Annotated in this window: 60 protein-coding genes (2 of these 60 only partly in view); 11 read left to right on the top strand and 49 right to left on the bottom strand. The window is 41.5% G+C overall.

Features of this window, described 5'->3' with window-relative positions; all coding sequences use genetic code 11:
• Both PAARA_RS14715 and PAARA_RS14710 read right to left on the bottom strand, forming a co-directional pair.
• Positions 1-675 carry the 5' end (the start) of a fused response regulator/phosphatase gene (locus PAARA_RS14715; protein ID WP_062569769.1) on the bottom strand. The gene continues 996 nt to the left of window position 1, outside the view, so 675 of the gene's 1671 nt are visible here — the first part of the coding sequence; the start codon lies at positions 673-675; its stop codon lies off the left edge, out of view.
• The gene (locus tag PAARA_RS14710) at positions 675-980 is read right to left on the bottom strand and encodes an STAS domain-containing protein (RefSeq protein ID WP_062569768.1); all 306 of its coding nucleotides are present in this window, start codon (positions 978-980) and stop codon (positions 675-677) included. The genes PAARA_RS14715 and PAARA_RS14710 overlap by 1 nt, the downstream gene beginning before the upstream one ends.
• Before the next feature lie 141 nt (positions 981-1121).
• On the opposite strand from PAARA_RS14710, the gene PAARA_RS14705 reads away from it, so the two are divergent.
• On the top strand, positions 1122-1451 hold the full coding sequence (locus PAARA_RS14705; protein ID WP_062570038.1) for an SUI1 family translation initiation factor: 330 nt from the start codon (positions 1122-1124) through the stop codon (positions 1449-1451).
• A 703-nt stretch (positions 1452-2154) separates the two neighbouring features.
• Here the strand turns inward: PAARA_RS14705 and PAARA_RS14695 are convergent.
• Positions 2155-5157: a bifunctional diguanylate cyclase/phosphodiesterase gene (locus PAARA_RS14695; protein ID WP_157066212.1), complete on the bottom strand. Its 3003-nt coding sequence runs from the start codon at positions 5155-5157 to the stop codon at positions 2155-2157.
• A gap of 333 nt (positions 5158-5490) precedes the next feature.
• Here PAARA_RS14695 and PAARA_RS14690 point away from each other — a divergent pair, with 333 nt between their 5' ends.
• From PAARA_RS14690 to PAARA_RS14680, 3 genes are all read left to right on the top strand, one after another.
• The gene (locus PAARA_RS14690; protein ID WP_062569766.1) at positions 5491-6642 is read left to right on the top strand and encodes a chorismate mutase; all 1152 of its coding nucleotides are present in this window, start codon (positions 5491-5493) and stop codon (positions 6640-6642) included.
• A gap of 130 nt (positions 6643-6772) precedes the next feature.
• Positions 6773-7291 carry a disulfide bond formation protein DsbB gene (gene dsbB / locus PAARA_RS14685; RefSeq protein ID WP_062569765.1) on the top strand — a complete coding sequence of 173 codons (519 nt, stop codon included), beginning with the start codon at positions 6773-6775 and terminating at the stop codon, positions 7289-7291.
• Positions 7291-7593 (top strand): DUF6170 family protein, encoded by a 303-nt coding sequence (locus PAARA_RS14680; protein WP_062569764.1) that lies wholly within the window; start codon positions 7291-7293, stop codon positions 7591-7593. The genes dsbB and PAARA_RS14680 overlap by 1 nt, the downstream gene beginning before the upstream one ends.
• Before the next feature lie 17 nt (positions 7594-7610).
• Here the strand turns inward: PAARA_RS14680 and PAARA_RS14675 are convergent, their stop codons facing one another.
• A complete protein-coding gene (locus PAARA_RS14675) occupies positions 7611-7904 on the bottom strand; it encodes a ComEA family DNA-binding protein (RefSeq protein ID WP_062569763.1) in 294 nt (97 codons plus the stop codon).
• A 249-nt stretch (positions 7905-8153) separates the two neighbouring features.
• Here PAARA_RS14675 and PAARA_RS14670 point away from each other — a divergent pair, with 249 nt between their 5' ends.
• A complete protein-coding gene (locus tag PAARA_RS14670; RefSeq protein WP_062570036.1) occupies positions 8154-8459 on the top strand; it encodes a YebG family protein in 306 nt (101 codons plus the stop codon).
• A 73-nt stretch (positions 8460-8532) separates the two neighbouring features.
• Here PAARA_RS14670 and putP read toward each other — a convergent pair whose 3' ends face one another.
• Positions 8533-10044, bottom strand: coding sequence for a sodium/proline symporter PutP (gene putP / locus PAARA_RS14665; RefSeq protein WP_062569762.1), 1512 nt, complete (start codon positions 10042-10044; stop codon positions 8533-8535).
• 375 nt (positions 10045-10419) lie between these two features.
• Here putP and PAARA_RS14660 point away from each other — a divergent pair, with 375 nt between their 5' ends.
• On the top strand, positions 10420-11643 hold the full coding sequence (locus PAARA_RS14660; protein ID WP_062569761.1) for an EAL and HDOD domain-containing protein: 1224 nt from the start codon (positions 10420-10422) through the stop codon (positions 11641-11643).
• Between the two features lie 61 nt (positions 11644-11704).
• On the opposite strand, the gene PAARA_RS14655 is transcribed toward PAARA_RS14660, so the two are convergent.
• The 10 genes from PAARA_RS14655 to ccmA are packed head-to-tail and all read right to left on the bottom strand — an operon-like array spanning position 11705 to position 19417.
• Positions 11705-12436 carry an MlaA family lipoprotein gene (locus PAARA_RS14655; protein ID WP_062569760.1) on the bottom strand — a complete coding sequence of 244 codons (732 nt, stop codon included), beginning with the start codon at positions 12434-12436 and terminating at the stop codon, positions 11705-11707.
• 9 nt (positions 12437-12445) lie between these two features.
• On the bottom strand, positions 12446-13705 hold the full coding sequence (ccmI, locus tag PAARA_RS14650; protein ID WP_062569759.1) for a c-type cytochrome biogenesis protein CcmI: 1260 nt from the start codon (positions 13703-13705) through the stop codon (positions 12446-12448).
• The gene (locus PAARA_RS14645) at positions 13706-14167 is read right to left on the bottom strand and encodes a cytochrome c-type biogenesis protein (protein ID WP_062569758.1); all 462 of its coding nucleotides are present in this window, start codon (positions 14165-14167) and stop codon (positions 13706-13708) included.
• Positions 14164-14736: a DsbE family thiol:disulfide interchange protein gene (locus PAARA_RS14640; RefSeq protein ID WP_062569757.1), complete on the bottom strand. Its 573-nt coding sequence runs from the start codon at positions 14734-14736 to the stop codon at positions 14164-14166. The genes PAARA_RS14645 and PAARA_RS14640 overlap by 4 nt, the downstream gene beginning before the upstream one ends.
• Entirely contained in the window at positions 14733-16688 is a 1956-nt protein-coding gene (locus tag PAARA_RS14635; RefSeq protein ID WP_062569756.1) for a heme lyase CcmF/NrfE family subunit, read from the bottom strand. The genes PAARA_RS14640 and PAARA_RS14635 overlap by 4 nt, the downstream gene beginning before the upstream one ends.
• A 1-nt stretch (position 16689) precedes the next feature.
• Complete coding sequence (gene ccmE / locus PAARA_RS14630) at positions 16690-17169, bottom strand: cytochrome c maturation protein CcmE (protein ID WP_062569755.1); 480 nt, start codon at positions 17167-17169, stop codon at positions 16690-16692.
• Entirely contained in the window at positions 17166-17369 is a 204-nt protein-coding gene (gene ccmD / locus PAARA_RS14625; RefSeq protein WP_062569754.1) for a heme exporter protein CcmD, read from the bottom strand. The genes ccmE and ccmD overlap by 4 nt, the downstream gene beginning before the upstream one ends.
• 2 nt (positions 17370-17371) lie before the next feature.
• A complete protein-coding gene (locus PAARA_RS14620) occupies positions 17372-18109 on the bottom strand; it encodes a heme ABC transporter permease (protein WP_062569753.1) in 738 nt (245 codons plus the stop codon).
• Position 18110: 1 nt separating this feature from the next.
• Complete coding sequence (ccmB, locus tag PAARA_RS14615) at positions 18111-18797, bottom strand: heme exporter protein CcmB (RefSeq protein WP_062569752.1); 687 nt, start codon at positions 18795-18797, stop codon at positions 18111-18113.
• Positions 18797-19417: a cytochrome c biogenesis heme-transporting ATPase CcmA gene (gene ccmA / locus PAARA_RS14610; RefSeq protein WP_083515330.1), complete on the bottom strand. Its 621-nt coding sequence runs from the start codon at positions 19415-19417 to the stop codon at positions 18797-18799. The genes ccmB and ccmA overlap by 1 nt, the downstream gene beginning before the upstream one ends.
• A gap of 102 nt (positions 19418-19519) precedes the next feature.
• Between ccmA and fliK the strand changes: the two genes are divergently transcribed.
• Together fliK and PAARA_RS14600 are read left to right on the top strand one after the other, a co-directional pair.
• Positions 19520-21820, top strand: a complete 2301-nt coding sequence (fliK, locus tag PAARA_RS14605; RefSeq protein ID WP_062569750.1) for a flagellar hook-length control protein FliK — start codon at positions 19520-19522, stop codon at positions 21818-21820.
• A 1-nt stretch (position 21821) separates the two neighbouring features.
• Positions 21822-22130, top strand: a complete 309-nt coding sequence (locus PAARA_RS14600; protein WP_062569749.1) for an EscU/YscU/HrcU family type III secretion system export apparatus switch protein — start codon at positions 21822-21824, stop codon at positions 22128-22130.
• Between the two features lie 20 nt (positions 22131-22150).
• Here PAARA_RS14600 and PAARA_RS14595 read toward each other — a convergent pair whose 3' ends face one another.
• The 31 genes from PAARA_RS14595 to PAARA_RS14445 form a co-directional block, all read right to left on the bottom strand.
• Positions 22151-22552: a DUF2802 domain-containing protein gene (locus tag PAARA_RS14595; RefSeq protein ID WP_062569748.1), complete on the bottom strand. Its 402-nt coding sequence runs from the start codon at positions 22550-22552 to the stop codon at positions 22151-22153.
• Between the two features lie 15 nt (positions 22553-22567).
• A complete protein-coding gene (locus PAARA_RS14590; RefSeq protein WP_058586379.1) occupies positions 22568-23065 on the bottom strand; it encodes a chemotaxis protein CheW in 498 nt (165 codons plus the stop codon).
• A 21-nt stretch (positions 23066-23086) separates the two neighbouring features.
• Complete coding sequence (locus PAARA_RS14585) at positions 23087-23836, bottom strand: chemotaxis protein CheW (protein ID WP_062569747.1); 750 nt, start codon at positions 23834-23836, stop codon at positions 23087-23089.
• A 2-nt stretch (positions 23837-23838) separates the two neighbouring features.
• Entirely contained in the window at positions 23839-24609 is a 771-nt protein-coding gene (locus PAARA_RS14580; RefSeq protein ID WP_062569746.1) for a ParA family protein, read from the bottom strand.
• Positions 24610-24620: 11 nt separating this feature from the next.
• Entirely contained in the window at positions 24621-25580 is a 960-nt protein-coding gene (locus PAARA_RS14575; protein WP_062569745.1) for a flagellar motor protein MotB, read from the bottom strand.
• Between the two features lie 5 nt (positions 25581-25585).
• On the bottom strand, positions 25586-26350 hold the full coding sequence (locus PAARA_RS14570) for a flagellar motor protein (protein WP_062569744.1): 765 nt from the start codon (positions 26348-26350) through the stop codon (positions 25586-25588).
• The gene (locus tag PAARA_RS14565) at positions 26343-27476 is read right to left on the bottom strand and encodes a protein-glutamate methylesterase/protein-glutamine glutaminase (RefSeq protein ID WP_062569743.1); all 1134 of its coding nucleotides are present in this window, start codon (positions 27474-27476) and stop codon (positions 26343-26345) included. The genes PAARA_RS14570 and PAARA_RS14565 overlap by 8 nt, the downstream gene beginning before the upstream one ends.
• 75 nt (positions 27477-27551) lie before the next feature.
• Positions 27552-29834, bottom strand: a complete 2283-nt coding sequence (locus tag PAARA_RS14560; protein ID WP_062569742.1) for a chemotaxis protein CheA — start codon at positions 29832-29834, stop codon at positions 27552-27554.
• 15 nt (positions 29835-29849) lie between these two features.
• Positions 29850-30617 (bottom strand): protein phosphatase CheZ, encoded by a 768-nt coding sequence (locus PAARA_RS14555; RefSeq protein ID WP_062569741.1) that lies wholly within the window; start codon positions 30615-30617, stop codon positions 29850-29852.
• Between the two features lie 17 nt (positions 30618-30634).
• The gene (cheY, locus tag PAARA_RS14550; protein WP_016708035.1) at positions 30635-31018 is read right to left on the bottom strand and encodes a chemotaxis response regulator CheY; all 384 of its coding nucleotides are present in this window, start codon (positions 31016-31018) and stop codon (positions 30635-30637) included.
• A gap of 40 nt (positions 31019-31058) precedes the next feature.
• A complete protein-coding gene (locus tag PAARA_RS14545) occupies positions 31059-31769 on the bottom strand; it encodes an RNA polymerase sigma factor FliA (RefSeq protein WP_062570035.1) in 711 nt (236 codons plus the stop codon).
• 26 nt (positions 31770-31795) lie between these two features.
• Positions 31796-32656 carry a MinD/ParA family ATP-binding protein gene (locus PAARA_RS14540; protein WP_062569740.1) on the bottom strand — a complete coding sequence of 287 codons (861 nt, stop codon included), beginning with the start codon at positions 32654-32656 and terminating at the stop codon, positions 31796-31798.
• The gene (gene flhF, locus PAARA_RS14535) at positions 32649-34130 is read right to left on the bottom strand and encodes a flagellar biosynthesis GTPase FlhF (RefSeq protein WP_062569739.1); all 1482 of its coding nucleotides are present in this window, start codon (positions 34128-34130) and stop codon (positions 32649-32651) included. Before flhF ends, PAARA_RS14540 begins: the two co-directional genes overlap by 8 nt.
• A 20-nt stretch (positions 34131-34150) precedes the next feature.
• Positions 34151-36262 (bottom strand): flagellar biosynthesis protein FlhA, encoded by a 2112-nt coding sequence (gene flhA, locus PAARA_RS14530; RefSeq protein ID WP_062569738.1) that lies wholly within the window; start codon positions 36260-36262, stop codon positions 34151-34153.
• 71 nt (positions 36263-36333) lie between these two features.
• Complete coding sequence (gene flhB, locus PAARA_RS14525) at positions 36334-37464, bottom strand: flagellar biosynthesis protein FlhB (RefSeq protein WP_062569737.1); 1131 nt, start codon at positions 37462-37464, stop codon at positions 36334-36336.
• A 9-nt stretch (positions 37465-37473) separates the two neighbouring features.
• Positions 37474-38253, bottom strand: a complete 780-nt coding sequence (gene fliR / locus PAARA_RS14520) for a flagellar biosynthetic protein FliR (protein WP_062569736.1) — start codon at positions 38251-38253, stop codon at positions 37474-37476.
• Entirely contained in the window at positions 38254-38523 is a 270-nt protein-coding gene (gene fliQ, locus PAARA_RS14515; RefSeq protein ID WP_062569735.1) for a flagellar biosynthesis protein FliQ, read from the bottom strand. It lies immediately after the preceding gene.
• 39 nt (positions 38524-38562) lie between these two features.
• On the bottom strand, positions 38563-39303 hold the full coding sequence (fliP, locus tag PAARA_RS14510; RefSeq protein ID WP_062569734.1) for a flagellar type III secretion system pore protein FliP: 741 nt from the start codon (positions 39301-39303) through the stop codon (positions 38563-38565).
• 4 nt (positions 39304-39307) lie between these two features.
• Entirely contained in the window at positions 39308-39691 is a 384-nt protein-coding gene (gene fliO / locus PAARA_RS14505; RefSeq protein ID WP_062569733.1) for a flagellar biosynthetic protein FliO, read from the bottom strand.
• Complete coding sequence (gene fliN / locus PAARA_RS14500; RefSeq protein ID WP_062569732.1) at positions 39688-40089, bottom strand: flagellar motor switch protein FliN; 402 nt, start codon at positions 40087-40089, stop codon at positions 39688-39690. Before fliN ends, fliO begins: the two co-directional genes overlap by 4 nt.
• Before the next feature lie 22 nt (positions 40090-40111).
• A complete protein-coding gene (gene fliM, locus PAARA_RS14495; protein ID WP_062569731.1) occupies positions 40112-41203 on the bottom strand; it encodes a flagellar motor switch protein FliM in 1092 nt (363 codons plus the stop codon).
• A gap of 9 nt (positions 41204-41212) precedes the next feature.
• Positions 41213-41737, bottom strand: coding sequence for a flagellar basal body-associated protein FliL (gene fliL / locus PAARA_RS14490; protein WP_062569730.1), 525 nt, complete (start codon positions 41735-41737; stop codon positions 41213-41215).
• 78 nt (positions 41738-41815) lie between these two features.
• The gene (locus PAARA_RS14485; RefSeq protein ID WP_062569729.1) at positions 41816-43645 is read right to left on the bottom strand and encodes a flagellar hook-length control protein FliK; all 1830 of its coding nucleotides are present in this window, start codon (positions 43643-43645) and stop codon (positions 41816-41818) included.
• Positions 43646-43737: 92 nt separating this feature from the next.
• Positions 43738-44193 (bottom strand): flagellar export protein FliJ, encoded by a 456-nt coding sequence (gene fliJ, locus PAARA_RS14480; protein WP_062569728.1) that lies wholly within the window; start codon positions 44191-44193, stop codon positions 43738-43740.
• Positions 44193-45524, bottom strand: a complete 1332-nt coding sequence (gene fliI / locus PAARA_RS14475) for a flagellar protein export ATPase FliI (RefSeq protein ID WP_062569727.1) — start codon at positions 45522-45524, stop codon at positions 44193-44195. Before fliI ends, fliJ begins: the two co-directional genes overlap by 1 nt.
• Positions 45525-45542: 18 nt before the next feature.
• Entirely contained in the window at positions 45543-46361 is an 819-nt protein-coding gene (gene fliH, locus PAARA_RS14470) for a flagellar assembly protein FliH (protein ID WP_062569726.1), read from the bottom strand.
• A 3-nt stretch (positions 46362-46364) separates the two neighbouring features.
• Positions 46365-47402 (bottom strand): flagellar motor switch protein FliG, encoded by a 1038-nt coding sequence (gene fliG / locus PAARA_RS14465; RefSeq protein ID WP_062569725.1) that lies wholly within the window; start codon positions 47400-47402, stop codon positions 46365-46367.
• The gene (fliF, locus tag PAARA_RS14460) at positions 47395-49110 is read right to left on the bottom strand and encodes a flagellar basal-body MS-ring/collar protein FliF (RefSeq protein ID WP_062569724.1); all 1716 of its coding nucleotides are present in this window, start codon (positions 49108-49110) and stop codon (positions 47395-47397) included. Before fliF ends, fliG begins: the two co-directional genes overlap by 8 nt.
• Before the next feature lie 20 nt (positions 49111-49130).
• Positions 49131-49463: a flagellar hook-basal body complex protein FliE gene (fliE, locus tag PAARA_RS14455; protein ID WP_062569723.1), complete on the bottom strand. Its 333-nt coding sequence runs from the start codon at positions 49461-49463 to the stop codon at positions 49131-49133.
• A gap of 167 nt (positions 49464-49630) precedes the next feature.
• Positions 49631-51037: a sigma-54-dependent transcriptional regulator gene (locus PAARA_RS14450; RefSeq protein WP_062569722.1), complete on the bottom strand. Its 1407-nt coding sequence runs from the start codon at positions 51035-51037 to the stop codon at positions 49631-49633.
• Positions 51034-52146, bottom strand: coding sequence for a sensor histidine kinase (locus PAARA_RS14445; protein ID WP_062569721.1), 1113 nt, complete (start codon positions 52144-52146; stop codon positions 51034-51036). Before PAARA_RS14445 ends, PAARA_RS14450 begins: the two co-directional genes overlap by 4 nt.
• A gap of 128 nt (positions 52147-52274) precedes the next feature.
• Between PAARA_RS14445 and PAARA_RS14440 the strand changes: the two genes are divergently transcribed.
• Positions 52275-52862, top strand: a complete 588-nt coding sequence (locus PAARA_RS14440; protein ID WP_062569720.1) for a DNA-3-methyladenine glycosylase I — start codon at positions 52275-52277, stop codon at positions 52860-52862.
• Between the two features lie 114 nt (positions 52863-52976).
• Here the strand turns inward: PAARA_RS14440 and PAARA_RS14435 are convergent, their stop codons facing one another.
• Entirely contained in the window at positions 52977-54416 is a 1440-nt protein-coding gene (locus PAARA_RS14435; RefSeq protein WP_062569719.1) for a sigma-54 dependent transcriptional regulator, read from the bottom strand.
• Between the two features lie 307 nt (positions 54417-54723).
• On the opposite strand from PAARA_RS14435, the gene fliS reads away from it, so the two are divergent.
• Both fliS and PAARA_RS14425 read left to right on the top strand, forming a co-directional pair.
• Entirely contained in the window at positions 54724-55125 is a 402-nt protein-coding gene (gene fliS / locus PAARA_RS14430) for a flagellar export chaperone FliS (RefSeq protein ID WP_062569718.1), read from the top strand.
• Between the two features lies 1 nt (position 55126).
• Positions 55127-55414, top strand: coding sequence for a hypothetical protein (locus PAARA_RS14425; protein ID WP_062569717.1), 288 nt, complete (start codon positions 55127-55129; stop codon positions 55412-55414).
• A 452-nt stretch (positions 55415-55866) separates the two neighbouring features.
• Here PAARA_RS14425 and fliD read toward each other — a convergent pair whose 3' ends face one another.
• Positions 55867-57306: a flagellar filament capping protein FliD gene (fliD, locus tag PAARA_RS14420; RefSeq protein WP_062569716.1), complete on the bottom strand. Its 1440-nt coding sequence runs from the start codon at positions 57304-57306 to the stop codon at positions 55867-55869.
• Between the two features lie 44 nt (positions 57307-57350).
• A protein-coding gene (locus PAARA_RS14415; protein ID WP_062569715.1) for a flagellar protein FlaG crosses the window boundary here: on the bottom strand, positions 57351-57671 show its 3' portion. The gene runs 90 nt beyond the window's last position; the window shows 321 of its 411 coding nt (coding positions 91-411); the start codon falls outside the window, past its right edge; its stop codon occupies positions 57351-57353.

Here is a 57671-nt window from a genome sequence, read left to right as displayed (position 1 = left end):
CATGCCTTTGTTAACCATGGTATAAAACACCCGAGAAACAGGTAACGCCCCCACAGCAGCCGCTAGGCCATGCCCCGTAAAATCACCCAACATACAATACAGACTACCAATAGGGCTTTGCGCAACAAGGAACATGTCGCCATTAAACATAGCCGCTGGAGATAAATGAAAATCTAAATGCTGCGTAAATGTATATTGATTTTCTAACGCGTTATTGAAGATATGCTCGACTATCTCATGCTCACGTTCAACTTGATTCTGATGATATTCTAACTGTAGGTTTTGCTCTCGTGCTTTTTGACTTAAATTTCTTATACGGCAGTGGGCTTTAATTTTAGCGTTAAGAATAACCTCTTGAAATGGCTTATGGAGAAAGTCGTCTCCACCTACAGCAAGGCACCTCTCAAAGCTTTCTTCATTTTCAAGCGAGGTGATAAAAATAATGGGTAGGTAAACTTGGCTAAAACGCTCTTTAATAATAGCTGCGGTTTCAAAACCATCCATAACAGGCATAACAACGTCTAGGAGCACAATATCAATAGTGTGCTTTTCGAGTATTTGCAGCGCAACAAGGCCGTTCTCAGCAGTATGAACTTGATAACCTTGATGCTCCAACATAACGGTTAAGAGTCGACGATTTAAAGCAAGATCATCTACCACTAGAATATTAAGCATCAATCAATATCAAACTTTTTATCAAAACGAGAGATTTGCAGGATTTTCTTTAGCTGTGGTTGGCAATTACTAATTTGGATATTATCCACTTTACCGGTAAGGTTTTTCTTCATATTAAGAAGCATACCAAGTGCCGAGCTATCCATATAATCTGTTTCTCTCAGATCAATAACCACTTTATTGATATTATCATTTAGGTCAGCGTAAGCCTGACGAAAAGATTGAACCAGATTAAAATCAAATTTTCCTTTGATTTGTACGGTTAAGATAGCGCCATCAGCAGAGGTGCTGCGCGTCAAACTCATAATAAACTCCTATTAATCAAATCTCTCCGAAGACTAATCTAAATATAACTGCTTAGGAGAAATAAGCCAAAAATTAAAACACTTAGAGGGAAATTTGTTATGATTTACAGCATACAAGCTTCATTTAAAGTGAGATCTAAAATGAGTGATAATAATCTAGTATATTCAACCGCTACAGGCCGTATTGAACAGCCTAAAGAGGAAAAATCAATCCAAGGTAAAATCTTTAAAGATGGTTTTTTACGAATTGAACGACAAACAAAAGGCCGTAAAGGCAAAGGTGTCATGTTAGTGGTTGGCATTGATAGCCAAGAGCATGACCTGAAAAGGCTTGCTAAGACAATTAAAAGTAAGATGGGCCAAGGCGGTGCTGTGAAAGATGGCATTATTGAGGTGCAAGGCGATGATAGAGAAAAGCTCAAAGCGATTCTTGAAGGCCTTAAGTTCAAGGTGAAAATTGCAGGGGGCTAAAAATGCCCCTTTTTATTTTATCTGAATAGGCTTTAACGAGATTAGTCAGGCTCAAATCAAATCTAGCATCGCAAATGTGCCATTAAGAGCATTAAAGCATTCCCGAGTAAATTAGTAAGATTTTAAAGAGAAAGCATTACAGTGCCCAACTTTTTAAAACGCCTTGCTAGGTATTCTTAAATCTTTTTAACTGTTTAACACCTAAGAATGTACCAATTGGGAAAAACAGTAACCATAAGAAGGCCAAATATTTGCAACACTTTCTAAATGACTTAGATGTATTAGCTTTATCTAAAAGCCAAATACTAAGCAATAAGCCAATTAGAGCTGGGACAACTTGAATCAGAGAAATAACGACACCTGATGAAATGTGACTAGCTATTAATTTGGGATCGTTTGTAGGTAGCTCTACATAAGCTAAATAGTAACTAGATAAAAGGTTAAAAATCGATAAAAACAAAAAACACTGTAAAATAACGCTTATGAATTTTAAAAGATTAATCAAACTCAAATTTTCCTTGAATATCTAGCAATTTAACAGTGCGTAACTTACCCATTTTCCTGAATATCAGATAAAGTTACTAAAAACTGAGTATAACAAAATCGCTTTACCTGATAAGTTTTAACACTGCCCTTCACAGATAGCCGCCAGCCAGATGAAGTCCTAACTAAATTTACCGAAGAACAGATAAAATATAAGCTACTATATTTTATCTGTTTGTTCTAAACGCTCAAACAACGCAGGTAAATCAGCCTCGCTAACTGGTGGGCTGTAGTAGTAACCTTGTACAATATAACAGTTATTGTTTTGTAAAAACTCAATCTGTTCAACCGTCTCAACACCCTCTGCTACCACATTGAGTTTAAGCTTTTGGGCCATCGCAATAATCGCCGCTGTAATTTCCATGTCATTTGAATCATCAGGAATGTCTTTTACAAACGAGCGATCCACTTTCAAAATATCAACAGGGAAGCGTTTCAAATAGCTGAGTGAGGAGTAGCCTGTCCCAAAATCATCAATAGAGATTGATACACCCAATGCCTTTAACTGATGTAATTGTAATATGGCGGCTTCAACATGCCCCATTAACATGCTCTCAGTTAACTCTAAATGTAAGCGTTTGGGTTCAACACCTGTTTGTTTGATGATTTTATCTAAGGTAAGTACTAGGTTAGCGTCTTTAAATTGGCGAGCCGAGAGATTTATTGAAATGTTATTCTTTAAATTTTTTCTTTCTAGCCGTGCAGCAAATTCACACGCTTCTTGTAATACCCACGCCCCTAGTTCAACAATAAGCCCTGTTGCTTCAGCAATCGGAATAAACTTTGTTGGAGGGATCATTCCCTCAGTTGGGTGGAACCATCTAATCAACGCTTCGTAACCAACAACATGTTGATTTCGACTATCGACTTGTGGCTGATAATAAATAATAAATTGCTTGTCGCGAATGCCTGTGCGTAGCTCATTTTCGATGAATAAACGTTCATTGGCAGCGGCATTTAGCTCTTGGCTATAAAAGTGATAGGTGTTTCTGCCTTTGGCTTTTGCTTCATACATTGCAAGGTCTGCATGCTTTAACAGCTGATCTTCCTCTTGGCTGTCAAAAGGCGCCATCGTGATGCCTATACTACCACTAATGATCACTTCATTATTGCCGAGTTTAATTGGCTCATTCAGTGTCTTTTGAATCGTATTAGCCACTTCCATAGCATGAGTTTGGTGTTCTATACCACTTAATAGGACCGCGAATTCATCACCACCAAGGCGAGCAATGGTATCTTCGGTGCGCAAACGTTTTTTCAAACGGTTTGCTACTTCTACTAATAATTGATCGCCCGCATCATGGCCAAGTGTATCGTTAATACGTTTAAATTCATCTAAGTCAAAATAGAATAAGGCAAACGCATAATGACCACGCTCTGCAAGTGCCATCGACTTGCGTAACTGCATTCTAAAAAATGTACGATTAGCAAGGCCGGTGAGCGTATCAAAATATGCCAGCTGCTCCATTTTTCGCTGACTCTCTTTTACAAACGATATATCTTGTGCTGAGGCAACATAGCTGGTGATTTCTCCTGCATCTTCACGAATAGGCGAAATACTTAGCGACACCCACACTGACTGACGTTCATTTCCTTGCAGTAATGTGTCACCACGCCAATAATTACGACTTCGAAGATCAACATCAATATCATCGACTAAAATGGCCATTTCCTGCGAAATAATACTTAAAAGTGATGACCCCATAAAATGACGTTCTTCAAATCCAGTCATTTCAACCATCTTGGGGTTAACATATTCAATCTCAAAGTTTTGATTGGTAATAACCACACCGGTTCCAGAGAATGCCACCGCTTTTGACAGTCTATTTGCAGCTTTCTCTGCTATCTCTTTTTCACTTATGCGCTGGTTTAATCCATCAATCAGCTTTCTAATTTCAATAGCCATGTCTCTAAAAGAGCCATTTAGCGTACCAATTTCATCTTTGTTTGCTTTTGGAAACTCAGTTTGTAGCTGACCTTTGCCAAAACTTACGACCGCATTTACTAATGAATGGATACGGCGAAGTACCAGTTGATACAATGCTTGATGCAACAATAACGCAACTAAAATAGCGTATAGAATAAACAAACCAAAGAACTTCACTTTTAACTCTTCTAACGCAGATAATGCGGAAGAACGTTTTTTGTAAATTCCGATATACCAGTTTAAATGCTCAACTTTACGAATATTAATAATGTGTGTTTCGTCATTTTGAACAAATGAATTTGCTGACTCAGGTAATTTTAGGCGAATTGTTTCTGCGATGAGTTTTTGTAAGTCAGGGTTAACAAAATCCTCAGTTCGTAACACTTTACCTTCTCGACCATATTCTTCTAGCATTGACTTTTCTAGATCTGGGTGGGCGAGTAACTGCCCTTTTGCATCGAATACTAATAGGTGTTGCTCACGATCTCCTATCGGCAGTTGAGCCAATAAGGTTTCAAGCGCAATATCACTGCCTGTAACACCAAAAAATTCATTATCTCGATAAACGGGAACAAGTACACTCACCACCCATTTATGCCAAATAGTGTCGTAATACACTTTTGACCACACCGCTTCTCTACTCGGGTTGAGCACATTCTGAGCGTAATTAAAAGTTTCACCTTTTGTGAAATCAAAATCGCTAGGCACATTAAGTGCCCAGTTAGGTGGTGCAATACGAATAAAGTTATCTTTTGTAACTAAATAAAAGTTAAAAAAATCTTGAATAAGCGTGGGTGAAACAATTTTCCATAACGACTCTGAGTCATTGATCAATTGCTTGTAGAATTCTGAATAGTTTTCTTCTGGGATAAAGGCAGCGGATAAGCCATCTTCTGAGGTGCTGCGAACACTACCATCAACAGCATAGTTAATATCAGCACTGTGTTTACTGAGTATATGAGACTCACTATTTAACAGCTGGCTGCTAACGACATTATTTGCTTGCTCTGCAATGTTGATTTTTGTTTTTATTAAACGGTCGAATTGACGACTTAAGCGTTCACTCGAATGCTTTAAAAGCTCATGTTCTTCAAAAACAAGCTGTTTTTCTTCTGACTTAAGCATCAAAGCGGCTGCACATATACCTGCAATCAAACAAATTGCAGAAATCAGCAGCGATAACTTCATACTTAACGAATTCACACCAAAACGAGATGGCGGGCGTCGATACACCACTAGGCTACCTTATTAATAATTGTTATTATTTGTTCTCCAAAGGCAAATATACCAGATTCATTTTTAGATTTATAAATTTTTTATGAAGATTAATGAATTTTCCTTACTTAGTCGATGATTTGCAAATTACGTACAATATGCGGTTGACTTTATAAACCACACTTCTTACATTAACTGAATGAAACAAATTAACGCTCGCACTTACTTTTCTTTTTTTAGCTTCTTTAGATAGAGGAGGCTTAACTGTTTGCGAGATAATTTCACCGAATAGCTAAAGCCTCCCACTTGGGAGGCTTTTTTGTTTGTGCACTGTTTTGGAATGAGGAAACCAATATGAGCATTGATACATTGAATGCATTAAGACATGATATAAATGAAATAGATTCTGACTTACTTGTCTTACTAGCAAAACGACGCCGTATTAGCCACAGCGTGGTTGAATATAAAATTGCCAACAATAAACCAATCCGCGATGAAGCACGTGAACAAGCGTTGCTTGAAAAGCTAATTGGTTACGGAAAGTCGCTTGGTTTAGATGCCTATTACATTAACAATGTATTTCAAACCATTCTTGAGGACTCTGTACTTAACCAACAAGCGATGCTACAAAAAAGCCTCAACCCCGATGCAATGAGCGAAACACACCGCGTCGCTTACTTGGGTGGTCAAGGTTCATATAGTCAATTGGCTTGCCATAAATACTTTAGCCGACGTCCAGGAAAGGTAATAGAAATTGGCTGTTCAAGCTTTGAACAAATTACAGGGAACGTTGAAAATGGACAAGCTGACTTCGGCTTACTCCCCATTGAAAATACTAGCTCTGGTAGTATTAATGAGGTATTTGATCTCTTACAACATGCGCAAGTATCTATTGTGGGTGAAGTGACCCACAGTGTTGAGCATTGTTTGCTTGCCCTGCCAGACACAGAACTGTCTCACATAAATAAAATCTATGCTCACCCGCAACCTTTCGCCCAATGTAGCCGTTTTGTACAAGGGCTCGGTGATATTCAACATGAAACATGTGATTCAACTTTCCATGCCCTGCAATCAGCATTAGATACGCCCAACAGCGCAGCAATCGGCTCAGCTCAAGCAGGGAAAAATGTTGGTCTAGAGGTTGTAAAAACAGGCCTGGCTAATCAAAGTGAAAATCATAGCCGTTTTATCGTTGTTGCCCGTAAACCACTACAGGTTTCTAAACAAATACCAACAAAAACAAGCTTGATCATGGCAACCAAGCAACAAGCTGGTTCATTAGCTGATGCGTTAATGGTATTTAAGCATCATCAAATAAACCTTGTAAAACTTGAATCTCGTCCTGTACCCGGTAACCCGTGGGAAGAGGTTTTTTATGTAGACTTAGAGGCTAACCTAGATGATTTACATGTCAAGCAAGCACTCGAAGAGCTGAAAGAGCACACCCAATATATTCGTATTCTAGGCTGCTACCAAAGCGAGTCTTTACAAGCTGTCAGCGTTTAACGTAAAAACTAATCGTAACACCAAAAGGAGCTAGCAAGCTCCTTTTTTGTTACGAATATTCACCGCAGACACTTGCACCTAAGGCACTCCCTAAGCATAATCTTGAAAACACTTCAAAATTGGATTTTTCATGAATTGGTTAGCTGAATTAGCAAGCAAAAGAACACCTTGGGTTTTACTCGCTTTAACCGCATTTGTGTTTGAAATAACAGCACTGTTCTTTCAATATAATATGGGACTTGAGCCCTGCATAATGTGTATTTACCAACGTTTTGCTATGCTTGGCCTTCTTGGCGCAGGCATTGTCGGCGCAATCAACCCACAAAGTACCCTATGTAGACTTATCGCATTTGTTACTTGGGGAATATCTTCAATTTGGGGCTACTTTATTGCCAAAGAACACATCGCGATGCAAAACAATACAGACCCGTTTGCATTTAGCTGTGCATTTGAACCAAACTTTCCAAGCTTCATGCCTCTACACGAATGGATCCCAAGCTTCTTTGCTGCAACAGGTGATTGTGGAAACATAGATTGGCAATTTGCGTCAATGAGTATGCCTGCGTGGATGGAAGTTATTTTTGCAGCCTATTCGCTTGTTTTTATCGCTGTTGTAGCGAGTCGTTTAGTAATTAAAAAGTCGTTGTAATGTTGTATTTTTTTTCTAGTCAAATTCCTGCTTTAAAAGAGTTTAAAGTAAGACAACGTCAGCAAATTATTGCTCTTGCACTTGCGCATTTAAGTCCTATACAGAAGATCATTTTATCGGTATGTAAACTTGTTTTTTTAGCGCCCCTGTTTTTAGGTTTAGCTTATTTTCAGGGCTGGTCGCTTGTGCCTTGGCTGCTACTAGCTGGTCTGAGCTATCCACTCATAACAACACCGATAGAAAACATGTTTGCGCTCCCTCATTTACAAGTAGCAATTAAAGAGTTTAAACAGGGCGAATAACCGCCCTGCTTACTTATTTAAAGAATAATTTTTCCTTCTAACTGCGAGAACACCTTTTCACCGATCCCTTTTACATCTTTGAGTTGTTCTAATGATTTAAAAGGCCCCTGCTGAGTTCGGTGTTCTATAATCGCTTTGGCTTTTGACTCACCCACGCCAGGAAGCAAAGTGAGTTGCTCAACACTGGCTTTATTTATATTCACCTTTTGCTGTTTAACTTGCTCAGCTCCTTTATCTTCAGCTGCGCTAATAGGTAAAGTGGGCAATAAAGTTAAGCCTATTGATAGAAAGAGAGTTGATAATAGTTTCATATTTTCCTCCGTGATATCCATTATGGATAGTTAAGTTAATTGTCACCTAACGCTTATTGCATCCCTACCGTTTCTATAATGGTAACATCATTAAATAAACCTAAAACCAACCGCAATGTCAAATAATCACCACAAAAAATAGACTTATCAAACTTGCAAATTCCGCCACAAACGATTACTGTATATAAAAACAGTAATCAAGGTGGCGTTGCTACGCTACAAATGCCACGCTTAAATGCAGGAGAAATCATGGCTGTTGTTGTTAAATATGTTGTAGAAAGAAACGGAGTCGAGCGAATGACGTTTACTACTAAAAAAGAAGCTGACGCATATGACAAAATGCTCGACATTGCTGAATCACTAGAAATGATGCTTGAGAAAGTTGACGTACCACTTAGTGAGCAACAAATTGAATCTCTTGCACTTGAGATGGCAAAAGAAAAAGACCAATTTATGGCTGTTTTGAAAGGTGCTAAAGAGGCCCCTGTAAAACCTAAAAAAGCAAAATCAGCCACCGACAATGTGGCAGATATAAAAGAAAAAGCAGCCGGTTAAAAATAAAAATCCAATAAAAAGGGCAACTCTATGTTGCCCTTTTTGTATTTAATTAAAAGTGTTTAATTAAAAACTACAGTGATGCCTCAACGTCATCAAATAATTTAGTAATTTCTTCTTTAGGTTCTGCTGTACTTAAACTCACAGCGACTATCGCAATACTTGATAGAATAAACCCAGGCACTATCTCATAGATAATTGCACTTAATTTTTGCCCATCAATCGTAACGGGTGCATAAATCCAAAATAGAACTGTCGCAGCACCCACAACCATACCCGCTATAGCTCCCTGAAGGTTCATACGTTTCCAGTAAAGGCTGAATAAAACAAGTGGCCCAAATGCAGCACCAAAACCTGCCCATGCATTACTAACTAGGTCAAGAATTGAACTGTCGCGGTCATAAGCTAAGTAGATAGCAAACAACGCAACCAAAATAACACTAATTCGGCCGACTAAAACAAGCTCTTTCTGAGACGCACTGCGATTAAGATATATTTTATAGAAATCTTCTGTCAGTGAGCTTGAACACACCAATAGCTGCGACGAAATAGTACTCATAATCGCCGCAAGAATAGCAGCAAGTAAGAAGCCAGCAATCAGTGGATGGAAAATAAGCTCAGACAGCACTAAGAAAATCGTTTCTTTGTCATCAATCGGCATTTGGTTTTCCAGCATATAAGCGGCACCAAATAAACCTGTTAGCACAGCACCAATTGCCGATAATGTCATCCACGACATACCCACACGGCGCATAGTAGGCATATCTTTCACTGAGCGAACAGACATAAAGCGTACAATGATATGTGGCTGACCAAAATAACCGAGTCCCCACGCCATTGCCGAGATGATGGCAATTGTTGAGCCACCTGCAAACCAGTCCATCATATTAAGTGCATGAATTTCTGATTCTTTCGGTGAGCTTAATAATAAGTCATAGCGAGCATTTGCTAACGTATCCATAAACGGCTGGTCAAGCATAGTATAGGTCGCTATCGGTACTGCAAGCAGCGACACGAACATGATACAACCTTGCACGAAGTCAGTTAAACTAACTGCTAAAAAACCACCGAATAATGTATAAAGAACAACCACACCCGTTGTGATATACAAGCCCATCTCGTAACTCATATTGAATGAATTTTCGAACAGCTTGCCACCCGCAACAACTCCTGATGAGGTGTATAAAGTGAAGAATACGATAATAACAATAGCTGAAATTACGCGCAGAACATTTTTATTATCATCGAAGCGATTTGCAAAATAGTCTGGAATGGTGATTGAATCATTCGCTTTCTCTGTATACACGCGCAAACGTGGTGCGACGAGAAAATAGTTTGCCCAAGCACCAAGTACCAAACCTATTGCGATCCATACCTTACTTAAACCAAACAAGTACATTGCACCTGGCAGACCCATCAGTAACCAACCACTCATATCTGATGCACCTGCTGATAGCGCAGCGACACTTGGTGATAGATTACGACCACCTAGCATGTATCCCGATACATCATCTGTTGATTGTTTGTAAGCATAAAGCCCAATCCCCAACATTACGATGAAGTACAATGCTAACGAAATTATCATTCCTGTTTCCAAATTAGCCTCCAATTATTGATTAATGTTGGCTTTTAATCCGAATAATGACTCGCAAGCCATTTAATTTTAAGACATTATTGGGGTAAAAACCGATATCACTCACGACTATATCATGCTTCTACCCTCCAACTCCAATCTAGCCGATGGGTAACGGCTTTGACGCAATAAACACTTTGCTAACAATTTTTCTATTATTTAGACGCAAGTAATAGAATTCTATTACGATTTATCCTAGTCTTAGGATCTAAAATGAAATAATAAAACAACTTTCCCCGTTTCAGCTCTTTTAACTAATGCTATTTCAAACGCAATGCAATATATTGCGGGGAAAAATGATTTAACTGATGTGGATTTGCTTCAAATATGTACTTTTACGCTGCGCGCCAACCAATTCTAGATAAAGAAAAGAAACTTGTAGGCTATGAGCTTCTCTTTAGAGATGGTGTAGATAACGTGTTTCCTGAGATTGATGGTGATGAAGCGACTTCTCGGCTCATAGAAGGCAGCCAATTTAACTTTGGCCTTGATGATTTAACCGACAATAAACCTGCCTATATCAACTTTACGCTAGAAACGTTACAAAAAGGCTACCCACTACTGCTTGGTAAAGACCAGATTGTTGTAGAAATTCTCGAAACAATCCAACCTGGAAAACGCCTTTTAGCCGTAGTCAAAGACTTAAAAGAAAAAGGCTATACCCTTGCGCTTGATGATTATATTCATCAACCTGTTTGGCGTCATTTTTACCCTTTTATTGATATTATTAAAATCGACTTTTTAACCTGTACAAAGGAATCTATACAAGAAGTCATAGAAGCAATCAAACCTTTCCCTCAGATCCAACTTTTAGCGGAAAAGGTTGAAACATATGAGAAATATCAACTTGCTGTTGATATGGGCTTTAGCTACTTTCAAGGCTTTTTCTTTTCAAAGCCAGAGATGGTACAAAGTAAAACTCTTCCCCCCTCAGAAATGGCACTTGCAGAGCTTCTGTATGAAACCTCAAGCGTTGATGTAAACCTGAAAAAAATCACTGAAGTTTTCGAGCGAGACGTTAACCTATCATACAAGCTACTACGCTACTCAAACTCTGCGGCATTTAAGCGCCGTGCAGAAATTAGCACCATTAAGCAAGCCCTTATTGTATTAGGCAACGAAGAGATAAAACGATTCTTATCGCTGTTATTTGCTGCACAAGTTGCCGCAGATAAACCTGCTGAGCTAATTCGACTATCATTAACGCGAGCTCGCTTTACCGAATTACTTGCCATTAGTCACGGTCAGCTACGTGATACTGGCATGGCATTTTTAACGGGCATGATGTCATTAATGGATGCTATCTTAGATGAAGATATGCCGAGCGTGATGAAAAAGCTCCCATTAAGTAATGACATAAAAGCCGCATTGCTCGATGAAGAAGGGCAACTTGCCGTTTACTTACGCCTTGTAAAGCAATATGAGCAGGCAAACTGGCAGGGCGCTAAAGATATTCAACACGAGCTGGGTCTAGCCCCTGAAGAGGTGCCCGATGCTTATCATGACGCTGTTAACTGGGCCAATGAACAAATGTCAGTGTTTGGTGATTAGAAAAACATGTAGCGAATAAAAAATGCCAGCAAACGCTGGCATTTTTTATTCTGAGGGAGTGTTAAAGATTTTCTAAGAAGTCCTCATCAAAATCATCAGGCTCTTCTTCAATGGGCGGATTACCATCATATAGCTCATAAAGTTGACGCTGAAAATAAATATCTTTCATAAAGATATAGGGATCTAGCGACTCATTTAATAAACTTTCTTGAGGTATTAATGATGCCCTCGCCTCTACAGCCTTTAATGCAAAAACAAGTATTGTTTGTGGGGTGGTGAGTGCAATCTCAGGTAAAACAATATTATCGACCACATCACCGGTTAGGTTTCTTGCTGTAGTTGGTCCCATACCGGGCAACATAAGATAAGCACCGTCACCGACTCCCCATACACCTAGGGTCTGCCCAAAATCCTCATCAACTATTTCTAAGCCAAGCGATGATGCGACATCAAAAAAACCAAATAAGCCTACCGTCGAGTTTACTAAAAAACGCGCTAGGCTGATACTCATGTTACCCGGCTTGCCTTGTAAGCCAGCATTCACCATATCCGTCGGCGCGGTTATATTATCTGTAAAATTCACGATGCTGCGCCTAACTGGCACGGGGGTCACAGTGACATAACCAACAGCCGCAGGACGAAGGATATAAGCATCTAATACGTCCATATTAAAGTCATACATGGGGCGGTTAAATGACTGCAAAGGGTCACGGTCATCCAGTTTTTCATCAGGTACTTGTGCGCATCCTGCGAGCACCGCAAAAAAAATAAAAAATAAACTGTGCTTAAACATCGACTGTCCTTACGGTATCAATTCATTAATCAGCAATGCGTACTCTTTAACTTCAGCACGCTCTAAAATATCTGACTTACCTTCTAATTCGCCGCTAGAAGGTACCACAGTTGTATCTTTTGATAAACGCGCCGTTAAGATAATTTTATCTGTGCTAGAAAGCGTTAATCCTTCAACCATGGCATTGCTGTCACTGAGTGTTACCTCTAGTGGAAAGCTATACTCTGTCATTTTAACAACCGCTAATGGCATAGGTGGGCCACTCGCTGCTTTTGCAAAAACAAATAATGTGCCATCATCCGGAAGCTGTGTTTTTAACTCACTGGCTAAATCAACGGTGACTTTTATTTCACTGTTTGCTATTTCAGCCTGTGTGTTATCAGTAACCTCTTCACTGCCCATTTTCGCATCTATTTCAGCAATTCGCTGCGCTATCATGCTATAACGAGGATCATTTTTTTGCATACTAGCCAGTAATACTTCAAATGCCGTTTTAGCTTGTAGCCAATCTTTACGCTCATAAGCAATTAATGCCAATAACGAGATCGCATCAACATTAGTTGGTTCTGATTTAAGAACCTTCGACAGCATTGTCGCAGCACGCGACATATTTGCATCACTCCCCTCAATTAACAAAACTTGTGCATAGCTTATTAGCACCTGCTTGTTATCTGGGTTCATCTTTAGCACTTTATCAAATGATTGCATTGCCATGTCATATTCATTCAGCGACATAGCCACACGCCCTAGCAACATCCACGCAACTTCATCATCGCCGCTTCTGTCTAACTTAGTACGCAGCGCAAGTGCAAATGCTTGTAGCTCATTTGGAGTCAATGGCTCTTTATCCTGCATTACAGCACGTTCACCATATGACTTTAAGTTTGCCATGGCATCATGCCAGCCTTTTATTTGTTGCTGGCTGCCTGTGAAGCTATAAAAAATAACAGTTAATGCAATTAAAAAACCAGCCCCCGTCAAGGCAAATATGCGATTGTTACCTGAGCTATTTAACGCTTTTTCAGGCGATAACTCGTTTAATAAGCGTCGCTTTTGCTCAACAACAGATTCCTCATGCATTTGCGCATCTATCCGCTGATTTTCAAGGTCAGCGTTTAACTCTTCTAAACGTTGATGATAGATACGGATCAATTCCGAGTTTGCATTGTGATCAAGACGTTGAATTTTTTCGCGTTTAAAAAAGGGTACCACAACAAATAGCAATGCAATCAGTGTGAGTAAAACAAATAAAGCCCACATTAATGCCATTTAGCTTTGCTCCTGACGTTGATTTTGTTTAATTAACTTAGCAAGTAACGCTTCGTCTTCATGAGTCCATGTTTGCTTCACCGAGGCTTTTCTTTGTCGAATCACAATAAAGCCAAAACCAAGCACAACTATCAAAACTGGCAACACCCAAAGCACTAAAGTTGCAGGTGTAACAGGCGGTTCGTAATGAACAAAGTAACCATAACGATCAATCATATATTCAATAACTTCATCCTTGGTTTTGCCATCCTTCACAAGTGCTAATACTTTGTCTCGTAGATCTTTAGCGACGACAGCATCAGAATCGGCAATATTTTGGTTTTGGCATTTTGGGCAGCGTAGCTCTTTTGTTAACTCACTGAAGCGCACTGCTTGCTCGTCATTGTCAAACTGATACTTATCCTGCTGTGCGAATACGCTGAAAGTCATTAACAAGCTTGCTAAAAAAATAATTAATCTCATTGCTGTAACTCCTGCATCAACGGGGCAAACTTCGAACGCCATACTCGCGGGTTTATATCACCGGTATGATGTAGCAAAATAGTGCCTTGCTTATCGACTAAGAAGGTTTCTGGTGCCCCCGACACACCTAAATCTAGTGCCAAGGTGCGTTTTAAATCTAAAATATTAAACTGATACGGGTCACCAGCGCGATTAAGCATGCTTGTTACATCTTCGCGCAATGCGTTGATATCAAACTGCCCATCAAAGTCAGGGTCATACCCTTGCTCATAATACAAGCCAATAATTTTCACACCTTGCTCTCTGAGTTCTGTTAGGTAACCTAACTCAGCTAAACAAGTTGGGCACCACGTGCCCCACACATTAAGCAGGTAAACTTCACCTTTTAAATCGGCATCAGTCCAACGCTTAGATTCATCCATTAAGTCTGGAAGGTTAAAAGTCGGCATTGTGTGACCAATACGCCCAGTTTGTAGTTCACGAGGGTTGGCAAACAACCCCTGATACAAGAACACACACAGTAAAACAAACACCAGTAAAGGGGCTAACGCTAATAGCTTGCGGTTCATGCCATAGCCTCCTCTTTTGTTGATTTTTGACGATAACGTTTATCACCTAGTACAAGGAAACCTGCAATGGAGATTAAAATACCACCGAGCCACATCCAACGGACATACGGTTTATGATAAATACGCAGTGACCATGCTCCTTGGCTTAATTGCTCACCAAGTGCTAAATACAAGTCACGGGTAAAACCTGCATCGACCGCGGCTTCTGTCATAAACTGCATGCCTATGTCATAACGGCGTTTTTCAGCATGTAACACAGTTACTTGCTTGTCATTTTTAAGTACCGTAACGACACCTGCGTGACCGCTATAGTTAGCACCACGAATGCTTTTAACGCCATCAAAACGATATTGATACTCATTAAGTGCCACTTTATCACCAGGCTTCATTGAGACATCACGTTCAACTGAATAAGCAGACGTTAATGTAACACCTGCAATCACGAACGCTAAACCGACATGTCCCAGTACCATAGCCCAATAACTTAAACCTAAACGTTTGAAGCCCTCAGCTAATGTTTTATGAATGGTCACTTTAGCTGCTAAATCAACTAAAGTTGTCACAAAAATCCAAACAGCAAGTGCCGTAGCGATAAAAGTCAGAGGCGCAATTACGTCGTAGCTCGAATACAACCACGCAGCTGTTGCGACAATACTCACAATGGCTGATAAGGCTAATTTATTTTGTAGCATCGACCATTTATTTTGCTTCCAGCGAAGCAAAGGCCCGATGCCCATTAGGATAGCAAATGGCACGAGTAAGATAGCAAACATCTTGTTGAAAAACGGTTCACCAATCGAGATACTACCCAAGCCAAGCTCTTTATGAATCATTGGTAATAACGTACCTAATAATACAATTAACGTAGCGACCACTAAGAAAATATTATTTAACCAAAGTGCCACTTCACGGGAAGCGAACTTATAACGGCCTTCACTTTTAACCTGTGAAACGCGTAATGCGTAAAGCGATAAACCACCACCGACGACAATAGCTAAGAAAGCTAAAATAAACATACCGCGGTTAGGATCTGACGCAAACGCATGCACAGAAACAATAATGCCTGAACGAACAATAAACGTACCGAGTAAGCTTAAAGAGAATGCAGCAATAGCGAGTAATACGGTCCATGACTTAAATACACCCCGCTTTTCTGTGGTTGATAGTGAGTGCAACAACGCAGTTGCCACCAGCCATGGCATTAATGATGCGTTTTCAACTGGATCCCAGAACCACCAGCCACCCCAGCCAAGCTCAGAGTAAGCCCACCAGCTACCAATAGTAATACCTAATGTTAAAAAACCCCATGCCGTCATAGTCCAAGGACGAGACCACTTAGCCCAAGTATTATCAAGTTTACCTGTTAGCAGCGCAGCGATGGCGAATGAAAACGACACAGACAGACCCACGTAGCCCATATAAAGCAATGGCGGGTGAATAATCATACCAGGGTCTTGCAGTAATGGATTTAAATCACGACCTTCTACGGGGAAGTAAGGTAACAAGCGCTCAAATGGGCTCGACATCAGCAAGGTGTAAAGCATAAAGCCAACACCCAAAAAACCTAGCACACCCAGTACACGAGCACGCAAAACCCATGGTAGTGACTTAGAGCGCATGGCAACAACCGCTGTCCAACCTGCTTGCATTACAAGCCAAAGTAAAATAGCGCCTTCATGACCACCCCAAGTTGAGGTGATTTTATAGTACCAAGGTAAAGTACTACTTGAGTGATAAGCGACATACGAAACGGTAAAATCATCGGTTAAACTGGCATAAATAAGCGCTGCAAAAGACAAAAGTACAAACACAAATTGACCAATTGCTAGCGAAGGAGCAGCACGCATCAAGCGTAAATTACCAGTATGTGCTCCCCAAATAGGAAAAATACATAATAAAACACTAAGCACCATGGCCAGTGTTAAAGAAAAATAACCGAGTTCTGGGATCATATTAATTGCCGTTATCTAAATTATAGGTCGGTTTTTCATGCTTAATACCTTTCACTGCTTCTGCAACTTCCGCTGGCATGTACTCTTCATCATGTTTGGCAAGTACCTCAAAGGCATCAATTTCATTCGCTTTAACAAGTACGCCCTGCGCAACAATCCCTTGCCCCTCACGGAATAAATCCGGCAAGATGCCTTGGTAATTTATAGTCACCATTGGACCGGTATCAATTAGCTTAAAACTCACCTTTAAACTTGATTCATCGCGTACTACAGAACCTGGCACAACCATGCCACCAATACGTAGTTTTTGTCCAACGTGTGGCTTCTCTTTATTCGGACCTTTACCGTCAACTAATTCACTAGGGGTATAAAATAAATTGATGTTTTCTTGCAGCGCATAGAGCACTAAACCTATGGTTGCACCCACACCAAAAATAATGGCTACAACAGCTAATAAACGTTTTTTACGTCTTGGATTCATTGATCTGCCCCTTGTTTCGCTTTTTTAATGCGCTCTTCACGTTGCACTTGTTGCTTAACTGAAGAGAAAATACGTTTCGTATCGTTTAACGAACTAAATAAAATACCAAGTAAAATTAATGCACAGGTGCCAAAAGACAACCATACATAAAAGCCATAGCCTCCCATGGCAATAAAATCTGCAAAAGAATCAAACTGCATGATTAACCTCGCTCAAGCATCTGACGCACCCATGGGCGGTGCTTTTCACGTTGTAATATTTCGTTTTTAAGACGAATTAATGTCACTGTACCTACAAAACCAGCAAAGGCAACTATGTTCACCATAAGCGGCCAAAACATACTAGGATCGATGGCTTTAGTATCAAACTTAGTGATTGTCGCGCCTTGGTGAAGTGTATTCCACCACTCTACCGAAAAATGAATAATTGGCAGATTAATCACACCAACAATTGCTAGAATACACGCGGCACGCCCTGCCGATTTTTTATCTTCGAAAGCATGATAAAGCGATAATACCCCCAAATATAAAAATAATAGGATAAGCTCTGATGTTAAACGCGCATCCCACACCCACCAAGCACCCCACATAGGTTTCCCCCATGCAGCACCGGTGATCAAGGCAATTGCTGTCACACACGCCCCAACAGGTGCAATTGCAATCACTGCAAGTTCTGCATTACGTAGCTGCCATACTAGTGCGATCACAGCTGCGATCGCCATAGAAGAATACGCACCCATAGACAAAATAGCTGAAGGCACATGGATAAAAATAATTCGATAGCTGTCTTTTTGTTGATAATCTGCTGGCGCATAAGCAAGCCCCCAGACCCATCCAACAATCATACAAACCACCGTAAGAACGGCGAAATAAGGCAGTAAGGTGTTACACAATTGGTAAGCACGATCTGCTTTTGCGTAGGGATGTAACCACTTCCACATATTAACTTACACTCACTTTCAATGCTGACGATATGGCAATTGGTGCCGCTATAATCGCTACGATTAGCATGGCACCAAGGATTGCAAGCTGTCCGCTATAGGCAAGCTCCATAGAGCTGGTATCAATAGCCGAGGTTGCAAAAATTAGTACGGGGATATACAAAGGCAAAACAAGCAAACTCATCAAAATGCCGCCTTTTTGTAACCCCACAGTCAGTCCAGCGCCAATTGCACCTATAAAGCTAAGCAAAGGTGTACCCAATAAAAGAGTAAGCACCGTTGCCAAAAGCGCTGAACTTTCTAAATTCAATAATAAAGCAAATACAGGTGTCATCAGCACCAACGGTAATCCAGTGATCACCCAGTGTGCCGCCACTTTAGCAAGCACCGTTAATGGTAACGGATATGACGATGCAATCAGCTGTTCTAGTGTGCCGTCGTGATAATCATCACGAAATAATTTATCTAAGCCCAACATAGTTGAAAGCAAGGCAGCAACCCAAATAATGCCAGGAGCCATGCGTGCTAGTAGACCCGGTTCAGGCCCGATAGCTAACGGGAAAAGTGTAATAACGATAAGAAAAAATAAAATAGGATTAACGATTTCAGCTCGCTGACGAAACGCTAATTTAAGATCTTTAAAAAAAACCGCAGAGAATAGTTGCCAATAAGAATGCTGCTTTACCATCAGTGGCGATACTCCAAGGTCACTGTTTTTAGATCACTAAAATGGGTGGTTAAGTCTTGGTGGGTGGTTAGTAAAATCGCCCCACCTGCATTTAGGTGCTCAACAAAGCGCTCTTGTAAAAATGCAACACCGCTTTTATCAAGGGCTGTAAATGGTTCATCAAGAATCCAAAGTTTAGCGTTATTTAACCAAAGCCTTACCAAAGCAACCCGACGTTGTTGCCCTGCTGAGAGCATACGTACTGGTACATCTTCTAGGCCAACCAAACCTATTTTAGCTAAAATAGGGTATAAATCTTGGTGCGTATCGTAACCATTTATTTTTAGCCAAAAAGCGACATTCTCAAGTGCAGTAAGCTGCGTATTTACACCGGTTTTGTGGCCAATAAATAACAGCTCTTGTGCATACTCGTCATAGTATTTGGCAATCGATCGCTCTTGGAACAAAACATCACCTTCATCCGCCGTAGCGAAACCTGCGATAATGCGCAATAATGATGTTTTACCAGCCCCGTTTGGACCAGCTAACTGCATAATTTGTCCCGATTTCAAGCTGAAATTAAGATCCGCAAACAAACAACGATCTTGTTTGATGCAGGTGACGGACTTAATGTGTAACAAGATGACGATTCTCTATACCCAAAATTAGGCGATAGTCTACCATAATGATAGGGTAATACGAATATTGCTTTACAACGATTAACTTATATTTGATCTAAAATAATGAATAAACAGAGCCCGTTAACGCTAACTACACAACTAAACCTTGAGAGCACAGGAGTCAGTCGCGTTGCGCAAAATTCATCAAACGAAGCGATACAAGCACTTGGTGAACAAACTCTAAGTGCCCGTAATATTGTTATTAGCAAACACTCGGTGCAAATGGATGTATTACTCGATGATTCGTGGCAAACGTTACGTTTATCTACCCAGCAAACGAATTACCAATTAGCTAAGTATGCATCAGCTAACGTTTCGTTGAATCATGATGGTAAGCAGCTTAGCATCACACCGACACCGGTTAGTCTGACATTAAGTAAAGCTCCTCAGTTGCAAGCTCTTTTAAACCTTTTAGCGCAAGGCGACAGTCAAACAACAGCAATACTTCCTGCGACAATTCCGAGCAATAAACCGACTTTAAGCATACCGACTTTAAAAGCCGAGTTTATGTTAAACAACACACTCAGCACACTTTTGAAATCAGAAGCACCTCTACAAGCAGTTATTTTACCTGCAACGACTAAACACGCTGAGTTTACATTAAATATTTTGAACCGTTATGGTGACTCGCTACATCAACAAACTGTTAGCCAGCAAAAAGTGGCAGAAATCTTAGCTAAATTAGCACCTGAACTCGCACTCAATTTATCTGCGAAGCAGCTACAGGTTACCATTGCAAACAAAGCAATGGCATCGATGAAACTGCAATTAAAAGATCTTCCCACGAATGAAAGTAAACAGTTACTAACTCAGCTACAGCAAAACGCTCAAGACATTAAACTAACCCCACAGGTAATACGTAATGGATTAAAGCTGGTAAGTAAACCTATCAATGAGCAGTTCATTTTAAAAAACTCTTTAACCGACACATTTCATCAATTACTTAAAGAGCAACCAAATAAAAGTACTGTTCTGTCATTGGCACAGCCTTTAAGCTCAACTAATTCTCCAATACGCTCTTGGTTAAAAGACAGTTTTGCTGATTTAAAAACACGTATAAGCGATGCAGTACGGTATTTTGAAAAACTGCCAGCAACTCAAAAACATACAGCAAATTTAAACTCGACTTTATTGAAAAGTACTTTATCTGTGGCAGAGCTTGGCTTTAATACAAAAAAAATAGATATTATTAAATTGGCTGAACTACAAGCTCCGTGGGCAAATACATCTTCAAAAGTACCGATGACCGCAGCGCAAGTCATGCTACCCACGCACTATAATAATTCGCCGCCGATGGTTCAGCTTTTTCAACAGGTAAAAGCAGGTTTAGCAGCACTCACTACAAATACCGAACTATTACAACACAGCAAAACTGCAACGAATAACAACAATGCTAATACAGCGTTTTTAGCATCTAATGAGCCAAATTTAGCGCGGCCCTTACAATTAATGCAGCCACTTGAGGCCAAGCTCGTTGCAACATTAATACCTCAAAGTGAGAGTAAGCAACTTATTAGTACCACTGTGCCTGTTCAATTAAGTGAAAAACTAAATCAGCTTAGCCAAAGTAATAACACGCCATCAATAGACTTAAACCGATTGGTGAATCAAGCATTCAACAGAATGATATCTGCTCAAAATACACTTCCAGTAACTATCGAGCGTGAGCTGTTGAGCATTTTAAGGCCTGCATCATTATCGCCACAGAACCTACAGGCTAGCTTTAATCAAGGACTTGAGCAGCTCGCAGTTACAACCCTCGCCGCGCCTATAATTAGTCAGTCCCCCACAGCAATAGGTTTTAACAACCAACATGGGCTTGATGCGCTATTGCAAGTATTAGTACCAAACTTTAAAGCCATCGACAGTAACAAAATGCTTGAGCAGTTACAGCAAACTAATCTCCAAACTCTTGCTAATGAAATTGGCCAATTGAAATCGAGCTTATCACAGGTACAAACAACCCCGATAAACCAGCAGCAAGACGCTAACCCTTTAGCGCAATTCTTTTTACCAATGAAATTACCGCCAGAAATTGGGCAAACTGAAATTAGCCTAGGTCATTATAAAAAACCAAGCAAAAATAAATTAGAAAATAAGGATGTATGGTTCGTGAGGCTTAACTTTGACTATGCTGAGCTTGGTCAGCTACAAGTCACTGCTGAAATAATGGATAAAGCCGTTGAATGTCAATTATTAGCATCATCACAAGATGTAACTGCATTAGCTCACCCACATTTAGAAACGTTACGCCACAAACTCGCCAGTCACGGTTTAAATATCGCTGAACTAAACTTAAAACAAGGTGTGCCCACACACCATGCATTTTACCAGTCTCATGCAATCATTAATGTAAAGGTTTAATATGAAAGATGACCGCAAACATAAATCCGCCATAGGGCTACTGTATGAGGTAGGCAATTCACCAAAAGTAACAACGAAAGGATTTGGCGAGCTTGCTGATGAAATAGTAAAACTGGCTGAAGAAAAAGGTATTTTAATTCATCAAGATGCTGATTTAGCAAAAACACTTGCACATCTTGAGTTAGGTGAAGAAATACCTAAGGAACTTTACTACGTAATCGCTGAGCTTATTGCTTTTTCATATGTGTTAAGAGGAAAATTTCCCCCTGGCTGGCAGGACTTTCAAGGAAAGCTGAACATTCAGGCTTAAATAAAGAGAAAAGGCGCTAATTAAGCGCCCTTTTGTTTATGTAATGACATGAGTAACTCAGCCTCAGCTCTGGGTAATTCACACTCGCGAATAATCTCCTCCAAGTCGGCACCAAGTTCTACCATTTTTACCGCACGCGAGTAAATTTTCGCATTGGGGTCATCATATTTTTGTGCATCTTGAAGTTGTTCAAGTTCTTGATTTTTATCTTCAACAGCAACCAATCTTTTGCCAATACTTAGCATGCCAGCTCGCATTTCAGCCACTTCACTGCGTAAAATACTCAACTGTTGCTGAGCATCTTGCACTTGTTGTTGCTTTGCTTTTAACGCCGTAGCGTGCTTGTTGTTATTAACAAAAATAAGCCCCAAACATACCAAAAATAGTAAGATTGAGGCTCCAAACAAAGAGTATAACAGCATATAAATTCTGAGCGTTTATAATGCGCTCAGCTCATCCCACTCTTCGTCATTTAAAAGTTTATTAAGATCAACCAAGATCAGTAACTCACCATCACGGTTTGATACACCTTGAATAAACTTAGCACTTTCTTCTGTGCCAATATTCGGCGCACTGTCAATTTCAGAGCTACGTAGATACACAACTTCAGCAACGCTATCAACCAAGATACCGATAACTTGCTTCTCCGCTTCAATAATGACAATTCGAGAATTATCCGTTACCTCAGCGCCCATTAAACCAAAACGTGCACGGGTGTCGATTACAGTCACAACATTACCACGCAGGTTAATAATTCCAAGCACATAAGAAGGCGCACCTGGAACAGGAGCAATCTCGGTATAGCGAAGTACTTCTTGTACTTGCATTACGTTAATGCCGTACGTTTCTTCTTCAAGTTTAAAGGTTACCCACTGTAACACTTCATCGTTGCTATCAGCATTTTTATTCGCTGACAGTAGTCTTTCTTCACTCATGCTATTACTCCGTAAAAATAGTTACTGCTCACGGCTGTCTAAGCCCTGCTCTAGCAATTGGTATAAATTTTCAACGTCAATCAAGGCGCACATTTTCTCTTTGATAACGCCAGCAAGCCAAGGCCGCTTGCCTGATTTTGCTCGCCATTTTACATCTTCTTCGCGAAGTGTAATATTATTTACGAGCTTCTCAGCCAATAATCCCCATTGGCTGTCACCTAAGGTGATTAAATATTGATAATCGAGTGACTGTTCTAATTTTTCATCATACTTTTCAGGCATCACCCAACGTGCTGTATCCACTACATTCAGTTTTTCATCACGATTTAGCATCACACCTTTAAACCACTTAGGTTTGCCAAATAACTGATTAACCTCTGTTAGTTGATGAATGCCCCCTAATGCTTTCAAAGGAACGGCTAAAGTTAAGCCTGCGACCTCAAAAAACAATGCTTGAAATTCACCATCAAAATAGTCTTCTTGTCGCTCAGACGAGGTTTTAGCAACAATCTCAGTCTGTTTTTGTTCGACTATATCTTTGATATTAGCTTGGTTCTCGGTTTTCTCAAGCTCTTTAATAGGTTCAACAACAGGTGTTTCTACTTTTTGCTCTACTTCTAGAGGTAATGGGTCACCTTTTGACTCATTTACTTGTTCGAGTAACTTAGCCACAGGTTCAAGGTTTTGCTGTTCTGGTTCTTCCTCACACAGTAATGCCCCCAAGTATTGGGTCATCACTTTTTCGTTGGCAAATAAGTGTTTGCTACTCATCTTTAACCTTGTGCAACTAAATAATCGAGTAATGCGCGATACGCAAATACCCCTCGTGATCGAGGACAAAACTGAATAGGTACTTGCTGTGCCAAACTTGCATCTCTAAACTTGGTATCAACGGGGATGACTCCCGACCACACTTTATCTTTGTAATTATCCTGAAGAGTTTTATAGGCTTCAAGGGATGCTTTAGTCCGTTTGTCGTACATTGTTGGTATAATCGTATACTGATATTGTTTAGATTGCGATGTTTGCATCAACTCCATAGTGCGCATCATACGATCAAGACCTTTGAGAGCCAAAAACTCTGTTTGTACTGGCACTAAAATACGTTCGCTGGCAGCTAAGGCATTAACCATTAATACACCTAATACAGGCGGACAGTCGATAATTGCATAGTCATAATGTTCGCTAATTTTTGCCAGCGCTTTTTTTAGTATAAGACCCATACCATTCTTATTGCCCATACTTCTATCGAGGGTCGCAATAGCCATGGTTGCAGGTAAAATATCAAGGTTTTCAAGTGTTGACGGGCAAAGTGCTTGTAAGATTTCTTCGCTGGCCATACTGTTGCCACGGGCAAAAATATCGTAGACGCTAATCTCTAACTCTTCTGAATCGATACCAAAATAATAAGTTAATGAAGCATGTGGATCGGTATCTATCAATAATACCCGTTTCCCTTGTAATGCAAGCGTGCCAGCAAGACTAACAGCGGTTGTGGTTTTCCCTACTCCGCCTTTCTGATTCGCTACTGTCCAAATTTTCACATCACACCTTGTTATTGTTCATTGCGCGTGGTAATTCGAATGCCACCGTGAGGTAATTGAATCACTTTAATCGTGTTGTCATTGCTTGGCAACTCAATTTCTGTACTCTCGTTTACACTGGGTTTAGCTTGTTCATTGGTAGCCTGCTGTGATTGTTCTGGTAAACCATATTTAGAAAGTGCCACAACAACTTTACGATTTTCTGCACGCCCTTGTTCTGTGTCATTACTGGAAAAGGGTGAATACTGACCATAGCCCTCAATGGCCATGCGAGCAGGGTTTATCCCCAACTCTTCAAGCTCAACCAATACTGATGTTGCGCGTGCGACTGACAGTTCCCAGTTAGATCGAAACATTTCATTACGAATACCTTCGTTATCGGTATAACCTCTTACACGAATGTAATTATCTACAGGAGCAATAATATCTTTAACTAATGCAACAACTTGTTTAGCACGTTGTTGAGCAACAGCACTGCCCGACGAAAACAACATGCCTGAACTCAATTCAATTATCAGCCAGTCTTGATTAAGCTCAAGGCTAGCCTCACCATTACGGATCTCATCAATTAAAGCAGATTGCAGTTTGCTAAGTAGACTATCTAGCGGTTTTCCTAAATGCTTTTTTTCGATATTACTGGTATCGGCTTGCCCATCAATTAACTTAGGCCCTTGCTCTTCTTTGAGGATACTTTCACCATATAAAACCTCGCTTTCAGGCGTGACACGGTCTGTTAAAATCCCCGTACCCTGTACCCCAGTTCCAGCCTGCTGATGAGTACGTGCTGATTTATCAAACACTTGCTCTAGTGAATCAGATAAAACTTGGAAATCTTCATTCTTGCTAATAGCGATTGCATACATCACCACAAAAAACGCAAACATAATGGTCATGTAATCGGCATAAGAAACAAGCCAACGCTCTGTATGTTGGCTTGTTTGAATTTTATGACGCATGCGACGGCGCATCATAAGAGTTACTCGCCAGCTAAGCTTGGACGCTCTACACGATACGCCTCAAGTTTGAGTTCAATATTTAATGGGCTCTCACCTTGGGCAATAGCAATAATTCCCTCTGCAAGTAACTCGTGGTACAGCATTTTTTGTTCAATTTGTTGCTTTAGTTTGTTTGCCATTGGTAAAAAGAGTAAGTTTGCTAAACCAACACCATAAATTGTCGCAATAAACGCTGTCGCGACCCCTGCTCCAAGCTTTTCAGGATCGGTTATAAATTGCATTGCTTGAATAAGCCCAAGTACCGCACCTAAGATACCAATGGTTGGACTGTATCCCCCCATGGCTTCATATACACGGCTCACTTCCATTAATCTTTCACGCTCGAGCATTAAGTCAATTTCAAGTGTATCCCTAAGCTTCGTTTCACCAGCTCCATCAACTAACATGCTTAGCCCCTTTACCGCATAGGGATCATCATGCGCTAAGGCCTCATTCTCAAGCGAAAGGTACCCCTCTTGGCGTGCCTTTTGAGACCAACGCTTCACCTGCTCAATCGCAGCATCAATATCGTGGTAAGGGGGGAAAAATACCCAATGGCTAATTTTTACTGTTTTAGAAAATACACTGCTTGGTGTTTGTAACATTACAGCGCCTAAGGTACCACCTAGCACGATAATCAGCGCTGGGCCATTAAATAGAGCGCTTACCACCCCACCTTCAAGTGCATAACCAAAAGCAATAGCGCTAACAGCGACGATTAAACCAAGAAACGACAGTTTATCCACACCCAGTCTCTCGTGTTAACCGTGCAGCAACGTCATTAAGCGCTAAGCTCTCACTTGCAAGGCCTGCATTAGCAACGGCTTGCGGCATACCATAAACAACACTGGTTTTTTCATCTTGCGCCCATATAGTCGCACCAGCTTGTTTTAGCATGCGGGCACCATCTCGACCATCAGCCCCCATACCAGTAAGCACAACCGCCAATACATCACCACCAAATGCTTTAGCAGTGCTTGCAAATGTTACATCCACACTCGGTTTGTATGTAATGCGAGGACTATCATCTTCAAAAACGCGTAACGTTCGAGAACTTCCACGTCCTTCTACCAGCATTTGCTGACCACCAGGTGCTAAATAAGCGGTACCTGGCATTAACCTGTCGCCTTGTTGCGCTTCTTTCACTTTAATTTTACACAGGCCATTTAGTCGCGCGGCAAAAGCAGGTGTAAATGCAGCAGGCATATGCTGAACAAGTAAAATAGGGTGCGGAAAATTAGCTGGCAGTTGAGTTAATATGGTTTGTAAAGCAACAGGGCCGCCTGTTGATGTACCAATTGCAACAACTTGGTACTGTTTGCCTGAAGCTCGCACATTGTTCGTCGGTGAAGCCGGCGCTGGTGCTGGGCGGCTGAAACTACGATCAGGCTGAACAATACCAGCGCTTCTGGTGCTTGTAGATGTTGTAGATGCTGTGCGAGGTGGCGGAGCAGGACGTGTAAAACGTGAAATGCGACGGCGACCAATTTCTTTTACTTTATTTTGTAAAAGTGCGATTGCATCTTCGTTATTTCGGGCAATATCTTCAAACTTTTTCGGTAAAAAGTCCAAAGCCCCCGCATCAAGCGCATCAAGTGTTGCTGTTGCACCATCACGAGTTAATGAAGAAAACATTAAAATAGGTGTTGGTGTAGCAGCCATGATCTCTTTAACGGCACTAATACCATCAAGAACGGGCATTTCAACATCCATAGTAATGACATCAGGTCTAAGCTCTTTTGCCTTATCAACAGCTTCTCGGCCATTCACGGCAAAGCCTACAACTTGGATATTACTATCTTGCTCTAAAATTTCGCTGACACGGCGGCGAAAAAAGCTCGAATCATCGACAACTAATACTTTGACTGCCATTGGCACTCTCTTGTTATGTGTTCAGTGTAAGTGCGCTGTATCCACGCGCACTTAAAATAGTGAGTTTAAATAATGCTAGCCAACGTAATGTTTTAGCATGCTTGGCACATCTAAAATAAGTGCAATCCCACCATCAGAGGTAATCGTCGCACCCGCCATGCCTGGTGTACCTTGTAATAAAGCATCAAGCGGCTTAATAACGACTTCTTCTTGACCTATCAACGAGTCAACAACAAAGCCTACCTGTTTCGTACCTATTTGAACAATAACAACATGTCCTTCGGCTTTGCGTTCTTGGCTATTTGCACCTTTCACTAACCAATGTTCGAGGTAAAAGAGTGGAATGGCTTTCTGGCGAACAATAATCGTCAGCTGCCCATCGACCACATTCGTCTTAGTTAGGTCAAGGTGAAAAATTTCACTAACACCTGCAAGTGGTAACGCAAATGTTTGTTCTCCAACAATAACCATTAATGTTGGAAGAATAGCCAATGTAAGCGGTACTTTAATTTCAAGTACAGTACCGACTCCGAGTTCTGACTGGATATTAACTGAGCCATTTAGTTGGGTGATCTTGGTTTTCACCACATCCATACCCACACCACGGCCCGAAATATCAGAAATCTCTTCTTTCGTTGAGAAGCCAGGAGCAAAAATTAAATTGTAGGCCTCTGTATCAGAGAGTCTGCTAGCTTGGTCATGGTCAATAACACCTTTACTGATTGCTATCTTTTTCAATTTCTCGGCGTCCATACCGGCACCATCATCACGGATGGTAAGTAAGATATGATCGCCTTCTTGTGATGCTGATAGCGTCACAGTCCCTGTACGAGGTTTACCTGCGGCCTCACGCACATCAGGCATTTCAATACCATGGTCAACTGAGTTACGAACCAAATGCACAAGTGGATCAGCAAGGGCTTCAACTAAGTTTTTATCTAAATCGGTATCTTCACCCACCAACAGCAGATTAATATCTTTTTTCAAGCTACGAGCTAAGTCACGAACAACGCGAGGGAAGCGGCCGAATACTTTCTTGATTGGCTGCATGCGTGTCTTCATCACAGCACCTTGTAAGTCTGCTGTGACAACATCTAAATTCGAGATAGCCTTACCCATAGATTCACTGTTGGTATTATTAGCAAGACTAACTAAACGGTTACGAACAAGCACCAGTTCACCAACCATGTTCATAATCTCGTCAAGACGTTTAGTATCAACACGTACCGTCGTTTCTGCCTGTGGTGCAGGTGCTTTTTTCGCAGCGGCACTTGGCTTAGGTTCTGCTTTAGCTGCAACAGGGGCTGGTTGAGCCGCTTTTGCTGGCGCAGGGGTTGCTGGTTTTGCTTGCGGCACTGGTTTACTAGGCTCAGCTTTAGCTACTTCTGGCGCTTTTGGCTCTGTAGGCTGTGCTGGTGATGAAGACTCTAGTGACTTAGGCGCTGTTCCTTTACCATGTAACTCATCCAGCAATGCTTCAAATTCATCATCACTAATTTCATCGTCACTCTCACTACCAGCAGGCGCTGATACTGTACTGACAGGCTTTTCAGTCGGCACTTGTTCTGGTGTGCTAGTTGATTTTACTTCACCAAAGCTACCTACTCCGTGCAGTTCATCTAATAAGCTATCAAATTCATCATCAGTGATATCATCACTATTATTACTTACTTTTTCTGCCTCTACGGCTGCTGGGCTTTGCCCTTTACCATGGAGTTCATCAAGTAAGCTTTCAAATTCGTCTTCAGTAATTTCATCAATATTTTGTGCTTCAGGCTGGGTATCAGCCAAACCACCATCAAACAACATATCAAATGCAAACGGGTCGTCTTCATCAACGTTATCCGTTGCCACATCAGCAGTTACTTCTGGGCTATCAATGATAGGCTCTTCAACAACGGGCTCTTCTGGTGCCGCACTGACACCCTCTGTAATTGATGTGTCTTCACCAGCAAGTTCTTCTGCGCTCGGTGGATGACTTAATTTGTGAAGGGCTTCAAGGAGGGCAGGATCCGCAGGCTCTGGTTGCTCACGGTTCTGGATGGTCGTAAACATCTCATTTATTGTATCGAGTGCCTGTAAAATAACATCCATTAATTCAGATGTAACAGTACGCCCGCCTTGTCGTAATAAATCAAAGACATTTTCGGCGCCATGACATGCATCAACAAGTTCTGTCATGCTTAAGAAGCCAGCCCCACCTTTTACGGTATGGAAGCCCCTAAAAATGGCATTTAATAAATCTTTATCTTCTGGGTTATTTTCCAGTTCGACTAATTGCTCTGACAAAAGCTCTAAGATTTCTCCAGCTTCAACTAGGAAATCCTGTAAAATATCTTCATCGACTTCAAAGCTCATGCAGCTACTCTCCTCTTAGAAGCCCAGACTTGATAATAGATCATCAACTTCATCTTGTCCTGAGACAACATCATCGCGAGACTCTTTATCAATAATTGGCCCTTCAGGACCTGCAAGCGTATCGCTTTGTGCAGGTGCTTGTTCTATGGCCTGTTTTTCTTGTTTTTGATGACCATCTTCTTGACTGCCAAACACAGTTAAAAGATTGATTAAACTGTCTTCTACTTCGCGTACTAATTCGATGACTCGGCGTATAACTTGCCCTGTTAAGTCTTGATAATCTTGTGCCATCAGCACATTCGTCATCAAGCCTTGTAACTCATCTGTTTTAGTTTGCGAGCTGTTCATAAACTTATCTAAGCTATGACATAGCGATTTAAATTCACCGAGCTCAATTTCTCGATTCATCAAACGATCCCACGTAGGTTTTATCGTCGCTATATCGTCTGCAAGTTGCTGAGCAATTGGCAAACTTGCTTCCACTGCATCCATGGTCTTATTAGCGGCGCTTTCTGTCATTTCCATGACATAATTTAAGCGCTGTTTAGCATCGGGTATTGCTTCCGTTGTTAAGCCAGTTAAACGCGTATCGAGATCAAAGTTTTTTAGCGCTTCATGAAGTTGTCGCGTTAATTTACCAATTTCTGCAAACAGCTCTGATTGTTCTTTTGATGCTGTGTCAAGTATTAGCTTATCCGCTTTTTCTTGTTCACCATTTTCAAGATACTCAACAAGTTGACGAGCTTGCTCTAAACTTATTTGAGGCGCAGCAAGTGCTGACATAAGCCTCTCCCCTTAGATTAACCTAAACGTTCAAACACTTTTTCCAATTTGGTTTTCAGTGTCGCAGCAGTGAATGGTTTAACGATATAACCATTTACACCCGCTTGAGCAGCAGCAACAATTTGTTCTTTTTTCGCTTCAGCTGTCACCATGAGCACTGGAATATGCTTTAGGCTGTCGTCGGCACGAATAGCTCTCAATAAATCAATACCTTGCATACCTGGCATGTTCCAATCGGTGACAACAAAATCAAATTCTTGATTTTGTAGCATTGGTAATGCTGTTGAACCATCATCAGCTTCCTGCACATTGGTGAAACCTAAATCCCTTAACAGGTTTTTAATGATACGTCTCATTGTAGAAAAATCATCAACAACAAGAATTTTCATGTTTTTATCCAAAACATCCTCCGGTGAGGTTTGAACCTATATTTACTTACTACTAATTAATCCAGTCATTGATTTTTGCTTTGAGCTTAATCATCGCCTGACCATGTATTTGACTCACACGCGATTCACTTACGTCGAGTATGTGCCCTATTTCTTTTAAATTCATTTCATCGTTGTAATACAAAGATAAAACAAGTGCATCTCTTTCCGGTAACGATTGAATAGCCGTTAATAGAGATTGGTTAAACCGTTCATTTTTAACGTTATTAAACGGTTTGTCTAGTGCTAAATCTTGCCCCATAGGTGTAATAACGTCTTCATCAACACCTAAATCCTCAATACCCAGAACTTTACTAGAATTTACATCATGTAAGATATGATGGTACTCATCGAGCGTAATATCAAGTTTTTCAGCAACTTCTGTATCTTTGGGTTCTCGATTTAAAGTACTTTCTAGTGCGGCTATGGTTTCAGCAACGAGGCGTGCATTTCGGTGAACAGAGCGAGGCGCCCAATCCCCGCGACGAATTTCATCAAGCATCGCACCGCGAATGCGTATACCAGCGAAGGTTTCAAAGCTCGCTCCTTTGCCTGCATCAAAGTTTTTTGATGCTTCTATAAGGCCAATCATGCCTGATTGAATTAAATCGTCTAATTGAACACTGGCGGGTAAACGAGCAATTAAATGGCATGCCACTTTTTTGACTAAAGAGGCATGCTTTTCGACAATCGCATTCAAATTGTTTGCTGATTGATATCCCATCGCTTTATTCACCGATGTTGTCATAGTTAGCCGTTTACTAGTTTTTCAATAAAAAATTCTAAATGACCGGATGGTTGATTCGGTATTGGCCACTTAACTGCTTTTGTTGCTAATGTTTTAAATGCGACTGCTGCTGGCGAACTAGGAAACAACTCAACAATCACTTTTTGGCGTCGAGTCGATTTACGCATATTTTCGTCATACGGTATTGTTGCAACTAATTCCATAGATACATCCAAGAAACGATCGGTTACTTTTGATAGTTTAGCAAACAATTCTTGGCCTTCACGCATACTGCGGACCATATTGGCAACAATTTTAAATTTATATACACCATGTTCACGGCTCAGTACTTTAATAAGTGCATAGGCGTCGGTTATGGAGGTAGGTTCATCACATACAACCACAACGACATCTTGTGCTGCACGTGAAAAGCTTAATACCATGTCGGAAATACCCGCGGCGGTATCAACAATTAAGATATCAAACTCTGTATTTAACTCGCTAAAAGCGCGGATAAGGCCGGCATGCTCAGAAGGGCTTAGTTCCACCATGCTCTGCGAACCAGAGGTTGCAGGGACTATTTTAATCCCCGCAGGGCCTTCAACAAGGATTTCATCTAGCTCACATTCGCCAGATAAAACATGAGATAAGTTACGTTCAACACGAAGGCCAAGCATGACGTCACAATTTGCCAATCCCAAATCGGCATCAAGTACTAATACTCGATTTCCTTGCTGACCGAGTGCAATAGCGGTATTTAGTGAAACATTGGTTTTACCCACACCACCTTTGCCACCAGTCACAGCGATAACTTTAACGCCACTATTATTATTTTGATTCATTTTGCGCAGGCCGCTTGCTTGATCTAATACTGTGTTAATCATACATCCCTACTGTGCTCGACGCTACTGCTTGACGTCGTGAATGTTGTGCTTTTGCTCGTTTTAAATACAATTGCTCAGCCTTTTTCACTAGTTTTTCGGCATTTGCAACACGAATATCCTCTGGAACTCGCTGACCATTAGTAAGATACCCTATCGGAAGACGATTTTGAATCGCTATGCTGATAATCTCACCTAAACTTAGCGATTCATCCAACTTAGTGAATATACAACCACTTAGTTGCACCTTTTTAAAGTGTCTTACGGTTTCTTGCAACACATTTATTTGTGCTGTAGCACTTAATACTAAGTAACTACGAATATCGACTCGCTGATTACGCATTAGTGTATTAAGCTGCTCAGTCAAGCGTAAATCACGTTGGCTCATTCCCGCTGTGTCTATTAATACTAGTCGCTTATTACGTAAATGGTATAGCACTTCAGCCAATTCATTTGCATCTTTTACTTGTTTAACACCACAGCCAATAATACGGCCATAGGTAGCAAGTTGTTCGTAGGCACCAATCCGGTATGTATCCGTCGTAATTAATGCAACTTTGTCGGCACCGTATTTTTGGGCTCCTAACGCAGCAAGCTTAGCAACGGTGGTTGTTTTACCAACCCCTGTAGGCCCAACAAGTGCAAACACGCCGCCTTGACGTAAGATTTCGTTATTGGTGGTGTGCATTTGGTTTTCAACCATTTGCAGGAGTGCTTGCCAAGCTTGTTGACGTGAAACATCGTCTGGAATAAAACACGCCATTTGCTCAGCAACATCACGCTCAATTCCCATCCCCGCTAAACGGTCAATCATACACGCACGAGTTGGATCACGACGTGCCATATCTTGCTGCATTAAGCCCGATACTTGATGTTCGAGTAATTGACGAATCGCATTCATTTCTTCACGCATTGTCGCCATTTCTGATTGGTTAGCAGGCGCAGAGTTTTTCTGTTCTACCGGTGAATCTAAATCATCAAAGCCTGCATCTAAGTCATCATCAAAACCTAGGCTATGGGCTTGCGTTTGCATGCGAGGTGCAGCTTGTTCTTGGTAGCGTGGCTTTTGAGCATACTCAGGTTGTTGCTGTTGAAAACTAGGCTCTTTAGGTTGATAGTGTTCGCTCGTATCGATACCAGATTGGCTAAACATAGATGCAAGCTCAGGCGAACGAGGGCGTGGGGCTTGGCGCTCAAGTAACGCTTGTAGGCTATCGGCAACTTGTGCTTGCGGCTCAGGTTTAGCACGCATTGGCTCAGGCTTAACAAAATTAGGCTGTGGCGCAGGTTTTGATTGCACTGCTACGGGCGCTGCTTCAGCTTTAGGGGCTGCCTTGTCATAATCTACAGCTGCAACAATTTCAACACCGTTAGCGAGCTTTTTATTTGACATAATAACCGCATCAACACCTAATTCATCTTTCACTTCTTTAAGTGCAGTGCGCATATCTTTAGCAAAAAAACGTTTAATTTTCATGGTTCAACCCCTTTACTATCCTATTGTTGGCCTACTGAGCTGACAATCTTAATCTGTCTTTCGTCTGGTACCTCTTGATAAGACATGACCCTTAAACCTGGAATCGTGTACTTAACAAAACGAGATAACACAGTACGTAACATTCCTGACGTTAACAGTATTGAAGGTTCACCGGCCATTTCTTGGTTTTGATGCGCTTCATTCAATGATTGCTGAAGTCGCTCTGCAAGGCTTGGTTCTATTCCGGCACCTTCGTCACCTGCATTTTGAAGTGACTGATGCAACATCTGTTCCAACTCAGGCGCCAAGGTTATGACAGGGATCTCAGAAGACATACCAACAGCGTCTTGAACGATAAGTCTACGCAGTGAAATTCGTACTGCAGCTGTTAGTACATCAGGGTCTTGGCTACGTGGGCCATATTCAACAAGGGTTTGAACAATCGAGCGCATATCGCGAATTGCCACCCCTTCATTAAGTAAATTTTGTAGTACTTTTACAACGGTTGTGAGTGGTAGAACGTCAGGCACCAAACCTTCAACAAGACGTGGGTGGCTCTTCGCTAGCATGTCTAATAAGTTTTGCACTTCTTCGTGACCAAGTAGCAAGGCTGCGCTGTTCGTTAGCAACTGACTGATGTGTGTAGCAACCACAGTCGCAGAATCAACAACCGTATAACCAAGAGATTGGGCTTCGTCTTTTTGATCTGGCTTGATCCATACTGCATCAAGGCCAAATGCAGGATCTTTTGTCTCAACACCTTTGATTGGGCCAAATACTTGACCTGGGTTAATTGCCAGCTCATCACCGTGCTTTAATTCACCTTCACCACTTGATACACCCATCATCGTGATGCGATAGGCATTTGGATCGAGCTCTAAGTTATCGCGAATATGCACAGGAGGTACTAAGAAACCAAGTTCTTGAGATAGCTTTTTACGCACGCCTTTAATGCGATTAAGTAGTTCTCCACCTTGTGATTGGTCCACAAGTGGAATTAAACGATAACCAACCTCTAGACCAATAACATCTACTTGCTGAACATCATCCCAGCCCAGCTCTTTTTGCTCTTGTTTATTAGCAACACCGGTGCCTGGTGCTCCGCCATTTGCTTCGATTTCTGCTTGCTCGGCTTCGGCTTTTGCTTTTTGTTTTTGCGTGAAATATGCAAGATAGCCAAGCAATGCACCTAAGCTTAAGAATGCGATATGCGGCATACCTGGCACTAAACCCATGGTGATTAGAATGCCCGATGCAATATATAAAGATTTTTCGTTACCTAACTGAGTTTTAAACTGCTCCCCCATGTTGTGCGACTCATTTTGACGCGTCACAACAATCGCCGTACCAATTGAAAGTAACAGTGATGGTAATTGCGCTACTAGGCCATCACCAATCGTTAGCAGAGTATAAACCTCCATCGCTCGACTAAAGCTTAAGTCGTGCTGGATCATACCAACAAATAAACCACCAACAATATTGATTACAAGTATCACGATACCGGCGATGGCATCGCCTTTAACGAACTTACTTGCACCGTCCATTGAACCGTAAAAATCAGCTTCACGGGTTACTTCATCACGGCGCTCACGCGCTTGTTCTGCACTGATAAAACCGGCATTTAAATCGGCGTCAATCGCCATTTGTTTACCTGGCATTGCATCTAGGGTGAAACGTGCTGACACTTCAGAAATACGGCCTGCACCTTTGGTGATAACAACAAAGTTAATGATAATAAGGATAAGGAAGACCACTAAACCTACGGCATAGTTACCACCTATCACCACCGAGCCAAATGCTTCGATAACCTTACCTGCTGCGTCACCACCGTTGTGACCTTCAAGTAGCACAACACGGGTACTGGCAACATTGAGTGCAAGGCGCATAATCGTGGCGATTAACAATACGGCTGGAAACATACCAAACTCAAGTGGCTTCATGGTATAAACCGTGACCAGAAGTACCACAAGTGCGAGCGCGATATTAAACGAAAAAAGAATATCTAAAAGAAAAGGTGGCAGTGGTAAAATCACCATACCTAGCGCAGCTAGCACTAGTAATGGTGTACCCACACCTTTAGCATACTCTTTTTTATCTTTATTAAGTTGTTGTAATACCGCTTTAAATTCCATAATTCAACAATTTCAAAAAATTGACACTACACGGAATTTGCAATAACTATTCCAAGTTACAAAGCGACTCGCTAATATTTATAATCATCAGGTATTGGCAGTTTTTTATTCAGAGGGATTGGGCGTTTACCACGGCCTTTTTTGAAGCGTTTTAGCTGAAATACATAGGCAAGTACTTGGGCAACCGCGGTGAACAGTTGATCGGGTATCTGCTGCCCAACTTCTGTCGTATGATAAAGCGCACGCGTCAGTACTGGCGACTCAACGATAGGGACATCATTACCCTTACCCACTTTACGAATCTGCATAGCAAGCTCATCAAGGCCTTTAGCAAGCACGATAGGCGCCCCTGCTTTTGCTGTGTCATATTTAATGGCAACAGAGTAGTGAGTCGGGTTGGTTACAATAACATCCGCATCAGGCACATCTTGCATCATCCGTCGTTGCGACATTTCTCGTTGCGTACGACGAATACGTGCTTTTATTTGTGGGTCACCTTCTGAGTTTTTATACTCATCTTTGACTTCTTGAAGCGTCATTTTTAGCTCTTTATGATGCTTATGACTTTGGTAAGGCGCATCGATAGCTGCAATAACAATTAAAGTACATGTCAGTCCTAAAAACATCCACGATAAAATCTCAAGGGAGTGGATAATATTACCAGGCGCACTTTCTATACTCAGATGCAGTATCTCATCGAAAAAGGTATTAATTAAAAACACTGCAAAACCAGCCACAACCGCAAATTTTAATAGCGACTTCACCAATTCAACCCCCGCTTGTGGGCCTAGCATACGTTTTATGCCTTTAGCTGGAGACATTTTGTTGGCTTTAGGCGCAGCGGCTTTCCAACTAAAATTAAAGCCCCCCAATAAGGTATTACCAATAAAAGCAGCAATAACGATGATAAAAACAAACATCGCCATAGGAAAGAGCAAGGCATCACCCACAACCCCCCAAACCGAGAACATTTTTGTGGTGTCATAGGTTTCATTACGATTTAAGCTAAGCAATCGCCCCATCACGTTATACAAACCTTTGCCAATTTCTGGCCCGTACAAAAGCAGCGAAATAGCAGAAAACATGAGAACAAACATTGTACCAAGCTCTTTCGAACGAGCTACTTGACCTTTTTTCTTCGCGTCTTCTATTTTTTTACTGGTGGGTTCTTCGGTTTTTTCTTGACCTGAATCTTCAGCCATAGTGCGCTCCTAAGGGGTACAACCAACAAGGCTACACATCAACTCAACCATTTTCAGCCACTGGAACTCGAACTGGGTCATAAAGTTACCCAGCGTCGCCCAAATGATCACAAGACCGGCCACTAAGGTGAACGGAAAACCAATTGAGAAAATATTAAGCTGTGGTGCTGCACGTGTCATCACCCCAAACGACATGTTAATGACTAGCATAGCAGTCAATGGCGCCAAGGCTAAAACGAGGGCTGTGGTGAACATCCAGCCACCCCAAGTGACGATATCCCAGTAATGGTCCACTGACCACCAGCTACCATCAATTGGTAAAACTTGAAAGCTGTGGATGACCATTTGAATCATCATCAAATGCCCATTGAACACAAAAAACAATAACGTTGCTAATATGAGATAAAATTGACCCACAGCAGGTACGCTTAAACCATTTGAAGGGTCAACGACTGACGCAAAACCAAGACCGGTTTGCATTGCCAATATTTGCCCTGCCAGCACAAAGGTATTGAGCAGCAAAACAGATGCAAAGCCAATAGCAACACCAATCAACATTTGTTGAATAACGACCAGTATCATTTCAAACGAAAACAAGTTAGTAAAACTCGTCGGAGGTAATACAGGCACGGCTACTAAGGTTATAACTACCGCCAAACCTAATTTTATACGTGCAGGAACGTTTTTTGCGCCCAAGCCCGCCATTATCATAATCATGGAGCTAATGCGCACCAGTGGTAGTAAGAAGTCACTTAACCACTGAATGACCACTGCAAATGGAAATTCCATTTACCCTGCAATCTCTGGAATTGATAACACTAAACCATTAAAGTAATCCATCAACTCTTGAGTAAACCAATGTCCACCAATTATTAATGCGCTAATTGTTATCAATAAACGCGGTAAAAAGCTTAACGTTTGCTCATTAATTGATGTAGCCGCTTGGAAAACAGCCACAACCAGTCCCACTAATAAACCAGGTACAACGATTGCCGAGACTAATTTAATCACTAAGAAAAGTGCGCCACTGAGAATATCAACAAAGATTTCTGGTTCCATCGTATCGCTCCTAGTTGCTATTGGTCACATTAAGCATCGCTAGACCCCTAGACCAAAGCTCTTTGCAAGGGTCCCCATCACAAGACTCCAACCATCGACTAAAACAAACAGCATAATTTTAAAGGGTAAAGATACAATCATTGGCGACAACATCATCATACCCATTGCCATGAGTACTGATGCAACCACCAAATCGACGATGAGAAACGGTATAAAGAACATAAAACCGATAATAAATGCGGTTTGTAGTTCACTTGTTACAAACGCAGGAATAAGCACGATTAGCGGGGTGTCTTCTGGAGAGTCAAGCTTATCGTGACCTGCTATCTTTGCAAAAGTCTCAAGATCTTTAATACGTACTTGGGAAAGCATAAACGCTTTCATAGGCTCTTTTGCAAGCTCTAATGCCTGTACTGACGTCACTTGCTCATTCAAATATGGCTCGATTGCCCGCTCATTTACCTGCTGATAAATCGGTGCCATGATGAAAATGCTCAAAAATAGCGACATACCAAGTAATATTTGATTAGAGGGTGTTTGTTGTAAACCGATTGCTTGACGCAAAATAGCGAGCACAACAATGATGCGAGTAAATGAGGTCATCATAATAACTGCGGCAGGAATGAAGCTCAGCGCAGTCATAATTGCAAGGACTTGTAAGGTTACAGAGTAATCTTGCGAGCCATCTGGATTCGTTGTAATGGTGAGTGCTTCGATACCCTCAGCATGAACAGAAGGTAAAAACAGTACACTTGCTAAAATAAGTAGCCACTTGATCATAGCGTTAGTTCTTTTTATTTAGAGATGATTGAGTGTTAAGTAAACTGCCAAATCGTTTTGCTAGTTCAGGCAATTCCTTTTCTTTGAGCGGTGTTTCAAGCTTATGTAGGTAATTTATACTATGAGGCGTCACACCAATTAAGTGCTGGCTGTTATCTATCTCTACCACCATTAGACGCTCTCGCGAACCAAGCGGTAAACTACGAATCACCTTAAACTCATCACTGTTGGTTAGATTAGGGTTAAGTTTTTTGACAAAAAAGGCAAGTACAACAATAACCACAAGTACTAAAAATAGCGACATCACCATAGACAGAATATCTGCCGTCGGTGATGCTGTAGGCATTGCAGTACTGGTTACACTTGTTAGTGCTGCTAAAGTAATCATCGTAGTTTTTTAATTCGCTCAACTTGGCTAATTACATCTGTAAGACGAATACCAAATTTATCATTAACAACGACCACCTCACCGTGCGCTATCAAGGTGCCATTCACTAACACATCAAGAGGTTCACCGGCAACACGGTCTAACTCAACAACTGAACCTTGGTTGAGTTGTAGTAAGTTACGGATATTTATTTTAGAGCGCCCTACTTCCATAGAAATAGTAACCGGAATATCTAAAATAGTATCAAGCTTGCGTTTTTCTTCGCCAGACAGTTCATGCTTTTCATCTTTAAGCTCATCAAGTTCCGCGACAGCAGCTTCACCTGTGCCATTTTCGGCTTCCTCAGCTTCGGCTAATGCCGCAGCCCATTCGTCCATTGTATCTTGATCATCACTCATTATATTTAACCTTATAAATCGACTACCAGTCTAAATCAACACCTTCAGATAGGTGCAAATCATCTTCTAGTTCTGCTAATTCTGCATCTGAATCAAGTTTTTTACCACCTTTTGTAAACACATGTAGTTCCGACTTAACTGATTCAGGACGTTTAATTTTTTCGCTGATTTGAAGTGCCACATTATCCCTTGAGCGACCCATTTTCGCCCTAAAGGTTGGCAACTCTTCAATAAACACTGTGATATGTTCCGGCATTTCAACCGGTATAATATCGCCTGCTTTAAGCTCCATTATTTGTTCAAGTGATAAATCGACTTCAAGTAGTTGGGTCGATAAATCAACTTCAACATCCATGATTTCATCACGTAATGCTTTACTCCAACGTAAATCTGTATCTTCAGTATCAGATTGTACACCGGCATCAAGTAGCTCACGAATCGGCTCAAGCATTGAGTAAGGCAGTGCAATATGAAAATCACCGCCACCACCGTCTAGCTCAATATGAAATGAGCTAATTACCACAACCTCTGTTGGGCTCACGATGTTTGCCATTGCGGGATTAACTTCAGAGTCAAGATATTCAAATGACACATCCATAACAGGTGCCCATGCTTCTTTATAATCTTCGAAGATTATTTTAAGTAGCATTTGTACGATACGACGTTCAGTAGGGGTAAATTCACGGCCCTCTATTTTGGCATGATAACGCCCATCTCCACCAAAAAAGTTATCTACCAAAATAAACACTAAGCGTGCTTCCATGGTAATTAACCCCGTTCCCTTGAGGGGACGAAAACGCACCATATTCAAACTTGTCGGTACAAACAAAGTATGGATGTATTCGCCAAACTTGATCATTTGCACGCCGTTGATAGACACTTCGGCGGTACGGCGCATCATGTTAAATAAGCTGATCCGCATATGCCTTGCAAAGCGCTCGTTGACGATTTCCAAGGTCGGCATACGACCACGGACAATACGATCTTGTGATGAAAAGTCATACTGAAGCGTACTACTGTCCGAATCACCACTTTCGCCAATATCTTCCTCTTCGACTTCATCGACACCATGTAATAGCGCATCAATTTCGTCTTGGGATAGTAAATCGCTCACGCTGACCCCTTATTGCATCACAAAGCCGGTAAACAATACCCGCTCAATCACTTTACTGCCCTCAACATCGTTTAATGCAGATTGAACTTTTTCAAGTGCAGCTACTCGCACCGTTTCTTTCCCTTCGCTAGTACCCAACTCGTCGGCGGTTGTGGTAGAAAGTACACTTAATAAAGTGCTCTCAATCAAAGGAATGTGCTTTTTAGCTGTTTCTTCATTGACTTCGCCGCGCACTAAAAGCTGCACTTTTATTTGCACTATACGATCTCGACTAGCACCAGGTACATTGAACACAAATGGACGTGGCATCGCGACATAGAGCGCAGAGCCCACTTCTGCAGAGCTTGAAGGTGCTGCAGCATTATTTGCTACGGTTGTTTCATCGGCAAGTGACTCAGCGGGCGCATCATCACCCGAAAATAGAAAATAACCTGCGCCAGCTGCCACCACAATAGCAACGACGGCTATAATGATGATCAACTTTTTCTTACTTTTACCGGTATCTTCTATTTCTAAATTTACATCTTCAGCCATTATCACTTCCTTCACGATTACAGCATATTATTTAAGCAGTACATACTGTAACTAATTTATTTCTTATAATAGCAGGACTTAAGCATAGTAATCTATTGATGATGAAGATTGTTGTCGAGAAGTTTCGACATTTGTTGCAGCAGTGCTAGTCTGACTTTCTTCTTCATGTTGATTACCCGCTAGATTCCCTTGCCCTTGTTGTGGGTCTTGCTGCGCTCCAGATTCACCTTGTTGAATACTACTTTCACCAAGCTCAATACCTTGCTGCGCCAACATTTCGCGCAGGCGTGGCATTGATTGCTCAAGCGCTTCTTTCGCTTGCTGGTTTTGAACCACAAAGTTAATTTGTGCTTGCTCTGCATCACTGCGAATACGAATGTGCATACTGCCCATTTCCGGTGGGTCGAGGCGAATTTCTGCTTCTTTATTATTGATATTTAATAGTGCACTGACTCGCTCTTGCAACATTTTAGCAGCGTCACTTTTTACAATATTTATCGCTTGCATGACGCCTGAGTCAACACTCACCGTTTTACTGCTCGTCTGTTGTACCGATTGTGTTTGTATATTTTGTAGCTCAAGTGCTTGTTCGTGCTGCTGCGCTGCAAGTTCATAGGCACTGGTTTGTGCTGTCGTTGTCTGTGTTGCTAATTGATTGAATAATTGCACAACACGTGCAGATGCAGGCTCTTTAGCTGCTTCCTTCACAGCTAAGATCTCAGCTTCACTTAGTGGTTCAGCCTCTGCAGTCATATCAACAGATGGCTTAGCTGATGCCAGTTCTGAACGCGAAGTGCTGTCTTTATTTGACTGCACCGCCGCATAGCTTGTGGTGGCGGCGCTCTTATCTGAATGATTTACAGCCTCAGTTAGACGTGCTTGCACTGCGGATAACTTGTTATATTGCTCAGAATCTTCAGGCAATGTGTGTAACTGCTCATTCACTTTATTCAATAAAACTTGTTGCTCACTTTTAGTCAGTGCGCTTATTTGTTTTTCTATTGATTGAGGTAATTTACTAGTCGTATCTTTACTTTCATTTGCAAGTACTTGCTCATTGTTTTGTAAAGCATTGTCACGCTTAACTGGGTTATTACTAGAGTGAGTGTTCAATACTTCACTAAGCAGTGATTTAATCGCTTTGATATCACTGTTTTTGAGTTCGCCGCTCGCTTTTAATTCAGCTACTTGCTGCTCCAACTTGGCTTGTTGTTCTGGTGATAAAGCAAGCTCTTTAGCTAATTGACTGACGGCTTGACCATCTCCTTTTTGTAGCTGAGCGAGTAAACGGACTGTTTGTTCATCACTAATGTTCGCAGCTTTCGTTAATTCTGCTGCCACTTTTGGCTCACTTTGCATAGCAACTTTTAACTCATCAGTGTTAAGTTGCTTATCTATTACCGTATCACTTTGAGCTGCAACTTTACCCACCACCGGTTCAACTTTATCTTTTGGCGGTAAATTAGCGGCGTTCAATTCGTTATTAACAGCTGTCGCGACTTTTGATTTTTCGATTAAGCTGGCAACAGAAGTCGTGTCTTTTACTGGCGTTCCATCAGGTTTAGCAATTTGTGTATTAGCAGCACTCGCTGGCTGCTCAGCTTCTGCGTTATTGATGACGTTAACGTGGGTACTCATCGCTTGCGATGCATTAATTTGCGATAATAATGTGTTGTTTTCGCTTTTTGGCTCATCTTCGGCTGTTTCTGACGGCTTTGAATCATCCACTTGTTTGACAGGTTCACTTTGACGATCCTTACTGGTGGTTTCATTTGCCGCATCATGAGCTTGTGTAAGCGTTGATAAAAAGCTTACATCTGATGATTGCTCTGAAGAATCTGTTTCTTTACTTGAAAAACCAGTACCTTGCTCTGTTTTTACTTGCAAATTAATTTCACTGATCGCCATAATTCACCTGAGTATAAAGGGGCAATTTGCCGCCGTAAGTGCCAAAATAAATGTTACTAGCAAGTACAAATGCAAATTATATGCCTAAAAAATTACAGTGTCGGATTTTTCAACTGGCGTTGATAGAATTGATTTGAAGCGAACTCGTCCAGCATTTTTTGCTCACTTTTAGCGACTGCCGCGGCCTGCTTAATTGCCTGTTTTTCGATAAGCTTAGCAACCGCTTTTGCTTTAACTTGCTGTTTTAACCACAGAGTTTTTCGCTGCGCAACAACTTGCTTTGCAGTATTCACGGTGCTTGCCTGTTGACGAATCGCTTCTTCTATTTTGGCAATAAACGAGTGGTACTGGCTAAAACCTGCGCTTGATAACCCTGAACGCCCTTTAGTATGCAACTGCTGTGAGTATTCAAGACGAAAGTTATTTAAGCCTTGTAGCTTTTGTTGGTTACTTTGCAGGTGTTGCTGTGCTTTTAAGTAATCCATACGCAGTGATTCTTCTTTATCGTTCTCAAGCTTTAGTAATAAATCAAGTTTATTTTTAGCCATTATGCTTGTCCTAACAGTTGTGCTAGGCCTTGTAAGCCATCGTCATAGCTGATCACATCTTTCATGCCTTGTTGTAAAAACTGATTCACTGCTGGCATCATATTAATTGCTTGATCAAGCATAGGATCTGTTCCTTTTTGATAAGCTCCCAGCGTAATCATGTCTTTATTCTGCTGGTACATAGAATAGACTTGTTTAAGCACTCTTGCTTGTTGCATATGCGGCTCTGAGACAACTTGCGGCATAACCCGTGAAATAGACTTTTCAATATCGATGGCAGGATAATGACCACTATCAGCTAAGTCTCGCGATAGCACGATGTGACCATCCAAAATAGCACGGGCAGAATCGGCAATAGGGTCTTGCATGTCATCCCCCTCGCTCAGCACAGTAAAAAATGCAGTAATAGAACCTTGCCCTTCACCACCGTTACCAGCACGCTCAACTAATGCGGGTAATTTTGCAAATACGGAAGGCGGATAACCTTTTGTTGCCGGAGGCTCACCTACAGCGAGCGCGATTTCACGCTGCGCCATCGCGTAACGAGTCACTGAATCAAGCAGCAGTAACACATTGAGACCTTGATCACGAAAATATTCGGCAATTGTGACGGCACTTTCACAGCCTTTTAAACGCATAAGCGGTGATGCATCAGCAGGTGCAGCAACAACAACAGAACGTTTACGCCCTTCAACACCAAGAATTTCTTCAATAAATTCTTTTACCTCACGGCCACGTTCTCCCACTAAACCAACTACGATGACATCGGCTTCTGAGCCTCTGGTCATCATACCCAGTAACACTGACTTACCCACACCTGAGCCTGCAAATAAGCCCATACGCTGACCTTGTCCAACAGTGATAACGGAATTGATCGCCCGCACCCCAACATCCATTGGCTGGCTAATTGGACGTCTGGCAAGAGGGTTAATCGCGTTTTGTGCAAACTTCAGGTAATGCTCAGCCTTAATTGCACCTAAGCCGTCAAGTGGACGACCAAGACCATCAATAACACGACCGAGTAGACTCATACCCACAGGCAAGCCTGTTTCGTTAACTTGGGGAATAACCCGTGCGCCAGGTAACACGCCGGAAATATGATCATTTGGCATTAAATATAAGGTTTGATCATTAAAACCAACAACCTCAGCGTCAACATAACCATTGATTGTTTCAATTTTGCACTGGCTACCAACCGGTGCGCGAAGACCTTTCGCTTCGAGAGTTAAACCGACAACGCGCGTCAAAATGCCTGCGACAGCAGGCTTACTGACTTTTATGTGCTTTTCATAACGCTTTAAACGTTCGCCAAGGGGTGTTTGACTACTCATACTGAGCCTAAAAAGTGGTTAGATACCACTGTTATGCAAAAAGTTTTCCAATGTTTCTTTGACGCGGGTTTTTACGGTCATATCTATCGATGACTGAGGTGTTTTAACTTCACATCCGCCGCGTTCAAGGGTCGGTTCTGCCACTAACTGCCAGTGATTGTCTGCAACAGTTTGTTCACCATAACCTTCTGTGACGAGTTTAATATCATCAGGGTGTAAGTGAATACGTACTTTTGTTTGTTCGTCACCTAGCGCATCTATCGCCTGTTTTAAGGCATGTAAAACAATATCTGGCGAGGTTTTAATTTCTTGATAAATCAGTGACTCACTTAACATCACAGCCAGTTGCACGAGCTGTTTTTCAGCGCTTTCATCAACTTGTGATAAAGGATTTGATAGGCTATCAAGTAAGCCACGTAATATCGTGAGTTGCTCTTCAATTATAGGCTTAACTTCTTCTTGGCCTTGGGTTTTACCTAACTCTACACCTTCTTTGTAGCCGGCTTCTTTTCCTTCACCTACACCTTTTTCGAAACCATCAATATAGCCTTGCTCATGGCCTTGCTTTAAACCTTCCTCAAACGCATCTTGACGAATTTTTTCAAGCTCAGCCATTGTTAATGCGGGTATTTCTGGCTCTTCAGGCTCTTCCTTTGCGGGTGCTTTTTCTTGCTCTTTACGATATAAATCAGCTAAAGGCGTGCCAAATGCAGTAGAGCGTCCCGCATACTTGCGAGTATCTTGTTCAACATCAGGAATTGGCCAATTTTCTAAAAGTTCATCAACCGCTTCACTGGCGTGAACAGGTTTACCTCGGTGAAGTGATGGTTTATCCATAATTTACAGGAACTCCTCTCCACCACCGCCACCAAGCATAATTTCACCTGAATCTGCTAAGCGACGTGCTGTTGACAGAATTTCTTTTTGTGCCGTTTCTACTTCACTAATACGCACAGGCCCCATTGCTTCTAAGTCATCAGCAAGCAGTTCTGCGGCACGTTTTGACATATTGCTTAGGATCTTTTCTTTCAGTGCTTCGTCGGTACCTTTGATTGCTTTCATCAGTACATCTTGTTGCACTTCACGAAGAATCGCTTGAATGCCTCTATCTTCTACATCCATTAAGTTTTCGAAGACAAACATTAAGTCTTGGATTTGTTGCGACATTTCTTCGTCATGCTCACGGATTGAATCCATCAACTGACCTTCAACATTCGTATCTAGGTAGTTCATGATATCTGCCGCGGCTTTCAAGCCACCCATTTTCGCTGCTTGTGCACCTGCTTGACCAGCAAACTGTTTCTCCATGATTTCGTTTAATTCTTGGAGTGCAGCAGGTTGAACTTCTTCAAGGTTAGCAATACGCATGGTTAAATCGAGGCGCACTTTTTCTGGGAACTGCGACAAGATCTCCGCAGACTGCTCTGGCTCTAAATAAGATAACACAATGGTCTGGATCTGCGGGTGCTCATTACGAATAATATTAGCAACCTGTTTAGAGTCCATCCATTTTAACGAATCGAGGCCTTTCGCACCTGAGCCCATTACAATCTGATCGATTAAGCTTGCTGCTTTATCTTCACCTAGGGCTGCGGTTAGTGCTTTCTTAATAAAGTCTTCAGATTGGAAACCAATAGTACTAAAGCTTTGAATTTGTTCAATAAACAAGTTATGTACAGCGCTAATTTTTGCTTGCGATAAATCATCCAGCGCAGCCATTGCCATCCCGACTTTTTGAACCTGTTTTGGCTCTAAGTGTTTTAGGATTTGTGCTGCATCCTCTTCTGATAAACTCAGCAAAAGTATCGCGGCTTTATCTACGCCGTCTAATTTGTCGACATCAAACGCCGCAGGTAGTTGTTTTTCTTGATCAGTCATCTTCTGTTAACCACGCTTTCACTACTTGTGAAGACAATTCAGGCTCATTTGCTACCAGTGCTCGCACTGCTTTAAGTAAATCTTCATCGCCATGTAAATCTGGTAGCTGTAGTGTACCATCACTTGAGAATCCTACAGCAGCCGAGTCAAAGTCTTTATTTAGCATATCTAGCGTACTATCACCAATATCTATACCTGAGCTTAGCGCATCTTCATCATATTCTTCCAGTGTATCATCTGGGTAAATTAAGCGTTTCAGCATCGGTTTAACAACAGCAATTATTAGTACAATGATTACCAAGGCGCCCAGCGCTAAACGTAGCATTTTCATGAACCACTCTTGTTCCCACAGTGGTATTTCGATTGCTTCTCCTGTGTCTTGGCGAACAAAAGGCACGGTTACAACTTCTAGCGCATCACCACGCTGCATATCAAAGCCAACACCACCTTGTAATAAGCGACGGATATTTGACAATGCCTCAACCGAGCGCGGTACCATTGTTGTTTCACCGTTTTCACCGACTTGAGGCACGTAGTCAACGGCAACAGATACACTAATACGACGGATAACCCCTGTTTGCTGACGTTTATGTGAAATCGTTGTATCTAACTCATAATTACGGGTTGCTTCTTTGTGAGAGCGACTTGGGTTAGTTGCTGTGCCAGCAGCACCTTGACCCGCTACCTCAGGGATATCAGAGTTAACAGGCGGCTGGTTTGTTAAGGCACCAGGAATACCAACCGCTAAACCACCAATGTTATTTTCTTCAAACGTTGTTTCACTGCGCACGGCAGGTAAATCTGGGTTAAAGCGCTTTTGAGTTTCTTCAACGGCACTAAAGTCCATATTCAAATCTACTTGCGCTGTGTAGTTGCCTAACCCCACGACAGGGATAAGGATACTATCGATTTTATTAAGATATTCTTCTTCACGTTTGCGCTCAATTTCATACTCTTTACGTGAGCGAGCTGCCAGTGAATTTTGTGAGCCTGAGTTAAGTAAACGGCCATTTTGATCGGTAACTGTAACGCGCTCAGGTGACAGCCCTTGTACAGCTGACGCAATAATATCAACCACTGAGTCAACTTCTTCACCATCGAGTGTGCGGCCACGCTTAAGCGTTAGCACCACCGTAGCAGAAGGCTGTTTTTCACGACGAGCAAATACGTTTTCTTTTGGAATAGCTAAAAGTACTTTGGCGCGCGTTACATTTTTTAGCTCTTCAATGGTGCGCGCAAGCTGCTGCTCACGGCCATGTTTTAAACGTTCACGTTCAAGGCGTTGGCTTACACCAAATCCCATATCTTGCATGATGATGTCAGTACCTGAGCTTGGCGCTTGCTCAAGGCCTTCACGAGCCATCAATAGCTTAATATTTTGGTATTCACCTTCTTCAACCGAAATGACATTACCATCTAATTCATAATCAATCTTTTGAGCATCTAAAAAGTCGAGAGTTTGAATAAGCTCTTCCGTTGGCATTTTACCAAGCGGTCGCATATCAGGCTGACGAGCCCAAATAATGATAAAAATAGCGATTGCCAAACAGATAGCCAATGCAATAACTAACGTAACCTGACGAAGTACATCCACACCGTTCAGGGCACTCAAGTATCCAGACTTTTGCTCTTGTTGTTCCTCAGTATCAGGTGAATCGACTCCACCACCTGCTAAGGCTAGATCAGTTGATTGATTAGATTGCGCCACAATAATTCTCCACTACCTAGTTAAACAGGCATGTTCATAATGTCTTTATATGCTTCAACAAGTTTGTTTCTTACTTGTACCGTCGCCTCAAAAGCCACTGAAGACTTTTGCGAAGCTATCATCACTTCTGCCAAGGAAACACTGCGATCCCCCATCTCTAATGCGGTGACTTTTTGCTTAGCGTCTTGTTGTAGGCCATTAACGTTATCAAGCGCATTACTAAGTAAATCACCAAACTGTGCTGATGAAGTCGGCTGAGCTTGTGTTGGTAAGTTATTAACTGACTGGCTACGGCCCGCTTCTAGAGCCATAGATTGCATTTCTTGAAATAATGCGCTGTTTTGAATTTTCATAATACTCTCTGACGATGCAGTTCACTTAATAAGTAAAATGCACAAAGCGTGCCACAAATAAAAACCAATAAAAACAATTGGTTATTATTGAGTTTGTTGTTGTCAGAGTTTTGACAGCAAACAAGCTCACGATAATGTGAGCTTGTTTGTGTAAGAAAAAATATGGATTAGGCTGGTAATGCGATCCCAAGGTCACGCATTTGCGCCAACTTATACCTAAGTGTACGAGGACTAATTCCTAAAGTCTCAGCGACCTCTTTGCGTTTGCCTTGGCATTTGGCTAGCGTCTCTAAGATAATACGATGCTCTTTATCTTTGAGTTCGTCTTTATAATTACCTTGCTCGTTCACTTGAGGAATACTCGCAAGCTGAGGCTCTACAGGCTGCTCTTGGTAAATCGGGGCATTATGTGATGGAGCCGATTGGGTTGGCTCTGAACTTGGTGATAACAACTCTTCGATGAAAATATCATTCTCATGAATACTGTTGCCATCACATAAAATGAGCGCCCGTTGAATGACATTATCAAGCTCACGTACGTTACCAGGCCACGCATGTGCTAGTAACTTCTGCTTTGCGCCTTCTGTAATCAGTGCAATTGGCTCTTTGCTTTTCAAGCAGTGTCGTTCAATCAAATGCTCAGCCAGAATAATAATGTCACCTGGACGCTCAGCAAGTGGCCGCCACATCAGTGGGAATACATTTAAACGATAGTATAAGTCTTCTCTGAATAAATTGTTACTAACAGCGTCTTTTAGATCACGGTTGCTGGTTGCCAAAACACGGACATCAAGTTCAATCGTTTTACGGCTACCCAGTCGCTCCACTTCACGCTCTTGTAATACACGCAGTAATTTTGCTTGCAGCCCTAAGTCCATCTCAGTGATTTCATCAAGTAAAATGGTGCCGCCTTGCGCCTGTTCAAATTTACCTGGGCAAGCTTGAATAGCGCCTGTAAAAGCACCTTTTTCGTAACCAAATAATGTTGCCTCAAGCATGTTTTCGGGGATGGCTGCGCAGTTAATTGCAACAAAAGGCGCGTCAGCACGGCTTGATTTATCGTGAATATAACGCGCTAAGACTTCTTTACCTGACCCACTTGGGCCAAGCACCATAACACTGGCGTCAGAGCGAGCCACTTTACTGGCCAGCTCAAGTAGCTTTATGCTTGATGGATCTGCGACAATCGGGCCTTCGGTCTCTTTTTCTTTCTCTGGTAAATAACGACTGACCATATTAAGGAGCACTTCTGGCGCAAACGGCTTGGCCATATAGTCAATAGCACCAAGGCGCATTGCTTCAACCGCATCATCAATGGTGGCATACGCTGTCATCATCAAAACGGGCAACTCTGGGTAATTCAATTTAATGCTGCGCAATAAGTCGAGACCACTCATAGTGCCCATTTGCACATCACTGACTACCAATGCATAGGTATTTTGTTTTAACAAGACCATCGCCTGCTCGGCACTATCGGCAGCAATACAATCAATACCTGACATTTCTAGTGTATCAATCAGCGCTTCTCGTAGGCCTGCGTCATCTTCAACGACTAAAATAGGATGAGTACTCATTTTGCCTCCGCTAACATAGGTTCTGCACTAATAGGCAAGATCAAACTAAAACAGGCACCACCATGTGCGTTGTTATATACTTCAACCCGCCCTTGATGGGCATTGGCGACTGAGCTGACTACAGCCAGTCCAAGCCCTGTACCTTGGCTTTTAGTGGTAAAAAACGGTTCAAATAATTTATCTGCTAAACGAGTATCAATACCTGGGCCATTGTCGCTGACACTTATGCGCACGCAATTTTCATCTTTGTCATCTCGCTCAGCACTCAGCTCAACACGTGCCTGACTGCCAATTATTTGAATACTATTATGAATAAGGTTTTGAACGGCACTTGCCAGTGCGGTTTTATTTCCGACAATTTCGATATCTGGCTCAGGTAAACTAACGACAAGCTCGCTGTGATTTTGGGCAACCATTGCATCGGCACCCGCTTTAACTTCGCTTAAAAGCTGTTGCATCGAGACACTTTCAACAACTTGCTGCTCACCGCTTTTAGCAAATAAAAGCATGTCATTCACTTGGGTTTCTAAATCTTTTAAACGCGACATTAACTTAGTATGGAAATTACCACGCGATGCTTCAGGTAATCGCTTCGAGCCTAAGTTTGCAGCATATAGCATAGCTGCTGAAAGCGGCGTCCTGACTTGATGAGCAAGAGAAGCAACCATTTTGCCAAGGGCACTTAAACGCTGCATATGCGCTACACGCTTTTGCAACCTGCGCGTTTCGGTCAAATCTGTCATTAAGATGAGTTGCCCAGGCTCAGGGGCTAGGGCTGTAATATCGAGCTTGATTAAACGACCATCTTTTAGTGACACCTCATGACCATCATCTTGCTTAGGGCGAAACGAGCGCTGAATAACGCTAAACCACTTTTCACCTTCTAATGGCTCACCCAGCATGTCTATCGCGATTTGATTTGCTTTTGCAATCATGCCGCGCCCATCTAGCACCACCACACCTGCAGGCATAGTATCAACCAAATGACTAAGCCAACTCGCTTGCTGGCGAAGCTCACTTAATTCCCCCACATACTCTTCTTGCTGTAAACATGGGTTATATTGATTAGCTGTGATAAATTGTGGTTTTAGTACATTTGCCAAGGCCATAATTAACTACTCAAAAATCGTGTCTGACAGTGTAAATGCACAAACCATACCAAATTTATTATTGTTTAAATTCAATAAATTAAAGGTTAATTTAACAACGACAAAAAAATGACAACTGCGAGGGAACGATGCAAAAAGAACACCTTTGTCGCTGCCCATGGCTCGACACCAGTAAAGAAGATTATGTGGCCTATCATGATGAAGAATGGGGTGTACCCGTCTACGATGATCATCGTCTTTTTGAGTTCATTACTCTTGAGTCTGCACAAGCAGGACTCAGTTGGTACACTATTTTGAAAAAGCGTGCAGGTTATCGCAGAGCATTTAAAAACTTTGTCGTCGATGACGTCGCCAAAATGAATGAAAGCGATATAGAACGTTTAATGCAAGATGACAGCATTATCCGTAATCGTTTGAAAATTGCTGCAACAATCAACAATGCTAACTGCTTTTTAGAGATTCAACGAGAATTTGGTAGTTTCTCAAACTATCAATGGCAGTTTGTAGGTGGTAAACCACTAGTGAATAACCTTGAAAAGCGAGAGGATTACCCTGCAATTACAGAAGCCTCGACCGCTTTTGCTAAAGATCTAAAAAAGCGCGGCTTTAAATTTTTAGGACCAACAACCGTGTATGCGCATATGCAAGCATGCGGTATGGTTAATGATCACAGTAATGGTTGTTTTAGAAAAGCTGAAATAATTGCGCAGTATTGATTGCACGATTAGTGTTAATTTGAAGCGAATAAAAACAAGTAGGTCATCTATCACAGCGTGTTGCTAATATGACCTACACATTTTTTTTGGATAATAATGAAAAGCTAAAGCAGGTTAATCTCGCGACAGATTATACTTTTTCATTTTTTCGACTAGGGTTGTACGGCGTACACCTAAAATTTCAGCGGCACGTGCCACCACATAATCATAACGCTCAAGGGCTTGGCTAATCAGGCTTATCTCTAAATCCGCTAAATACTCTTTTAGCTCAATACCTTCTTCAGGTAATAACCCTGAATCAGCTGACGCGGCTGAAAGTTCAGGCTCTTCGTCCTCGTAGTCACTAAAACCACTGCTGAAAATATCGTTAAAGGCATCTCGCTCCATCAACTCTTCAGGGTATTCAGGTTCATAGGCATCGACTTCAATATAGCGGTATTTGCTTGGTAAGTCTGGTACATCAACGACCTTATCAGGGAACATGATTACCATACGCTCAACAAGGTTCGCCAGCTCTCGAATATTGCCAGGCCACGCATGCTCTTTTAAACTTTGAATCGCGCGCTCAGTGAACTTGGCTGTGGTGCCACTTTGCTCGTTTACACGGCGCATTAACTCTTTTAATAACAGTGGAATATCGTCTGCGCGTTCACTTAGTGATGGGTTTTCAATCGGAAATACATTTAAGCGATAAAAAAGATCTTCACGAAAATCCCCTTTTTCGATCATATCCTCAAGATTTCTGTGGGTTGCAGCAATGATGCGCACATCAGCCTGAATAGGCTTAGTCCCCCCTACCCGCTCATAGCTTCTCTCTTGTAAAACACGTAGTAACTTCACCTGCATTTGCAATGGCATGTCACCAATTTCATCTAAAAAGAGCGTACCACCTTGGGCCAATTCGAAGCGACCTTTACGTGCAGAAATCGCACCTGTAAAAGCGCCTTTTTCATGACCAAATAACTCACTTTCAAGTAACTCCCCTGGGATTGCTCCGCAGTTTACTGGAACAAATGGTCCTGTGTTACGCTTAGACAATAAGTGAACATTACGGGCGACAACTTCTTTACCGGTGCCAGATTCACCTAAAATGAGCACATTGGCATCTGTTTTTGCGACTTGTTCAATTAAAAAGCGAACGTCTTTGACTGCATCAGTTTCACCCACTAAACCATCAAATGATTTATGCGATTTAGACTGTTTATGCTCGCCTGGCAACATACGTTGATATTGCTGACAATCATGCAAAAGCTGGGTAGTTACATCATGGTTAAAGGGTTCACAAATTAACCCCACCACGTTAGCAATACTCAATAACGGCTTGAGTGTTTCACCTATCAATAAGAATGGGATAGCAGGAAACTGCTTTATAACGGTTTCATGGCTTAGTTGCTGTAAAGCCCCAAGAATCACCATACATTCTTGCTGTTGATGCTTCTCACAAAATGTTTGTAGTGTTGACTCATCAACCAATTGAACAGCTTCACCTATAAAGGTAAGTGCTGCATGTAAACCTATCGCACGATTATTATTATTGTCTAAAATTAAGATCATTATTGGCGAACCACAGTTACCACTCGGTTAGTTAATTTTTAAATTGTAAGCGAGTTTGAACGGGATGCAAGCGCAAAGCGGCAATTTATTGACATCAACGCCAAAAAATAGTCACTTAGTAGAAAAAGCAATACTAAACTACTAACTTAACTCAATAGAGAAGTTTTTGCTTTAGTGCAGCTACGCACATTTGTATAATTCATCTAGACTAAGATAAAGAAAAAGTTAATTCTGCCGATACTATCTATGGCACTAATATTGCTTGGATTTGTTTTATTAATTGGTGTTTTAATTATAGGATTTTCTCATGGCACACATCTCAGTAAAAAAGTACAGTCAGGTTAGCGTTAGCAACATCAACGAAATGACACCGTACGAGCAGATAAACCTTATCTTCAATAATATCATTGGCAGATTAGCGGCAACAAAGGGCTTTATTGAACGTAAAGAACTGGAAAAAAAGGGTGAGAACATTTCTAGTAGCATTTTATTGTTTGGCGCTTTACAAGACGCTTTAAACTTTGAGAAAGGCGGAGAAATTTCTAATAACCTTTTATCACTTTACGACTTTTGCCAACGCCGTCTAACAGAAGCAAATATCAATAATGATATTGATGCAATTGATGACGTTATTCGAATCGTCAAAGAAATAAAAGAAGGCTGGGATGCCATTCCAGCAGATGAGCGCACACCTAAAGCTGATCAATAAAATGCCTGATAATCTGGCTCTGGACGAGCAGCTCACAGCCCTTTCAGAGCATATAGACAAAACTGAGATTGAGCTTGCCAGCCAATCGTTAGTGGCTATAGATAAAAAGCTAAGGGCTTGGTGTGAAAGTAGCACACCTCCAACCGAACAAGAGCTCTTAGCAATACAAACCCGTATTTCTTCCGCCATGGCCAGACTAAAAAGCGCAAGAGACAAAACACAAGCAGAGCTTCTCAGCCAACGAAAATCAAACAAGGCTATCTCTAAATACAAAGCAACTAAGCGCTAATCAAGCGTTTAGTTGTTTTTATTACCTCAATTGCGCGACTACACCACGGGTTAATATCACTTTTGCTATTCAATTACGCGACATAAAAGCACGACTACATCACGGGTTAATATTACTTGTGCTGTCTCAATTGCGCGACATAAAGGTGCAACTACGATACTGATTAATATCACTCTTGCTGTATCAATTGCGCGACATAAAGTCGCGACTACGATACTGATTAATATCACTCTTGCTGTATCAATTGCGCGACATAAAGTCGCGACTACCCCCTAGGTTAATACCACTTTTGTTATTCATTTTCGCAGCATAAGGGTGCAACGTGGGTAAACTGATTATGTTTGTGAGGGTTTTCAAGCAAAGCGTAATACTTGATAAAAAATAGTTTGTACGCCAAAAACTAAAAAGCGCCAAAGAAGTTGGCGCTTAAATAAGGAAAGGTGCTAAGTGTACTAATTACTCTTTTTAACAACCCCAGGCATATTATCAAGCTGCGCTTGAACATAACTACTGGTTGAGTTTAGCTGTGCAACCAGTAAATCCATGCTGTTATATTGTGCATATAAACGAGACTCTAAAGATTCCATTTTTCTTGCAAAATCAACGCGCTCATCATCTAAACCATCTAACTGAGTTTGTTTACTGTCAATTCTGTTTTGAACAATACCATCAGAGTCAGTATAAAAGCTCATAAGCTCATCAAACGACTGCGCAAAGCCGCCCTCGTCTTCATCGTCACCTAAAAAGAATTCTTGAACTAAATCCACATCTGCTTTTACTTGCTCATCTAAACGTTCTGCATCTAAGGTCAGTTTACCGTAACGGTCTGCTTCAACCCCAAGCTTAGATAATGACAAGCTACTGCCATCACTCAAGCCAACTTCATTGGTTAGCTGTTGACGAAGTTTTGACATCACACCACGAAGCATAGAATCACCAGCCATGACCCCAGCTCCGTCTTCGCCTGAGCGACCAAGGTTATTGCTAAGCTCAAGTAACTCATTGTAGCTTTCAATAAAACTGTTTAAGCCAGCCTTGATGTTGCTATTATTCTCTGTAACTTTTAATGAGCTGTCATCATCATCTGTGCCATGTGCTTTTTTAGCTGTAATATCTACGCCATCGATAACATTCTTAAACTCATTTGTGTTACTCGTCACGGTGAGTGTGCCATCAATGGTAATTTGTGCATTCTGTGCGGCATCAACTTCGGTTAAGTTAGTGACGTGATTAGCAGGGTCGGCATCTGATACATCATATGCTAAGCGAGAAAGACCACCTGTATCAGTGTTGTTACCATCACCATCTTGCACTGTAATGCTGATGGCATTTTCTTCACCGGTTTCTTTACTTGTTAATACTAAATGCTGTCCAGCGTCCGTAGTTACTATTGTTGCTGTCACAGAGTCATTACTATCAGTGCCCGTGAATGGTCCATTATTTATTTGGTCTCGTAAATCCTCTAATGTATTTGTTGGTGACAATACAGTAGAAAAACTATTCTCGCCTGAGCTAATGGTAATAACGCCACTACCAATCGGCTCATCCGCAGCAAAAGCTGGTGATGACAGCTTATGTGCTTGTGCGAGCGCATCAACCTTTACATTATAACCACCAGGCTGAGCATCTTTATCTGATTCAACGGAAAGAAAGTCATCACCACCAGAAATACTTCTTCTTTGGTAGTTTTCAACATCGCCCAATGCTTCCATTGAGGTTTGCAGTTTTTCAAGTGCTGATTTGAGTGCACCAGCTGCTGAAATATCCGTTGTTAACGTTGCTTCTCTTTTATTTAAACGTGAAGTAAAAGGGGTGCGCTCAGCATTAACTAACGCATCAACAATATCTGATACTGCTAAACCTGAACCTAAACCATTAAATGAAATAGCCATAACACATCCTCTTAATTACCTATTTAAATCAAAGTAGCAAAAAGCTAAGCTGTTTGATCAATTAAAAAACCAGCGGTTTCTGAAAGTTTAGCCACTAGGCTCAACACTTCTTCAGATGGGTATTGCTTAATTAGCTCACCACTGTTTTTATCAACCACTTTAATAACATCACGGCCCGACTCTTCATCAACTTGAAACTGCAAACTGCGATTCATTTCGCCCATGAAGTCTTGCAATTGTTGCGCCATTTTCTCAAGCTGCTCGCGGCCCAACTCATCTTTTTCACCGCTTTGTTGCACTTGTTGATTATTTTGCTCTGTTTGTTGTTGAAGTGTATTTTCCGTTTTATTTAATTCATCAACCGC

This window comes from Pseudoalteromonas arabiensis, assembly GCF_001550155.1.
Classification (GTDB): domain Bacteria; phylum Pseudomonadota; class Gammaproteobacteria; order Enterobacterales; family Alteromonadaceae; genus Pseudoalteromonas; species Pseudoalteromonas arabiensis.
Note: the sequence above shows the minus strand (reverse complement) of the source record. Positions and strands in the feature narration are given on the sequence as shown.

Coding starts and splice junctions, on each gene's coding strand:
- PAARA_RS14710 (WP_062569768.1), bottom strand. CDS start 980: ATGAGTTTGACGCGCAGCACCTCTGCTGATGGCGCTATCTTAACCGTA.
- PAARA_RS14705 (WP_062570038.1), top strand. CDS start 1,122: ATGAGTGATAATAATCTAGTATATTCAACCGCTACAGGCCGTATTGAA.
- PAARA_RS14690 (WP_062569766.1), top strand. CDS start 5,491: ATGAGCATTGATACATTGAATGCATTAAGACATGATATAAATGAAATA.
- dsbB (WP_062569765.1), top strand. CDS start 6,773: ATGAATTGGTTAGCTGAATTAGCAAGCAAAAGAACACCTTGGGTTTTA.
- PAARA_RS14680 (WP_062569764.1), top strand. CDS start 7,291: ATGTTGTATTTTTTTTCTAGTCAAATTCCTGCTTTAAAAGAGTTTAAA.
- PAARA_RS14675 (WP_062569763.1), bottom strand. CDS start 7,904: ATGAAACTATTATCAACTCTCTTTCTATCAATAGGCTTAACTTTATTG.
- PAARA_RS14670 (WP_062570036.1), top strand. CDS start 8,154: ATGGCTGTTGTTGTTAAATATGTTGTAGAAAGAAACGGAGTCGAGCGA.
- putP (WP_062569762.1), bottom strand. CDS start 10,044: ATGATAATTTCGTTAGCATTGTACTTCATCGTAATGTTGGGGATTGGG.
- PAARA_RS14660 (WP_062569761.1), top strand. CDS start 10,420: ATGTACTTTTACGCTGCGCGCCAACCAATTCTAGATAAAGAAAAGAAA.
- PAARA_RS14655 (WP_062569760.1), bottom strand. CDS start 12,436: ATGTTTAAGCACAGTTTATTTTTTATTTTTTTTGCGGTGCTCGCAGGA.
- ccmI (WP_062569759.1), bottom strand. CDS start 13,705: ATGGCATTAATGTGGGCTTTATTTGTTTTACTCACACTGATTGCATTG.
- PAARA_RS14645 (WP_062569758.1), bottom strand. CDS start 14,167: ATGAGATTAATTATTTTTTTAGCAAGCTTGTTAATGACTTTCAGCGTA.
- PAARA_RS14640 (WP_062569757.1), bottom strand. CDS start 14,736: ATGAACCGCAAGCTATTAGCGTTAGCCCCTTTACTGGTGTTTGTTTTA.
- PAARA_RS14635 (WP_062569756.1), bottom strand. CDS start 16,688: ATGATCCCAGAACTCGGTTATTTTTCTTTAACACTGGCCATGGTGCTT.
- ccmE (WP_062569755.1), bottom strand. CDS start 17,169: ATGAATCCAAGACGTAAAAAACGTTTATTAGCTGTTGTAGCCATTATT.
- ccmD (WP_062569754.1), bottom strand. CDS start 17,369: ATGCAGTTTGATTCTTTTGCAGATTTTATTGCCATGGGAGGCTATGGC.
- PAARA_RS14620 (WP_062569753.1), bottom strand. CDS start 18,109: ATGTGGAAGTGGTTACATCCCTACGCAAAAGCAGATCGTGCTTACCAA.
- ccmB (WP_062569752.1), bottom strand. CDS start 18,797: ATGGTAAAGCAGCATTCTTATTGGCAACTATTCTCTGCGGTTTTTTTT.
- fliK (WP_062569750.1), top strand. CDS start 19,520: ATGAATAAACAGAGCCCGTTAACGCTAACTACACAACTAAACCTTGAG.
- PAARA_RS14600 (WP_062569749.1), top strand. CDS start 21,822: ATGAAAGATGACCGCAAACATAAATCCGCCATAGGGCTACTGTATGAG.
- PAARA_RS14595 (WP_062569748.1), bottom strand. CDS start 22,552: ATGCTGTTATACTCTTTGTTTGGAGCCTCAATCTTACTATTTTTGGTA.
- PAARA_RS14590 (WP_058586379.1), bottom strand. CDS start 23,065: ATGAGTGAAGAAAGACTACTGTCAGCGAATAAAAATGCTGATAGCAAC.
- PAARA_RS14585 (WP_062569747.1), bottom strand. CDS start 23,836: ATGAGTAGCAAACACTTATTTGCCAACGAAAAAGTGATGACCCAATAC.
- PAARA_RS14575 (WP_062569745.1), bottom strand. CDS start 25,580: ATGATGCGCCGTCGCATGCGTCATAAAATTCAAACAAGCCAACATACA.
- PAARA_RS14565 (WP_062569743.1), bottom strand. CDS start 27,476: ATGGCAGTCAAAGTATTAGTTGTCGATGATTCGAGCTTTTTTCGCCGC.
- PAARA_RS14560 (WP_062569742.1), bottom strand. CDS start 29,834: ATGAGCTTTGAAGTCGATGAAGATATTTTACAGGATTTCCTAGTTGAA.
- PAARA_RS14555 (WP_062569741.1), bottom strand. CDS start 30,617: ATGTCAGCACTTGCTGCGCCTCAAATAAGTTTAGAGCAAGCTCGTCAA.
- PAARA_RS14545 (WP_062570035.1), bottom strand. CDS start 31,769: ATGGGATATCAATCAGCAAACAATTTGAATGCGATTGTCGAAAAGCAT.
- PAARA_RS14540 (WP_062569740.1), bottom strand. CDS start 32,656: ATGATTAACACAGTATTAGATCAAGCAAGCGGCCTGCGCAAAATGAAT.
- flhF (WP_062569739.1), bottom strand. CDS start 34,130: ATGAAAATTAAACGTTTTTTTGCTAAAGATATGCGCACTGCACTTAAA.
- flhA (WP_062569738.1), bottom strand. CDS start 36,262: ATGGAATTTAAAGCGGTATTACAACAACTTAATAAAGATAAAAAAGAG.
- flhB (WP_062569737.1), bottom strand. CDS start 37,464: ATGGCTGAAGATTCAGGTCAAGAAAAAACCGAAGAACCCACCAGTAAA.
- fliR (WP_062569736.1), bottom strand. CDS start 38,253: ATGGAATTTCCATTTGCAGTGGTCATTCAGTGGTTAAGTGACTTCTTA.
- fliQ (WP_062569735.1), bottom strand. CDS start 38,523: ATGGAACCAGAAATCTTTGTTGATATTCTCAGTGGCGCACTTTTCTTA.
- fliP (WP_062569734.1), bottom strand. CDS start 39,303: ATGATCAAGTGGCTACTTATTTTAGCAAGTGTACTGTTTTTACCTTCT.
- fliO (WP_062569733.1), bottom strand. CDS start 39,691: ATGATTACTTTAGCAGCACTAACAAGTGTAACCAGTACTGCAATGCCT.
- fliN (WP_062569732.1), bottom strand. CDS start 40,089: ATGAGTGATGATCAAGATACAATGGACGAATGGGCTGCGGCATTAGCC.
- fliL (WP_062569730.1), bottom strand. CDS start 41,737: ATGGCTGAAGATGTAAATTTAGAAATAGAAGATACCGGTAAAAGTAAG.
- PAARA_RS14485 (WP_062569729.1), bottom strand. CDS start 43,645: ATGGCGATCAGTGAAATTAATTTGCAAGTAAAAACAGAGCAAGGTACT.
- fliJ (WP_062569728.1), bottom strand. CDS start 44,193: ATGGCTAAAAATAAACTTGATTTATTACTAAAGCTTGAGAACGATAAA.
- fliI (WP_062569727.1), bottom strand. CDS start 45,524: ATGAGTAGTCAAACACCCCTTGGCGAACGTTTAAAGCGTTATGAAAAG.
- fliH (WP_062569726.1), bottom strand. CDS start 46,361: ATGGATAAACCATCACTTCACCGAGGTAAACCTGTTCACGCCAGTGAA.
- fliG (WP_062569725.1), bottom strand. CDS start 47,402: ATGACTGATCAAGAAAAACAACTACCTGCGGCGTTTGATGTCGACAAA.
- fliE (WP_062569723.1), bottom strand. CDS start 49,463: ATGAAAATTCAAAACAGCGCATTATTTCAAGAAATGCAATCTATGGCT.
- PAARA_RS14450 (WP_062569722.1), bottom strand. CDS start 51,037: ATGAGTACTCATCCTATTTTAGTCGTTGAAGATGACGCAGGCCTACGA.
- PAARA_RS14445 (WP_062569721.1), bottom strand. CDS start 52,146: ATGGCCTTGGCAAATGTACTAAAACCACAATTTATCACAGCTAATCAA.
- PAARA_RS14440 (WP_062569720.1), top strand. CDS start 52,275: ATGCAAAAAGAACACCTTTGTCGCTGCCCATGGCTCGACACCAGTAAA.
- PAARA_RS14435 (WP_062569719.1), bottom strand. CDS start 54,416: ATGATCTTAATTTTAGACAATAATAATAATCGTGCGATAGGTTTACAT.
- fliS (WP_062569718.1), top strand. CDS start 54,724: ATGGCACACATCTCAGTAAAAAAGTACAGTCAGGTTAGCGTTAGCAAC.
- PAARA_RS14425 (WP_062569717.1), top strand. CDS start 55,127: ATGCCTGATAATCTGGCTCTGGACGAGCAGCTCACAGCCCTTTCAGAG.
- fliD (WP_062569716.1), bottom strand. CDS start 57,306: ATGGCTATTTCATTTAATGGTTTAGGTTCAGGTTTAGCAGTATCAGAT.